48 protein-coding genes and 1 pseudogene (2 of these 49 running past the window's edge) are annotated in these 57,671 nt (G+C 52.9%); 23 read left to right on the top strand and 26 right to left on the bottom strand.

Features of this window, described 5'->3' with window-relative positions:
• On the top strand, window positions 1-758 hold the 3' portion of the coding sequence (locus NR114_RS18565) for a class II histone deacetylase (protein WP_142816006.1). The gene continues 355 nt to the left of window position 1, outside the view; only the last 758 of its 1,113 coding nucleotides appear in the window; the start codon falls outside the window, past its left edge; the stop codon is at window positions 756-758.
• 86 nt (window positions 759-844) lie between these two features.
• Window positions 845-1,651: an alpha/beta hydrolase gene (locus tag NR114_RS18560; protein WP_115060203.1), complete on the top strand. Its 807-nt coding sequence runs from the start codon at window positions 845-847 to the stop codon at window positions 1,649-1,651.
• Between the two features lie 40 nt (window positions 1,652-1,691).
• Here NR114_RS18560 and NR114_RS18555 read toward each other — a convergent pair whose 3' ends face one another.
• The 3 genes from NR114_RS18555 to NR114_RS18545 form a co-directional block, all read right to left on the bottom strand.
• On the bottom strand, window positions 1,692-2,057 hold the full coding sequence (locus NR114_RS18555; RefSeq protein ID WP_197821414.1) for a cupin domain-containing protein: 366 nt from the start codon (window positions 2,055-2,057) through the stop codon (window positions 1,692-1,694).
• Window positions 2,058-2,078: 21 nt separating this feature from the next.
• Window positions 2,079-3,380, bottom strand: a complete 1,302-nt coding sequence (locus NR114_RS18550; RefSeq protein WP_044554061.1) for an FAD-binding oxidoreductase — start codon at window positions 3,378-3,380, stop codon at window positions 2,079-2,081.
• Between the two features lie 102 nt (window positions 3,381-3,482).
• Window positions 3,483-4,241, bottom strand: coding sequence for a response regulator transcription factor (locus tag NR114_RS18545; RefSeq protein ID WP_129941574.1), 759 nt, complete (start codon window positions 4,239-4,241; stop codon window positions 3,483-3,485).
• A gap of 266 nt (window positions 4,242-4,507) precedes the next feature.
• Here NR114_RS18545 and NR114_RS18540 point away from each other — a divergent pair, with 266 nt between their 5' ends.
• Window positions 4,508-5,635 (top strand): iron-containing alcohol dehydrogenase, encoded by a 1,128-nt coding sequence (locus NR114_RS18540; RefSeq protein ID WP_256814420.1) that lies wholly within the window; start codon window positions 4,508-4,510, stop codon window positions 5,633-5,635.
• 134 nt (window positions 5,636-5,769) lie between these two features.
• Here the strand turns inward: NR114_RS18540 and NR114_RS18535 are convergent, their stop codons facing one another.
• Window positions 5,770-6,699 (bottom strand): LysR family transcriptional regulator, encoded by a 930-nt coding sequence (locus tag NR114_RS18535; protein WP_020825066.1) that lies wholly within the window; start codon window positions 6,697-6,699, stop codon window positions 5,770-5,772.
• Window positions 6,700-6,959: 260 nt separating this feature from the next.
• On the opposite strand from NR114_RS18535, the gene NR114_RS18530 reads away from it, so the two are divergent.
• The 5 genes from NR114_RS18530 to NR114_RS18510 all read left to right on the top strand — a co-directional run bounded on the left by NR114_RS18530 (window position 6,960) and on the right by NR114_RS18510 (window position 13,635).
• Window positions 6,960-8,300, top strand: coding sequence for an aspartate aminotransferase family protein (locus NR114_RS18530; RefSeq protein WP_217331516.1), 1,341 nt, complete (start codon window positions 6,960-6,962; stop codon window positions 8,298-8,300).
• Between the two features lie 16 nt (window positions 8,301-8,316).
• Window positions 8,317-9,825 carry a CoA-acylating methylmalonate-semialdehyde dehydrogenase gene (locus NR114_RS18525; RefSeq protein WP_256814421.1) on the top strand — a complete coding sequence of 503 codons (1,509 nt, stop codon included), beginning with the start codon at window positions 8,317-8,319 and terminating at the stop codon, window positions 9,823-9,825.
• 159 nt (window positions 9,826-9,984) lie between these two features.
• Window positions 9,985-11,361, top strand: a complete 1,377-nt coding sequence (locus NR114_RS18520; protein ID WP_020825063.1) for an APC family permease — start codon at window positions 9,985-9,987, stop codon at window positions 11,359-11,361.
• A gap of 2 nt (window positions 11,362-11,363) precedes the next feature.
• Window positions 11,364-12,470, top strand: a complete 1,107-nt coding sequence (locus tag NR114_RS18515; protein ID WP_129983276.1) for a P1 family peptidase — start codon at window positions 11,364-11,366, stop codon at window positions 12,468-12,470.
• Between the two features lie 82 nt (window positions 12,471-12,552).
• Window positions 12,553-13,635, top strand: coding sequence for a hypothetical protein (locus NR114_RS18510; protein ID WP_129942209.1), 1,083 nt, complete (start codon window positions 12,553-12,555; stop codon window positions 13,633-13,635).
• A 21-nt stretch (window positions 13,636-13,656) separates the two neighbouring features.
• Here the strand turns inward: NR114_RS18510 and NR114_RS18505 are convergent, their stop codons facing one another.
• From NR114_RS18505 to NR114_RS18470, 8 genes are all read right to left on the bottom strand, one after another.
• Window positions 13,657-14,910, bottom strand: coding sequence for a phospholipase D-like domain-containing protein (locus NR114_RS18505; protein ID WP_234529416.1), 1,254 nt, complete (start codon window positions 14,908-14,910; stop codon window positions 13,657-13,659).
• On the bottom strand, window positions 14,903-15,553 hold the full coding sequence (locus NR114_RS18500) for a MotA/TolQ/ExbB proton channel family protein (RefSeq protein ID WP_048762875.1): 651 nt from the start codon (window positions 15,551-15,553) through the stop codon (window positions 14,903-14,905). The genes NR114_RS18505 and NR114_RS18500 overlap by 8 nt, the downstream gene beginning before the upstream one ends.
• A 143-nt stretch (window positions 15,554-15,696) precedes the next feature.
• Complete coding sequence (locus tag NR114_RS18495; protein ID WP_020825058.1) at window positions 15,697-17,937, bottom strand: TonB-dependent receptor; 2,241 nt, start codon at window positions 17,935-17,937, stop codon at window positions 15,697-15,699.
• A 39-nt stretch (window positions 17,938-17,976) separates the two neighbouring features.
• Window positions 17,977-18,660, bottom strand: a complete 684-nt coding sequence (locus NR114_RS18490) for an energy transducer TonB (RefSeq protein WP_256814422.1) — start codon at window positions 18,658-18,660, stop codon at window positions 17,977-17,979.
• A gap of 1 nt (window position 18,661) precedes the next feature.
• Entirely contained in the window at window positions 18,662-19,069 is a 408-nt protein-coding gene (locus NR114_RS18485; RefSeq protein ID WP_020825056.1) for a biopolymer transporter ExbD, read from the bottom strand.
• A gap of 506 nt (window positions 19,070-19,575) precedes the next feature.
• Complete coding sequence (locus NR114_RS18480) at window positions 19,576-20,496, bottom strand: L,D-transpeptidase family protein (protein WP_041414166.1); 921 nt, start codon at window positions 20,494-20,496, stop codon at window positions 19,576-19,578.
• 171 nt (window positions 20,497-20,667) lie between these two features.
• Window positions 20,668-21,546 (bottom strand): helix-turn-helix domain-containing protein, encoded by an 879-nt coding sequence (locus NR114_RS18475; protein ID WP_020825053.1) that lies wholly within the window; start codon window positions 21,544-21,546, stop codon window positions 20,668-20,670.
• Between the two features lie 16 nt (window positions 21,547-21,562).
• Window positions 21,563-21,958 (bottom strand): hypothetical protein, encoded by a 396-nt coding sequence (locus NR114_RS18470; RefSeq protein WP_020825052.1) that lies wholly within the window; start codon window positions 21,956-21,958, stop codon window positions 21,563-21,565.
• 116 nt (window positions 21,959-22,074) lie between these two features.
• Here NR114_RS18470 and NR114_RS18465 point away from each other — a divergent pair, with 116 nt between their 5' ends.
• Window positions 22,075-22,893 carry a helix-turn-helix domain-containing protein gene (locus NR114_RS18465; protein ID WP_020825051.1) on the top strand — a complete coding sequence of 273 codons (819 nt, stop codon included), beginning with the start codon at window positions 22,075-22,077 and terminating at the stop codon, window positions 22,891-22,893.
• A gap of 57 nt (window positions 22,894-22,950) precedes the next feature.
• Here NR114_RS18465 and NR114_RS18460 read toward each other — a convergent pair whose 3' ends face one another.
• Window positions 22,951-24,087, bottom strand: a complete 1,137-nt coding sequence (locus NR114_RS18460; protein ID WP_020825050.1) for a porin — start codon at window positions 24,085-24,087, stop codon at window positions 22,951-22,953.
• A 587-nt stretch (window positions 24,088-24,674) separates the two neighbouring features.
• On the opposite strand from NR114_RS18460, the gene NR114_RS18455 reads away from it, so the two are divergent.
• Entirely contained in the window at window positions 24,675-25,751 is a 1,077-nt protein-coding gene (locus NR114_RS18455) for a YncE family protein (RefSeq protein WP_115060220.1), read from the top strand.
• Between the two features lie 39 nt (window positions 25,752-25,790).
• On the opposite strand, the gene NR114_RS18450 is transcribed toward NR114_RS18455, so the two are convergent.
• Window positions 25,791-26,105, bottom strand: a complete 315-nt coding sequence (locus NR114_RS18450; protein WP_115060223.1) for a hypothetical protein — start codon at window positions 26,103-26,105, stop codon at window positions 25,791-25,793.
• A gap of 258 nt (window positions 26,106-26,363) precedes the next feature.
• Here NR114_RS18450 and NR114_RS18445 point away from each other — a divergent pair, with 258 nt between their 5' ends.
• The 7 genes from NR114_RS18445 to NR114_RS18415 all read left to right on the top strand — a co-directional run bounded on the left by NR114_RS18445 (window position 26,364) and on the right by NR114_RS18415 (window position 33,378).
• Window positions 26,364-27,743 (top strand): glutamine synthetase family protein, encoded by a 1,380-nt coding sequence (locus NR114_RS18445; RefSeq protein WP_234529419.1) that lies wholly within the window; start codon window positions 26,364-26,366, stop codon window positions 27,741-27,743.
• Between the two features lie 33 nt (window positions 27,744-27,776).
• Window positions 27,777-28,487, top strand: coding sequence for a trehalose-6-phosphate synthase (locus tag NR114_RS18440; RefSeq protein WP_256814423.1), 711 nt, complete (start codon window positions 27,777-27,779; stop codon window positions 28,485-28,487).
• A gap of 364 nt (window positions 28,488-28,851) precedes the next feature.
• Window positions 28,852-31,032 carry a carbon starvation CstA family protein gene (locus NR114_RS18435; RefSeq protein ID WP_046374598.1) on the top strand — a complete coding sequence of 727 codons (2,181 nt, stop codon included), beginning with the start codon at window positions 28,852-28,854 and terminating at the stop codon, window positions 31,030-31,032.
• A 67-nt stretch (window positions 31,033-31,099) separates the two neighbouring features.
• The gene (locus NR114_RS18430; RefSeq protein ID WP_004953088.1) at window positions 31,100-31,303 is read left to right on the top strand and encodes a YbdD/YjiX family protein; all 204 of its coding nucleotides are present in this window, start codon (window positions 31,100-31,102) and stop codon (window positions 31,301-31,303) included.
• A 12-nt stretch (window positions 31,304-31,315) separates the two neighbouring features.
• Window positions 31,316-32,278 carry a GTPase gene (gene yjiA, locus NR114_RS18425; protein ID WP_256814424.1) on the top strand — a complete coding sequence of 321 codons (963 nt, stop codon included), beginning with the start codon at window positions 31,316-31,318 and terminating at the stop codon, window positions 32,276-32,278.
• A gap of 111 nt (window positions 32,279-32,389) precedes the next feature.
• Entirely contained in the window at window positions 32,390-32,653 is a 264-nt protein-coding gene (locus NR114_RS18420; protein ID WP_041415195.1) for a hypothetical protein, read from the top strand.
• The gene (locus NR114_RS18415; protein WP_256814425.1) at window positions 32,650-33,378 is read left to right on the top strand and encodes a Fic family protein; all 729 of its coding nucleotides are present in this window, start codon (window positions 32,650-32,652) and stop codon (window positions 33,376-33,378) included. The genes NR114_RS18420 and NR114_RS18415 overlap by 4 nt, the downstream gene beginning before the upstream one ends.
• A gap of 17 nt (window positions 33,379-33,395) precedes the next feature.
• Here NR114_RS18415 and NR114_RS18410 read toward each other — a convergent pair whose 3' ends face one another.
• Window positions 33,396-34,418: a LacI family DNA-binding transcriptional regulator gene (locus tag NR114_RS18410; RefSeq protein ID WP_256814426.1), complete on the bottom strand. Its 1,023-nt coding sequence runs from the start codon at window positions 34,416-34,418 to the stop codon at window positions 33,396-33,398.
• A gap of 532 nt (window positions 34,419-34,950) precedes the next feature.
• Here NR114_RS18410 and ascF point away from each other — a divergent pair.
• The gene (ascF, locus tag NR114_RS18405; protein ID WP_115060228.1) at window positions 34,951-36,393 is read left to right on the top strand and encodes a PTS cellobiose/arbutin/salicin transporter subunit IIBC; all 1,443 of its coding nucleotides are present in this window, start codon (window positions 34,951-34,953) and stop codon (window positions 36,391-36,393) included.
• A gap of 222 nt (window positions 36,394-36,615) precedes the next feature.
• Window positions 36,616-38,046: a 6-phospho-beta-glucosidase gene (locus NR114_RS18400; protein WP_234530555.1), complete on the top strand. Its 1,431-nt coding sequence runs from the start codon at window positions 36,616-36,618 to the stop codon at window positions 38,044-38,046.
• Between the two features lie 42 nt (window positions 38,047-38,088).
• Here NR114_RS18400 and NR114_RS18395 read toward each other — a convergent pair whose 3' ends face one another.
• On the bottom strand, window positions 38,089-38,547 hold the full coding sequence (locus NR114_RS18395; RefSeq protein WP_234530556.1) for a very short patch repair endonuclease: 459 nt from the start codon (window positions 38,545-38,547) through the stop codon (window positions 38,089-38,091).
• A 65-nt stretch (window positions 38,548-38,612) separates the two neighbouring features.
• Between NR114_RS18395 and NR114_RS18390 the strand changes: the two genes are divergently transcribed.
• From NR114_RS18390 to NR114_RS18375, 4 genes are all read left to right on the top strand, one after another.
• Window positions 38,613-40,205: a DNA cytosine methyltransferase gene (locus tag NR114_RS18390; RefSeq protein WP_234530558.1), complete on the top strand. Its 1,593-nt coding sequence runs from the start codon at window positions 38,613-38,615 to the stop codon at window positions 40,203-40,205.
• A 532-nt stretch (window positions 40,206-40,737) separates the two neighbouring features.
• Window positions 40,738-42,612, top strand: a complete 1,875-nt coding sequence (locus NR114_RS18385; protein ID WP_234530964.1) for an ATP-binding protein — start codon at window positions 40,738-40,740, stop codon at window positions 42,610-42,612.
• 5 nt (window positions 42,613-42,617) lie between these two features.
• Complete coding sequence (locus NR114_RS18380) at window positions 42,618-43,907, top strand: hypothetical protein (RefSeq protein WP_234530963.1); 1,290 nt, start codon at window positions 42,618-42,620, stop codon at window positions 43,905-43,907.
• Entirely contained in the window at window positions 43,904-48,955 is a 5,052-nt protein-coding gene (locus tag NR114_RS18375; protein ID WP_256814427.1) for an FtsK/SpoIIIE domain-containing protein, read from the top strand. Before NR114_RS18380 ends, NR114_RS18375 begins: the two co-directional genes overlap by 4 nt.
• A gap of 296 nt (window positions 48,956-49,251) precedes the next feature.
• Here the strand turns inward: NR114_RS18375 and NR114_RS18370 are convergent, their stop codons facing one another.
• The 10 genes and pseudogenes from NR114_RS18370 to NR114_RS18330 form a co-directional block, all read right to left on the bottom strand.
• Complete coding sequence (locus NR114_RS18370; protein WP_012005022.1) at window positions 49,252-49,887, bottom strand: carbonic anhydrase; 636 nt, start codon at window positions 49,885-49,887, stop codon at window positions 49,252-49,254.
• A gap of 520 nt (window positions 49,888-50,407) precedes the next feature.
• Window positions 50,408-51,019: a LysE family translocator gene (locus NR114_RS18365; RefSeq protein WP_256814428.1), complete on the bottom strand. Its 612-nt coding sequence runs from the start codon at window positions 51,017-51,019 to the stop codon at window positions 50,408-50,410.
• Window positions 51,016-51,687 carry a B3/4 domain-containing protein gene (locus NR114_RS18360; protein ID WP_256814429.1) on the bottom strand — a complete coding sequence of 224 codons (672 nt, stop codon included), beginning with the start codon at window positions 51,685-51,687 and terminating at the stop codon, window positions 51,016-51,018. Before NR114_RS18360 ends, NR114_RS18365 begins: the two co-directional genes overlap by 4 nt.
• 76 nt (window positions 51,688-51,763) lie before the next feature.
• Window positions 51,764-52,570 carry an AraC family transcriptional regulator gene (locus NR114_RS18355; RefSeq protein ID WP_116691362.1) on the bottom strand — a complete coding sequence of 269 codons (807 nt, stop codon included), beginning with the start codon at window positions 52,568-52,570 and terminating at the stop codon, window positions 51,764-51,766.
• A 202-nt stretch (window positions 52,571-52,772) separates the two neighbouring features.
• Window positions 52,773-52,910 (bottom strand): annotated as a pseudogene (locus NR114_RS24310) (Arm DNA-binding domain-containing protein); the annotation flags it as partial.
• A 2,212-nt stretch (window positions 52,911-55,122) separates the two neighbouring features.
• Complete coding sequence (locus NR114_RS18350; RefSeq protein WP_256814458.1) at window positions 55,123-55,584, bottom strand: reverse transcriptase domain-containing protein; 462 nt, start codon at window positions 55,582-55,584, stop codon at window positions 55,123-55,125.
• A gap of 246 nt (window positions 55,585-55,830) precedes the next feature.
• Window positions 55,831-56,109 carry a hypothetical protein gene (locus NR114_RS18345; RefSeq protein WP_256814430.1) on the bottom strand — a complete coding sequence of 93 codons (279 nt, stop codon included), beginning with the start codon at window positions 56,107-56,109 and terminating at the stop codon, window positions 55,831-55,833.
• 17 nt (window positions 56,110-56,126) lie between these two features.
• Window positions 56,127-56,702 carry a fimbrial protein gene (locus NR114_RS18340; protein WP_372907098.1) on the bottom strand — a complete coding sequence of 192 codons (576 nt, stop codon included), beginning with the start codon at window positions 56,700-56,702 and terminating at the stop codon, window positions 56,127-56,129.
• A 10-nt stretch (window positions 56,703-56,712) separates the two neighbouring features.
• On the bottom strand, window positions 56,713-57,213 hold the full coding sequence (locus NR114_RS18335) for a fimbrial protein (RefSeq protein ID WP_256814431.1): 501 nt from the start codon (window positions 57,211-57,213) through the stop codon (window positions 56,713-56,715).
• Between the two features lie 12 nt (window positions 57,214-57,225).
• Window positions 57,226-57,671, bottom strand: partial view of a fimbrial protein gene (locus NR114_RS18330; RefSeq protein WP_256814432.1) — the 3' portion only. The gene runs 46 nt beyond the window's last position; only the last 446 of its 492 coding nucleotides appear in the window; its start codon lies off the right edge, out of view — the gene reads right to left on this strand; it ends in the stop codon at window positions 57,226-57,228.

Below are 57,671 nucleotides of genomic sequence, written 5' to 3'. Positions count from 1 at the left end.
CCTGCGCGGCGGTCGAAGCGGTGCTGCAGGGCCACCTGGATAACGCCTATGCGTTGTCGCGCCCACCGGGCCACCATTGCCTGCCGGATCAATCGATGGGGTTCTGCTTTCTGGCCAATATCCCGATCGCCATCGAGCGGGCCAGGGCCAAATACGGATTAGGCAAAGTGGCGGTGCTCGATTGGGACGTGCATCACGGCAATGGTACGCAGCATATCTATTGGCAACGTGACGACGTACTGACGATGTCGCTGCATCAGGACGGCTGCTTCCCGGCGGGCTACTCCGGTGAACAGGACCGCGGTGCCGGGGCGGGAGAAGGCTTTAACATCAATGTTCCGCTGCTGGCGGGCGCCGGTGACGACGGCTATCTGTATGCCATGCGACAGATAGTGATCCCGGCACTCGAGCGCTTCGAACCCGAGCTGATCATTGTCGCCTGCGGCTACGATGCCAATGCCCTCGACCCGCTGGCGCGCATGCAGTTGCACAGCGACAGTTTCCGCAGCATGACGGCCCTGGTGCAGGACGCCGCCGACCGCCTCTGCGATGGAAAGCTGGTGATGGTGCATGAGGGCGGTTATGCCGAGTCCTACGTGCCCTTCTGCGGGCTGGCGGTGATGGAACAGCTTAGCGGTATTCGCACCGAGGTCGAAGATCCGCTGTTGGCATTCATCCGCCAACAGCAGCCGCGAGACGCCTTCAATCTGTTCCAACGCCAGGCTATCGATGCGCTGGCACAGCACTTCATTCGCTAAATATCCTGGGGCACCGCACGCAGTGCCCCTACCCATTCTCCGCTTTGCCGCTACGCTGAATATGACCTTTCCGATGAGAAAATACGATGTCTGAACAGAAGATCAGCTTTATCAAAGGTGGGCATGGCGATATTGCCGTGCATGACTGGGGCCATGACCGACCGCGTTTTCTGGCGCTGCTGGTGCACGGTTACGGCGAGCATCTCGGCCGTTATCAGTACGTCGCGCGTACGCTGGAAGCGCAGGGTGCGCGGGTGTTCGGCCCCGATCATCTCGGCCATGGGCTTTCGCAGGGCGAACGCGTATTGATTGAAGATTATGACGCCGTGGTCGACGACGTTCGACGCGTAACGGAGCATTTTCAGCGGCTGCATCCTGGCGTCCCCCTGGTGGTTATCGGCCATTCCATGGGTGGGATGATTGCCACCCGCTACGTTCAACGTTATGGCGATGACGTGCGTGCGCTGGTGCTTTCCGGCCCCTTGATTGGCGAAAGAACCCTGATTTCGGATTTGCTTACTCTGCCAGAGATCCCAGACACGCCGCTCGATACTGCCACCCTGTCGCGTGATCCGTCGGTGGGGGAAGCCTATCAGGCCGACCCGCTGGTGTGGCACGGGCCGTTCAAACGCCCGACGCTGCGGGCGATGCAGCAGATCCTGGCAAAAATCAACGCCGGCCCGGGCTTCGGCACGCTGCCTACGCTGTGGATACATGGTGATGACGACAGGCTGGTGTTAATGGCGGAATCGCAAACCGCGATCGATCGGCTCAAGGGCAGCGATTTCGAAGCGATGGTCAATCCAGGCGGGCGACACGAGAGTTTTAACGAAACCAACAAGGATCAGATATTAAGGCGGATCACCGACTTTATCGAACGGGTGCTGGGATAGCTGAATGCCCCTCTCCCGGCGGAGAGGGGCCAGTTCACGATCAGCCTTCAACGATCGCCAGGTAATGTTTTACAAAACGATCCGAGGTGATCTCCCAGCGTACCGGGGTGCCTTTTTCGACAAACCACGAATCCCCGGCCTGATACTGCACGGATTTACCGGTCTTTTCGTCGGTCAGCGTCGCGCTACCCTCCCACACCGTGGCGTGTTCGGAGAACGGATACTCCATTGCAAAGGTGCCGCGCGTGCAGCTGAAAACACCGCAGTTCAGGTTATCGGTCGGCTCACCGAAAAGGCTCGCCACCCCGACGTTTGGCTCACCGGCGATCACCGTGGCGCCCAGGTTGCTGACGCTGCCAATGTCCAACAGTTCAGGCAGCGGTTGCTTAAGCAGTAATGGTTTCATGTTTCTCTCCTGTGATAAAAATTAGCGACGACCTTTCCAGTAGCCGGACGTCTGGTGCCAAACCTTGCCGGCGGTGGTCATTACCCGTCGCAGCTTGTCTTTACCGAAGATATTGACGTGCGGAATCGAACTCATCAGATCGTAACGATCCGATCCTTCGCTCATGCCCTCTGCCAACACTTTGCAAACGATATGACTCGGCGTTACGCCAAAGCCGGAATAGCCCTGCACATAAAACACGTTGTCATGCTGCGGCAAGGTGCCGATCTGCGGGAACAGGTTGGCGCTGCAACACAGCGGCCCGCCCCAGGCCAGGTCGATCTTCACGTCATGCAGGTACGGGAACACTTTCAGCATCAGGTTGCGGTTCCAGGCCTTAAGATCCGACGGGATGTATTCGATCAAGCGGGTGGCGCTGCCAAACAGCAGCCGGTTTTCATTGGTCACCCGGTAATAATCGATCACCGGGCGGATATCGCTGTAGGCACCGCGGATCGGGCTGATCTGGCGGATCAGTTCTTCAGGCAAGGGTTCGGTCGCCAGTTGGAACGCGTAGGTATTGATGGTTTTGTTGTAGATGAACGGCTCCATGCCGTTGAGGAAACCGTTGCACGCCCACAGCATCTTGTTGGCACGTACTGAGCCCATGGCGGTGCGCACTTTGATGCGCGAACCGTATTCCACGCCCAGCACGCTGCTGTTTTCGAAGATTTTTACGCCGTAGCCGCTGAGCGCCTTCGCCTCGCCCAACAGCAGGTTGAGCGAATGCACGTGGCCGCCGCCCATATGTTTCAATGCGCAGGTATAGGCATCTGACCCCACGACCTGTTTCACCTCTGCGCCGGTGTAGAGTTCAATCTCTTCATCCGGCGATACCGCCTTGAATTCCTTCAGCCAGCTGCGCAGGGTTTTCTCCTGGCGTGCATTGCTGCCGAGGTAGCCGTAGCCAAAACAGAAATCGGCATCAATCTCGTACTTCTTGATGCGCTCACGAATAATCCCAGCGCCGAGGTTGCTGATTTTGAAGATGGTTTCCAGCCCGGAGGGGCCGACGTGGCGTTTGATTTTTTCCAGATCGTGACCGATACCGGCCATCACCTGCCCGCCGTTGCGGCCGGTGCCGCCGTAGCCCAGGTAGCGCCCTTCGAGTATGGCGATATTGGTGATGCCGCGCTCAGCCAACTCCAGGGCGGTATTGATGCCGGAGAAACCACCGCCGATGATCACCACGTCAACGTCCAGATCTTCTTCCAGCGTCGGAAAGCGCAGATCGTATTTTTTGGTTGCCGCGTAGTAGGTTAACGATTCGATATTATTGTTCACTGTCGCACTCCCGAAGACCCTATGCCATAACATCGGATTATCAGGAGGTGGGCGCGACGTCGCCATGTCCCTTTAGGGACATTCGCAACAAATAATTAACACTCAGGCGCTGCGGCGCAGCGGGGTGGCCAACAGCAGATTGAACAGTTCGGCCTGCGAACCGATCGCCAGCTTGCTGTAGATGTTCTTGCGGTGGTTTTTCACCGTTCCCAGGCTGATGAACAGCCGATCGGCGATTTGCTGCGAGCTGCAGCCGTCCAGGATCAGATCCACTATTTCGCGCTCGCGCGGCGTCAACAGATAACGTGCCTGCACCGCATGATCCGTCACCCTTTCTGGCTCTGCCGGGGCGACGACCACTTCGCCATGCAGCCGCGCGACGCTCTTGAGCAGCGTCAGCGCATCACGCAACTCAGCCAACTGCGGATAGCGCACCCCCACCGACTGGCGCGCCGAGCCGAAAAACACCCCCAACCCGCGTTCCGACGTCAGGGGCAGCAGCACCCCGGCTTCATCATGCCAGCCGGTTTTGCGGTAAAAGTTACGGTAATAATCAGTATGGTAGAAGCCGCAGGGAGCCAACTGGCGCAGGGTCAGCACCTCGCCGCCGCCGCCATCATTCAGCGCCTGGTAAAACGGATCCTGCAGGTAAGCGCCCTGTTGATAGAGTTGATTGACCGCGTCACTGTTTTCTCGCTCGGTTTTGATCAGGCAACGTGGCGCCTGGCCGCGTTCAAACGCGTAAACAATGGCGCTATCAAAGGCGAAGAACCCTTCCAGCCAGGCCAACAGGTTGGGATAGAAACCTTGGGTTGCGACTGCGTCTATCACTGCGGATAACCGTTCCACCTGAATATTCATCTTCGCCCCGCCATCATTAATAAATTAACAATCACTTTATTCCGGCTACGCCGTGGCCTGTTTGTTATAGAAAACACTCAATAGCGCCAAATGCAACAGCAGAATCGTTTACATGTTAAACAAATCACACCTTCGCCAGATTATTGCGGCGTGGCCTAACGAGGCTGGATTAATATATTAACGGAATCCCTTTCAGGCAGCGAAAAGCAGTGGTTCAGCCGCAGAGGCTGGCTTATGCTGTGGTTTTCGCGTGCCAAGGAGAGAACATGACTACCAGCCTGACCATTGCCAACCGCCAGACCTGGTTCGGCCACGGCAGCATCAGCCAACTGATCCCGCTACTGACCGCCGAGCCACAGCCGACGCTGCTGTTTAGCTGCCGATCATTCCTCAATGGCGCGGTGTATTCCTCACTGGCAGACGCATTGACGCCACTGCTGCTCGGCACCGAAATCGTCAGTCACGAGGCTTCACCGCAAGAGATAGACGCCTGGGTCGCGCGCTGGCGCGGCAAGGTAAGACGCGTGGTAGCCATTGGCGGCGGTAGCGTGCTGGATGCTGCCAAGGCCTTTGCCGCGCTGGTCGAGCACCCGTTGCCCACCCTGCGCTATATGGAAAAGATCGGCGACACAAAAATCAGCGGTGCAACCCTGCCGCTGATTGCCATCCCGACCACCGCCGGTACCGGCAGTGAAGTCACGCAAAATGCGGTGATCACCGACACCCAGGTGAGCAAGGTGAAAGCCTCGCTGCGCCATAACAACTTTGTGCCACACACCGCCATCCTGGATCCGCAGCTGCTGCAAGGGTCACCGGACAAGGTGCTGGCCTACTGCGCCATCGACGCCTTTACCCACCTGTTCGAGGCCTATCTGTCCAAAACCGCCAATACCATGACGCGCGAGATGTCGCTGACCGGCATTCGCCACTTCCTGCAGGCCTGGCCTGCGCTCAACCGCAGCGCCGAGGCTCACGAGGCGATTATGCAAGCCTCTTACCTTGGCGGCCTGACGCTGAGCGCCGCTGGGCTGGGAGTGATCCACGGCATCGCCGGCGAGATTGGCGCCCTGCGCGATTATCACCACGGCCAGGTCTGTGGTCGCCTGCTGCTGCCGTTCCTCGAACTGCTGGCGAAAAGCGAACAACCGCAGCAGCGGGCGCTGATGGCTGAGCTTGCCGCCCGCCTGTTCCCCGAGCAGCATGACAGCCCGGAACGCTACCTGATCGACTTTATTACCCGCAATGCCATCGCCAGTTTCTGGCAGGATGACCTGCCGATTTCCGCCGACGAACTGGCGGTGACGCTGGCAAAATCCAACAGCAAGAACTCGCTGATCGACTACAGCGCGCCGCAGCGGCAGCAGATGATCGAAGGCGCATTCCGCATCGAATGATTATATAATCAGATCAAAGTAATAGCGGGAGATTGGACATGGGCATCATCAGCTGGATTTTCACCGGCATCGCGATTGGCATCCTGGTCGGCTTGCTGATCAAGATTTTTGGCAAGAAGAAAGATCAGTAAACATTAAGCTGTTCCATGAGCCGCCAGCAGGCATTCGTGGAACAGCTTGACCACCCGCTGCGGGCTGGGCGAACGCCGCAGCACGCTGGAATATTCGCAGTGATAACGGAACAGCGTCGGTTTGATGGCGCGCATCATATTTTGCGCGACAAAAAACGCCGCATAGTGGTCGGGAAGAAAGCCGACGTACTTACCGGAAAGAATTAGGGTCGCGATCGACTCCTGGGCAAACCCCGTTGCCTTGCGATGTAAATGCTGCTGCAGGCTCAGTTCCATATTCGGCGAATGGTAGCCTAATCCGGCAAAGGCATAATTGTGCAACAGATCCCAATTTAGTATTTCATGGTTAGCGGAAAATAATTCATGTTGCGCGCCACAATATAAGAACATCCTCTCATGAAATAACGAACTATAAGATAAACTTTCCGCACTGCGGTGCATGGGAATAATGCCAATTTGAAATTGGCCGTCAATGACGCCGCGTTCAATGGTATTTATCGGTTCCACATACATTTGCAAAGAGACATCCGGCGCCTGCTCGCTGAATAAAGCAATCGCCCGGCCGATATGCGCCTGAGGATTACTGACGGTATGGTCGAATATCGCCACGTGCAGCTGCCCACCCAGGCGTTGATGCACATCATCCACCCCACGGCGAAAGGCCTCGGTCGCCGCCAACAGATTCACGGTTTCCTGATAAATCAGCAGCCCTTCGTCAGTAACCGCAAACCCCTCGCGCCCGCGGTGGCACAGCGTCAGGCCCAGTCGCTGTTCCAAATCCTTGATATGCTTGCTGATGGTCGACAGGCTGATATTCAGCTCCAGCTCGGCGGCGCTCATGCCGCCACAGTCGACCACCGCCTTAAATACCCGCAGCAACCGCAGATCCATATCCGATAACTGGCCCAACAATGCGCGCTTTTTTACTTGCATAAAACCTTAAGTAAGTTTCGACATATGATTATTCACATTAGTGAAGAAGCAGAACATAGTCAATTTCACTCAACAATTCATTAACACGTTTATTTATACCCTCTAGCTTTTATAGTTGCGGCCAGGCGTCCAGCTCACTCAGCCCAGGTACTTACTCAAGTAAGTACCTGGGCTGAGCTGGTGCAGATAACAACGCTGCAATTTAAAAGATGACGGGCATAGTTAATTAACCGTACCTATTCTCCCCCTCGGAGGGAAAAATGGCTGATTTAAATCAACGTGAAAATAAAGCCGACCGTGAATGGTTAGAAGCACATTGGATGCCCTTTACCGGCAACCGTAATTTTAAAGCCAACCCGAGAATGATAAGCCACGCGCAAGGCGTTTATTATACCAGCCAGGACGGTCGCAAGATTTTTGACGGGTTATCCGGGTTGTGGTGCTGCGGATTGGGCCATGGCCGCCAGGAAATTGCCGATGCCGCTCACCGGCAACTTTCCCGATTGGATTATTCCCCGGCGTTTCAGTTCGGCCATGCCTTATCTTTCGAACTGGCGAACAAAATCAAGGCCATGACCCCGGCCGGGCTGGACTATGTGTTTTTCACCGGTTCCGGCTCCGAAGCGGCAGACACTTCGTTAAAAATGGCGCGTGCCTATTGGCGAGCCAAGGGCCAGGCGGGCAAAACCTGTTTTATCGGTCGCGAGAAGGGCTACCACGGCGTTAACTTTGGCGGCATCGCGGTGGGCGGCATTGCCGGCAATCGTAAAGCCTTTGGCGCCAGCGCCGAAGCGGACCACCTGCCCCATACCCAACTGGCGGGAAATGCCTTTTCGCGCGGCATGCCCGAGCAAGGCGCCGAGCTTGCGGAAGAACTCAACCGCATCATCACACTGCGTGACGCTTCGACCATCGCCGCGGTGATAGTCGAACCCTTCTCCGGCTCGGCCGGGGTGATCGTACCGCCGGTCGGTTATCTGCAACGCATCCGCGAGATCTGCACTCAACACAATATTCTGCTGATTTTTGACGAAGTGATCACCGCCTTCGGCCGCTGCGGCGCATTGACCGGCGCCGAGGCATTCGGCGTCACGCCGGACATCATGAATATTGCCAAACAGGTCACCAACGGCGCACAGCCGATGGGGGCCGTGGTAGTTCGCCCCGAGATTTACCAGGCCTTCATGGCCACCGATGAACCGGAATATTTGCTCGAATTCCCGCACGGCTACACCTACTCCGCCCATCCGGTCAGCTGTGCGGTGGGGCTGGCGACGCTGGATATCATTGAACGCGAACAGATGATCGAACGGGTGCAGGCGCTGGCCCCCTATTTCGAACGTGCAGTGCACAGCTTACAGGGCAGCAACCACGTCAGCGACATTCGCAACTTCGGTCTGGCGGCGGGTATCACGCTGGCGGCCCGACCGGGCGAAGCGGCACGCAGGCCGTATGAAGTGGCGATGCGCTGCTGGGAAAGCGGGTTTTATGTCCGCTATGGCGGCGACACCCTGCAGTTGGCGCCGCCGTTTATCAGCAGCGAGGCGCAGATCGACTCGCTGATCAACGCCCTCGGCGACGCTATCAACGCAACCGAATAATAAAGGAGCGCAAGCCATGCCAATTGCACATTGGATCAACGGCCAGTCCGCCACCGGCGGAACCCGCAGCCAGCCGGTTTACGATCCGGCTACCGGGCTGTCGCATCAGGAGGTGTTACTGGCCGACCGCGCCACGGTAGAAAGCGCCATCGACGCCGCCGAGCAAGCCTACCCAGCCTGGCGCGATACGCCACCGCTAAAGCGGGCCAGGGTGATGATGCGTCTAAAAACGCTGCTGGAACAGCATGCCGATGCCATCTGCCGGTTGATCACCGCCGAGCATGGCAAAGTGCTCAGCGACGCCATGGGCGAACTGCAGCGCGGCATCGAGAATATTGAGTACGCCAGCTATGCGCCGGAATTGCTGAAAGGCGAACACAGCAAGGATGCCGGGCCGGGCATCGACAGCTGGAGCGAGTTTCAACCGCTGGGAGTGGTGGCAGGCATCACGCCGTTTAACTTCCCGGCGATGGTACCGCTGTGGATGTGGCCAATGGCGGTGGTGTGCGGCAACACATTTGTGTTGAAACCTTCCGAACGCGTCCCTTCCTCCACGCTGTATATCGCTCAACTGGCGTCCGAAGCCGGGCTGCCGCCGGGAGTGCTGAACCTGGTCAACGGCGACCGCGAGGCGGTGGACACCCTGCTGCACGATCCCCGGGTCAAAGCCGTCAGCTTTGTCGGCTCTACGCCGGTAGCGGAGCACATCTATCACACCGGTTGTGGCCAGAACAAACGGGTGCAGGCGCTGGGCGGCGCGAAGAACCATGCTGTGGTGCTGCCGGATGCCGACATCGCCGGCAGCGTCAGTGCGCTGATGGGTGCGGCGTTCGGCTCCTGCGGACAACGCTGCATGGCCATCCCGCTGGTGGTGGCGGTAGGAGACGGCACGGCCGACGCGTTGGTTGCCGGGTTACAGCGGCAAATGGCGGCCATGCGGGTCGGTGCCGGTAACGATAACCGCAACGACATGGGGCCGCTGGTCACCCAACAGCATTATGAAAAAGTGAAAGGCTATATCAATCAGGGTGTTGAGGAGGGAGCTACCCTGGTGGTCGACGGTCGCGAGCTGGCGGTGCGGGACGACAGCGGGCAAATCAGCCAGGGTTATTTCCTTGGCCCAACGCTGTTTGACCACGTGCGACCGGGCATGCGGATTTATCAGGAGGAGATCTTCGGCCCGGTGCTGGGGGTGGTTCGGGTCGGATCGCTGAAAGAGGCGATGGCGATGATAGACGCCCACGAGTACGGCAACGGAACCTGCCTGTTCACCCGCGACGGCGAGGCGGCGCGTTATTTTTCCAGTCATATTCAGGTCGGTATGGTGGGGATCAACGTTGCGCTGCCGGTTCCGGTGGCTTATCACTCGTTCGGCGGCTGGAAACGCTCGCTGTTTGGCGACCTGCACGCCTACGGCCCGGATGCCGTCAGGTTCTACACCAAGCGCAAAACCATTACCCAGCGCTGGCCTTCTTCCCATGATGCCCAGCATGCCACCTTCAGCTTCCCGTCCGGGCAAGGGTAATTTCATAATAATCATAATGATTTTTTAGAGGCGAAGAAATTCGCCTTGTTTTCCACGCGCTCCATTTAATCAGGCCTGGGCAGCGACATGCCATCGCAAGGCTCTACCGCACGATCGCCGCCCGCAAAATAACCCACTAACGCGTTAATGGAGTTTTGAATGACTGAGCCCACACCAGAACACAAATTCAAAGGTAATCTCAGCGTCCTCGACGTGGTGATGATTACCGCCTCCGGCGTCACGCCCGCCAGCTCAATTTTCGTTATTGCTCCGCTGGCGATCGCCAGCGCCGGTAGCGGTGCCTTTATCTCATTTCTGATCGCTGCCTTTATCGCCGCCACTATTGCCCTGTGCTACGCCGAACTCGGTGCGGCGCACCCCAGCGCCGGGGGCGAATACAGCATTATCAAACGCCTGTTCGGCACCCTGTGCGGGCTGCAAACTTACCTGTTTATTCTCAGCGCCGCGCTGTTCGTACCGGCGGTGCTGGCCACCGGTGCCGTGCCTTATTTGAACACCGCGCTGGGGACTCAGTTCGACGCCTCTACCGCCGGGATGATCACCATCTTGATCGGCGGAGCCTGCGCCATTTTCAACATCAAGGCCAATGCGCTGCTGACCGGCACCTTTTTGGTGGTTGAAATCGCGGTGCTGGGGTTAATCGCCTGGTTGGGCTTTAGCACCCCGCACCAAAGTGCGGACATCCTCGTCGCGCCGGTGATGCTAAACCCCGAAGGCGTGTTGGCACCGGTTTCCGTACCGCTGATCGTCGCCATGGTCGGCGTCGCGCTGTTTTCCTATAACGGCTACGGTGCCGCGGTGTATATGGCGGAGGACATGCGCGAGCAGGGCAAACCCATGGCCACCGCCATCATGCTGACGTTGGCGATCGTGGTACTGGTCGAGCTGCTGCCCTTCACCGCTTTGCTGATTGGCGCGCCGTCCCTGGCGGAAATGGCCAAACAGGCCGATCCGGTCGGCTACGTGGTCAGCCAACTGGGTGGGCCGACGCTGGCGCGGGTGGTCAGCGGCGCGATTTACCTGTCGGTGTTCAACGCCATTATCGCCATCGTGGCGCAGTTTAGCCGCATGATGTTCTCCAGCGGGCGTGACGGTTTTTGGCTGCCGCAGGTGAACCGGGCGCTGAAAATCATCCATCCGCGTTTCGGCACGCCCTGGATTGCCACCCTGCTGTTCGGTATTCCCTCGGCGCTGTTGGCCTTTTGCTCCAACCTCGGCGATCTGACCTCATTTACCGTGATCCTGCTGCTGCTGGTGTACATCATCATGGCCGTCGCCGCGCTGATCAGTCGCCGCCGCGTACGTTTCCACCACCCGTATCTGATGCCGCTGTGGCCGCTGCCGGTGGCGATCGCGCTGATCGGCTGCCTGTATGTGTTATGGACAATTTTGATCGCCAGCAGCCTGAAAGACTTTATTATCATTGCCGGTATCCTCTGCTTTGGCCTGCTGCTGAGCTATATGCGCACCCGGCAGGCTATCCCGCACGTTGAACCCTCAATTGAAGGAGAATAGCCATGTCGCAGCGCGCTCAGGATTTGGGCATTAAAATCGGCCACGGCGTTGCCGGCCCGCTGAACGCCATCACCGACGTGCCCGGCGTTCGCGTCGGCCACGCCAGCATCCACGCCGATTTGCCCGACGGGCGCAGCGTGCGTACCGGCGTCACGGTGATCGAACCGCGTGCCGGCCAGGCCCGGCAATCCCCCTGCTTTGCCGGCGTGCATGTGCTTAACGGCAATGGCGACGCCACCGGGCTGGAGTGGATCCGCGAAGCCGGCCTGCTCACCAGCCCAATCGCCTTCACCAACACCCACAGCGTCGGCGTGGTACGTGACAGCCTGATCGCGCTGGAACGTGAAGCGCTGCCGGCCGACGACGCGGTGTACTGGAATATGCCGGTGGTAATGGAAACCTTCGATGGCCTGCTCAACGACATCAACGGTTTTCACGTCAAGCCTGAACATGTGCGGCAAGCACTGCAGGCGGCACACGAAGGATTACCCCAGGAAGGTGCGGTCGGTGGCGGCAGCGGCATGATCTGCCATGAGTTCAAGGGCGGCATCGGCACCGCTTCGCGCCGCCTGCCTGCCGATCGCGGTGGCTGGACGGTCGGTGCCATCGTGCAGGCCAACCACGGCAAACGCGCGTCGCTGCTGGTGGGCGGTTATCCGGTGGGCCGTCATTTGGCACATATTCACTCGCCGTTTACACCGCAGCTGCCGCACCCGGGAATGGGGTCGATCGTCGTCACCCTGGCCACCGACGCCCCGCTGTTGCCGCACCAATGCGCCCGTCTGGCCCAACGTGCCAGCATCGGCATTGCCCGCACCGGCGGCGGTACCGAAGACTCGAGCGGCGACATTTTTATCGCCTTCGCCACCGGCAATGACAGCCTCCCCCCTGCCGACTACGCCAACAAAGGGGCCTTTACCACCCCGCTGCGCATGGTGAACAACGATTACATCTCCGAGCTGTTTGCCGCAGCGGCAGAAGCGGTGGAAGAGGCGATTATCAATGCCCTGTTGGCCGCCAATACCGTTTCCGGCAATGGCCATCGGGCGGAGGGACTGAGCGCCGAACAGTTGCTGACGGCACTGGAAAAAAGCGGCTGGCGGAAATAATTTCAATGTCTGCTCTGGTTATGAGGACAGACTAAAAAATGCTACTCTGGGCGGCGTCCATTTTTTGATTCTCAAGGAATTAATGATGAGCCGCCTCTCGCTCAAATCCATTTTAAATAGGATCCCCCCGGGGAAACGACGCATCCAATTTGTGGTAAGCGTTTTACTGGTCTTCTTCGCGCTATTTCTCTACAACAAAAATTATATTATTTATGCCATAACCCTGTGCTTGCTTATGGCGATGCCGACCTTATTGTTGCTTAGAACCGTTGCTCTGTTTCCCACAATCAAAAAAAAGCTAATCAGACGCTATTGGCGTTTAGTGATCAACACCCGGCAATTTTATAAGCTATCGCTTGCGACAGAGTTCCTGCTTTATGTCGCCACATTTCTCATTACCTTGCAAATTCCCTACGCTTTCCTGATTAACGCTCAAAGCCTGCTGATGTTACAGATCAGCATTGGGATCTATGCGTTCGCAGCCCTGTTAGATTTAAAATCCAGGTGTGAATGGGTGATAAGAAAAACCTGGGCAAGATTGGCAGGAAAAGTCCTGCTAGCCGGTATAGGAACGTTGGCCTTTTACATTTCAACTGCCATGTCAAAGAGTTGGCTAACAGAACTCACCCACACTAACGCGCGTTTTTTCCCGGAAATGACCACGATAGTCGCGACCCTGTATACACCCATCGCTTACTTGAGCATCATCCTGCTGTGCGTTATCACAATGGCCGTATTAGAATGGTTAGCCATTCTCATTCCAATGTTCGTCACCATGCCGCTGCAAATATTTGCACCGAACTTTATTAAACGCACGGCGCAGCGTCTTATTACCGGGAAGAAACATCTCTCACCCGATGCGAACAAAGAGTTAGAAGTGAAAAAGCTCATCATGCTGCCGCGCATAGCGGCGCCTCTCATACTGGCTTCTTTAATGGTCATAGGCATGCAAAGTACTTATGACATCAGCTCACCAACCCTCAGTCTTATCGCAAAAAAATTCCTTGTTGAGCTTCATTATCACCCCAACTACCAATGTAATAATCTTCCCCCTGAAGCGACAGTCGCTGAATTGGAAAAAGGGGTGGTCTCCGTTGCTTATTTTGGCGATAACACCCTTTCCTTTAAAGAGCAGAAATGTGAAACATCATCCAACGATAAATAATAACCACCACGCTATTTCACACTATTGAGATTCGCCGCCCGGTTTGGGCATCGGGTAGTCGTAATCCAGTTTCAGCGGTTCGGCGTAAAGGCTGTCCCACAGTTGGCTGTACAGCTTGTCCAGCCGCTGGCTCATGTTCACGTCGTGCAGCACAATCTCCAGATTGCGCGAATTGTCCAGATAGCCGCCGGTCCAGTTGCTGGTGCCTACCCAGGCGATCTCGCCGTCGATGGTCATGATTTTACTGTGGATCACTCGGGCAAACGGGATAAACCCGCTGCTTGCCGGCGGAATGGTGACCACTTTCACCTGCACATTCGGCACCAGCGCCAGGCTTTTCAGCCAGGCGATATCCGGCTTTTTGGTATTCCAGTTAGCGACCATCAGCTCAATCTGCACACCGCGCGCGGCAGCGCTGCGCAGGGCGTTATCGATCACGGCGTAGTAAGGCCGGGTGCGGTCCGGGCCAAAAGACAACGGCGCGTAGTCCATCACCTGTACCCGCACTCGCTGCCTGGCCGAGGCCAACAGGCGCGGCAGCTCAAGCTGCGAATCAATCACGCCCGCCGGGTTGTAGGCACGCGGGCTGGCGACCAGGTAATTGCTCTGCAGCGGTTCAACCGTGGGTTGGGACGTCAGCTGGGGCACCGGTTTTTCCGCCGCCAGCAACGCCTGCGCCTGCCAGTCCTGTTCGAAGATCGCCTGGATCTGCCGCACCACACCGGCATCGCTGATGCGCAGCCCGGTTTCATGGATGTGCGCCAGCGCGCGCCAGTCAAAGTTCTGGCTGCCGACAAATGCCTGTTCACCGTCCACCAGCAGGTATTTGGCATGCAGAATGCCGCCGCTCAGCCGCTGGTAAGGGATGATACGCAGCTCCAGATTCGGGATCGCCTTAAGCTGTTCCAGCGTTTCGGGAGTAGAAATGCGGATGCCCTTCTCCTCCATCAGGAAACGAATTTTTACCCCACGTTCCCCCGCCGCTTTAAGATGCTGCAGCACGCCATCCAGCAGCGAACCCTGTTGGTTCGCCGCGTAGAACTGGCCCAGATCGATGCGGGTTTTCGCCGCATCAAACATCTGCTGCCACACTTCGGCAGTGTTGCGCAGGTCATCCGCCTGCAACGCGGTTTCTACCGGTGCGGTATACACCAGCTCGTAGCCGGGAATTTCAAAGCGCGCCGCCGCATTCTGGCTCAACATCAACAGGCAACCACCCCATAACGCAGTGTAAAGGCGGCCTAATGGCCACCGTGAATGACGGCCATTAGGCATAGCGCGGCACCTCGTTGTCAACCCGTTGCTCACGGCTGCCGTTTTCCGGGCGGCTGCCCGGCGCACCGGCGCGGATCAGCAGTACCTTCAACAGTTCGTTAATGCGCTCCATGCGGCTTTGCAGATAGTTGTTCCCCACCAGGCACAGCAGCGCGATGGCGATACCCAGTCCGGTAGCGTACAGCGCGGTGCCCATCCCGGCAGAAACCAGGCTCGGCTCGGACACTCCCGAGGCAGCCAGTGCCTTAAAGGTTTCGATAATCCCCATCACCGTGCCCAGCAGCCCCAACAGCGGTGCCGCGGTAACGATAGTTTCCAGCAACCACAGGCCCCGCGCCATCAGCGGCTTGCTCAACAAATACTGAGCGTCGATCAAATCACCGATCGCCTCGCGGTCACCGGCACGGTGTTTTTGCTCCAGCACCGGTGAAATCACCGCCAGCGGCAGGCTGTTGCGCTGGGTCAACTCATCCGGCAGATCGGCCGTGCGGTGCACATCCAACGTCAGCGCCTGCTCCAGTCGACGCGCCTGGCGTTGGGTATAGGCGAAATACAACGCACGTTCGATAATGATCACCAGTGCAATCGCCAGCGCGGCGTACATCACGTAGAAAATAATGTCGTGTAGCAGATTGGCATTCATCGTTCAGTCCTCTTACCCGTCGTCTTTCAAGCCGCAGCGTTGTTACCTGCACTCGCTCACCCCAGTTACTTACTTAAGTAAGCGCCTGGGGATGAGCGAGTTGGCCGCCTGGCTGCAACTTGAAAGCCATAGGGTATAAATAGTTAAAAGGTGGCTTCCAGCGATACGCTGAAGGTACGTTCTTCCCCGACGTTGTAGTAAGGCGTGCTGGCCCTTACGCCGTTATAAGGCGCGGCGTTGAAGGTAGTGGAGCGCACCGAAGTCAGGTACTCCTTGTCAAACAGGTTGCTGATGCCGAAGCGGAGCGCCGCGCTCTTGACGATCTTCTTGTCCACCGGCAAATGCACCCCCGCCGCCAGATCGAATACAGTCCGGCCGCCAATCTTCTCGTCATTGGTCAGGTCGCCGTAGAACGAACTGACGTACTTGCCGCTCACGCTGCTGTAATACAAACCGTCGTCATAACCCAGGGTCACGTTAAGCAGGTTTTTCGGCACGTTCGGCACTTCTTTACCGCTGGTCGGCAGCGGCAGGCCGCCGTTGCTGACAATGTCGCTCTTCTGCTTGGACTCGGTATAGGTGTACGAGGTGTAGTAGTTGAAGTTATGCGGCAGTTGGCCGCTCCACTCCAGTTCCAGCCCTTTGTTCTCTACGTTGCCGATGTTCATCATCTCGTAGTCACCGTCCGGATTGGTGGTAGAGATTTGACGGTCGCTGTAGCGCAAGTAGAACAGCGAGGCGCTCAGCAGCATATCTTCACGCTCGAAACGCCAGCCCAGCTCATGGTTCCAGCTCAGTTCAGGCTTGGTGCTAAGCGAATCGCCGACGTTGTACAACACGTAGTTTGGCGGGGTGCGCATGTTGCGCGTCAGGTTATAGAACACCTGGTTTTCCGGGTTCAGCTTGTAGCTGGCGCTGAAGTTAGGCAGAAATTCATGGTATTTGGCATCACGCTTTTCCGGCACGTTATACAGGCTGCCCTTGTTATCGCCTTTTCGTTCAACGTACTGATAGGCCAGCCCGCCGACGAAGGTCCAGTCCGGCGTCGCGAACCAGGTGTCCTGCAGCCATACTTTTTGCGCCGGGGTAATGGTGTACTGGTTACGCCCCTGCACGGTTTTGCCGTTGGCGTCCTTCACCTGATCGGAACCGCCCGGTTTACCCGAGAGCTGCTGCGGGTTGCCGTCGTCCTTGATGCCGATAAACGGCTGGGTCTGCGACTGACGCGCACGTTCAAACCAGTAGCCGATATCCAGGCTGTGCTGATCGTTGATGTCCCACTTCAGCTTGGTGGTGATACCCGGCCGCCAGGTCTGGGTCCAGGAAGGACGGTAATAGGTGTTGGACTGCAAGTTGCTGAGGTCATACTGACCGGCCCGATCCGAGGTACTGGACAGTACCGACGCGCTCTGGCCGCTGAAGCTGCCGCCGTTCCCCCAGTAGTAATAGGGTTGCAGGGTTAACGCCAGGTTGTCGCGCAGCTGCAGCTTCTGGGTGAACGTCAGGTTGAAATTCTCGAACGGATTACGGTTGAGCTTGTAATAGCGAGTCAGCTGGCCCCGGTTATTGTAGGACGGCGTGGTGTCATAATCGCCACGGGGGTCTTCCGCGAACTGAGCCTTGCTGCGGGTGTTGTAGTTGACGTTATTTTGCTGGTTGTACTTCATGATCAGGTTGCTGCTGTTGCCGTTACCGTCCTCATACAACGAGTTCATCTCGAACTTGTTGGAGTACAAGCGCCCTTCCCCGCGCCACTTTTTGGCCTCGGTGTGCGAATAGGAAATCCAGTTGCTGAAGCCGTTGTACTCACCGGTCTCCAGACGGGCAAAGGTTTTGCTCAGGTTGTTGCTGCCCAGCGTCTGTTTGACGAAGCCGCCGAAGTCTTTAGACGGACGCCGCGTCACCAGGCCAATATTGCCGCCGCTGGAGCCGATGTGCGGGCCGTCGGCTTCCGAGGATCCCTGGGTGACGAACACTTCCCCCAGGTTCTCTGAATCACCCAGCAGGTTCGGGTAAACCGCATAGTTGCCGGAATCGTTGATCGGGATCCCGTCCATCGACAGGCCGATTTGATCGGAGCTCATACCGCGCATGGTGTAATCAACGCCGCTCAGACCGCTGGCATCGTCGCTGTTGACGTTCAGGCCCGGCGTGTATTTCAGCTTGTCGATGGCGTTGGCCGCCGCTGGCATTTTATCCATCGCCTCTTTGGTGATGGTGGAACGCGACTTGGCGCTGTCCTCCTGCACCATCATGCCGCCGCCCAGCGACTGCCCCTTAACGTTGATGGTGCCGACGTCGGTCGAGTCCGCCGCCAGCACGGCACCCGGTAACATCGCCGACATCACTGCCAGATAAATCCCAGATCGATTGAAAGATTTCATTGTTTCCATCCCATAAAAATCAAACTGTTATGCCAGGCATCAAGGCGCCTGATAATTGAACGTGGCTGAAAATCTTTTGGTTGTTTGCCCGTTGAAAGCCTCAGTTGGGAACGGCTTCACCTGGCTGATACTTTGCAAACTGCTCAGCGCCGCACGGTTGAGCAGCATGCTGGAGGCCTTATTGGTGATGCCGGAAGAGATCACCCGACCGCTGCGATCTACCTCCAGCCACACCTCGACGTTGCCCTGCGGCCGTTCAAGCGAAGCCTGCCGCCCGCTGGGATAGCGCTTGCGCTGCTCCAGCTCATGGCGCAATGCCTGCAGATAACCGTTTTCGATTGCCTGCGCATTCACCTTCGGTGCCGCTGGGGCTGGCGGAGCGGGCTGTGCGGCGGGCTTGCTGACCAAGGTTCTCGGCGCTGCCGGCACCGCGGCGGGTCTGGCCTTTTCCACCGGCTTGGCTTTCTCTTTCACCGGCTTGGGTTTGGGTTTCGGCTGTGGCTTGGGCACCGGTTTGGCCTCGACAATCGGTTCAGGTGCAGGCACCACAGGTTCAGGAAGGGGCTCAGGTTCCGGCTCGACCAATGCCAGCTCCATGGCGGTTTCGTCATAGCGCGGCTGAATTTTCAGCGCCGCCTGTTGGCTGGCGAACAGCACGCAGCCCGCGACGATCAGCGCCGGCAACCAGCTGAAAAGGTGACGTGAGCGATAGAGCAGATACATGTCACAGCTTCCGTGTGGCGATGGAGACGGAGAAGAAACCGCCCTGGCGCAGGTTATCCATCACCGCGACCAAGCGCTCTACCGCAACGCCTTTGTCGCTATTAACGATAATGGTGGTGGTCTGGTTTTCCTGCTGCTGCTGCTTCAGCGTGCTGACCAGCGCGCTCAGCGCTATCGGCTGGCCGTCGAGCTGCAGTTGTTCCTCAGCGCCCAGGGTAATGATCGCCTTCTTCTGCGGCTTCAATTGCTGAGCGCTACCGGCGGACGGCAACTGAGTCTTCAGCCCAAGGGCCGGGATCACGTTCAGGCTAATCAACACAAAAAACACCAGCAAAAACATCATCACGTCGATCATCGGGATCAGTTCGATGTGCGCTTTGTTCTTTTTCGGCTCGTTCCAGTTACGCATGGCACTCCCTCCCAAAAGCAAAGCAGCCAATATAGAGAGCCTATGTTTATCTTTTGTTACGTTTGTGTGATCTTATTTTCACAATGCAGAGGTTTTGAGAGTTTTTTCTCAGGCAATCACTAGTCGGATGAGATATATAACCAATTAATTAACGATGATTTTTTGAGGAATAATTGCCAGAAAGGACTTATAGCGGTGATGCATAGGCAGGTAAGCTGTGATTATTCTGACACTCTACAGCAAGATCTCCAGACCGCGTTTTTGCACCAGAGAAAGATGTTTCAGCGACGGGCCTCCCGGCAGTTCCCTGTCGCAATTTTGCCCACCTACAGCTTCGCGATGCCCGTTTAAGGCAACGAGAAAATCTGTTTTTTGCTAACAGTACCGGACCTTTAAAGCGGCAGCGGTAACGAAAAGCAAAGAACTGCGGAGGCCTGCGCAAAACGGTGTTTTTTAGCCATAAAAAAAGGCGCCCTAAGGCGCCTTTTCTACAGCGACTGAATCAATCAGTTCACTTTAACCGGCATACCGGAACGGGCTTTGATTGCCGCGTCCACTTCGCTCTGGTTAACCGCCGGGTCCATCATCACTTTGCCCACTGGCGCAGAGATGGTCAACGGCACCGGATCTTTGGACTTCAGCTGTTCTTCGTTAGCAGAGAGTGGGTTGTGCACTTCAATGTAACGGGAACCGTCCGGCTCAACGCTGGCTTTGATCGGCTCGTTGATGAACTGCACGCGAGTGCCGACCGGAACGTTTTCGAACAGGAACTTGATGTCGTCAGCACGCAGACGCACACAGCCGTGGCTCACGCGCAGACCGATACCGAAGTTGGCATTGGTACCGTGGATCGCATACAGACGACCGACGTACAGCGCGTACAGCCCCATAGGGTTGTCCGGACCGGCCGGGAATACTGCAGGCAGGATCTCGCCGTCAGCGGCGTATTCCGCACGCATCTTGGCAGTTGGCGTCCAGGTTGGGCCGTCTTTCTTGCGCTGCACGGTGGTAGTCCAGTTCAGCGGCGTATCTTTGCCCAACTGGCCGATACCGATTGGCAACACGATCACGGTGTTGGTGCCTTTCGGGTAGTAGTACAGACGCATCTCGGCGCTGTTGATGATGATGCCTTCACGTGGCGCATCCGGCAGGATCAACTGCTGTGGGATGGTCAGAGTGCTGCCTGCTTTCGGCAGGAAAGGATCCACACCCGGGTTGGCTTCCAGCATATTGCTCAGGCCCATCTGGTATTGAGCGGCAAAGCTCTCCAGCGGCAGCTTGCTGTCTTCCGGTACGGTGATCTGGATGTTCTCACCCACCAGACGGCTGTCTTTGGCAGGCAACGGATATACAACGGCGAAGGCAGCCTGGCTGAAAGCCACCAGTGCCGTAAACAGGGTTAGTAACGCGCGAATGCTCATTTTCATCTTCGTGTTGGTAGTGGCCACTGGCAGTTATCAATATAGGTTATGCGGCCATAAATGACCGGATGCGCATTATATGTGCACATCGGCCTAAGTGTGAAACATTACCAGCGCAATATCGAACTTTTTTGTAACCTGGTGCAGCACGAAGAGGTTTTTCTGTGAAAACTGCCGTTAAAGCACAGCGGCCGGCGGTGACGTTCGGCGAATCGGGATCAGATATTCACAGCGGATCGCCGTACCACGTGCATTACAAACCTCCCCCTGTGCCGGGTAAAAACGCTCGATATCCTGCCCGGGACGGCGTACAGCTTTCATCATGGGCATCGCGGAGTCGTACAGGCGATCGACAAAGTTTGGCAACTCTTCGACCTGCCCCTGATAGGTAAAGCTGGCGTAATCGCCCTGCTCGATCAGGATCTGCTCCCCTTCGGCCTGTTCATCTGCCAGCGCCAGTGTATAGGCCATGCGTTGACCATCAAGCTGTCGGTTGTCCGCTTCCAGACTGGTGAGGCCGTAGACTACCGCCGGTGGCGCGACTTCGGGTTGCAGCACCTGGTTCCACACGTATTGGCGCAGCTCATTTTTCGAATGTTGCATTTGCCCCAGAGTGCAGCTGCGGCGCTGGGTACGCCCGACCAGCTGCATGGCCGGCAGAGTGACAATACTCCCCTGAGGCAATGGGCCTTCTGCCATCCGCAGCGGCGGCTGCATGCCGTGGCTGGACCAATCCGCGCTGCGGCGATAGCCGGCCGGCGGCAAACCGAACTGTTTTTTGAAGCAACGGGTGAAGGTCTGCTGGGAATCGAACTGGTATTTATCGGCAATGCAGGCCACGCCGGTATGGGTGAGCCGCAGCTCACGCGCGGCGGCGGTCAAACGTCTGCGCCGGGCGTAAGTGCCCAGAATATGGCCGGTCAACTGCTTGAACAGCCGTTGCAAATGCCATTTGGAATAGCCGGATTTGGCGGCAATATCGTCCAGCGTCAGCGGCTGGTCGAGGTTTGCTTCAATCCAGGCCAGCAGTTGCGCAATTACCTGTTGCTGATACATGGCGCTTCCTTATTGATTATTGTTCCCGCTGCTCGAGCAGGCGTTGTGCCAGCTCATGGGCCTGTTGCTCACTGGCCACCACCATCACCGGATAACCCCAGAAACGGCTGGCGAAATCGACAAACTCTTCCGCCGCCTTTCGGCGCATGTCGTCCGGCTCGATCAGCACCATACCTTTAACCCATTTCGCTAACGCCTCACGGTGATCGCGTTTCCACAGGGCGACCTGGGTACGCTCGTCGCGATCCTGCTCGCCGCTTTCGTCCATACGACGATCGCAAAGCAGCACAAACGGCTGTTCACGCTGCAGCAAGGTGCTGAATTCGGCAAATTCGGCGAGGGTATCTTTCGGTTCGCCGGCGGCTTGCTGACGCATCCAGACCAGTGGGAAGGTTGCAGAATCTAATGACATGAGATTTCTCCTAAGAGTTCGGAAACGTGCGCTTACTTTATCGGCGGAAGCACTAGACCACATTGCACAATCAGGACATAATGTTTTTCATTTGCGCCAAATTGAGAATTATTCTCATGCCTTTTGTCACTCAACCGCTTTTCGATATCGATCGGGTGCCCCGGGCAGTTTTTGCCGTGCAGGGTTCCACCGTTAACAAGGATTGGGAAGTCGCCCATCACCGGCACCAAAAAGCGCAGCTGATTTATACGATGCGCGGCATGATCCGCTGCGAAGTGGAAAACGGCCTGTGGCTGGTTCCGCCGCAGTGTGCGCTTTGGATGCCCAGCAACGTGCTGCACAACGCTCAGGGTACCGGGGCCACCGAATGTTACGCGCTGTTTGTCGATCAGGCTGCCATCGCCGGGTTGCCGACCAGCTGCTGTACGTTGGCCGTTTCGCCGTTGCTGCGCGAACTGCTGTTGCAGGCCAGCGGGTTTGATCCGCTGTATGACGAGCAAGGCGCTGAAGGGCGACTGATTGGCGTACTCTTGGATCAATTGGCCGCCGCGCCGATTGAGAACCTGCACTTACCGGTCTCCAATGACGCGCGCATTCGCCAACTGACCGAGCGCCTGCTGGCCGATCCGGCGGACAAAGCCACCCTCAGCCAATGGGCTCAGCGCATTGGCATGAGCGAACGCACCCTCAACCGCACCCTGCAGCAGCAAATGGGCATGAGCTTTGGCCACTGGCGACGGCAACTGCACGTGATGCTGGCGCTGCAACGCCTGACCAAGGGGGAGACCGTACAGCGGGTGGCGCTGGATTTGGGCTATGAGAGCGCCAGTGGCTTCGTCACCATGTTTCGCAAAGCCGTCGGCAAACCGCCGGCACGCTATCTGGCGGAGAAAACCGCGGCGGATCGGGCGCAGGGTGGTTGGATCACCCTGTGAAATAACCAGACAAAAAGGCCGGCAACGAGGCCGGCCTGGAAAGTCTGTCAGGGGCGATCAGAAGTCGTAGAACACCGTCACCCAGGTGGAGTCCGGTTCGTTGTCGCTGCTGTTGGCCAGCGTCCGTTCCACATACACCGACAGGCCGTAGCCGATGGTGGTACCCGCCCCAAGGTAAACGTGATTGGCGTGGTACTCCTCGTCGCCCTTCAATTGCAGCGAGTCCGCAGCCACATAAGGCTGGATCGATTTCAGGAAAGGCTTGTCGATATTAAAGGTATAACCGACAAAGCCTTCTACCCCGTAACCGCTCCCGGCGAAATAATGCGACAAGGTACGTTCACGGGTGCTCGGCACATAGTCTTTGTAATAGCTGGCGGTCCCGACGATATACCAGTTATTCGGTTGCCAGGTCAGCGCGGTGCCGGACAACTGCTGGTGATACTCTTTCTCGTTATATTGATTGTCTTTGATTTTTGCGTCGGTGTAGCTGTAGGCCGCGCTGAAGGTTAATTCCTTCGTCGCCTTATAATCAAACCCCAACCCGCCGCCGCCTTTACGGCGATAGATGAGATTATCCGCCGTGTGCAAATCGTCTTCCGGTAATAAATAGTTGGCGTATAAGGTAACCGGCCCAAAATCATTGGTGTATTTCAGGCTGTTCTTCGGTTTATTACCGCCGTCGTAGTCGCCGGAAATACCAATGCCGGTGCCGCCCGCATGACCATCGTTATCCCAGACGTCGCTTTTAATGCCGACAACCGAATAATAAATGCCGTATTGGTGACCAAAGGTTAAGGTGCCGTAGCGGTCATCTTTGAAGCCGCCGTACAGCTGGCGCTGATAGTCGCGTTTGCCGTCTTCGTTGTAGTGGCCGTCCCAGCTCAGCGCGTGTGCCAGATCGACGCCCCACTCGTAGTAGCCGATAACCGAGGTATCCTGCGTCAGCGCATAGTCGCCGCTGAATCGAAAACGCGTGCCGCCGTCATGACCATTTTTATAATATCCCGGCTCCGGGCCATTATTAAATATCCACTCGGGGCGAATACTGCCGCCAACTTTCAAACTCAGCGGTGCCAGCAACACATTGCTTTGCGGGTTTTTATCCAGAATGGTGATTTCTGCCTGCGCGCCGGCGGATAACGCCGACAGCACAACGCCGCCAATGAATATTGGCGTTTTTATATATCTCATTATTACCCCTGCCCGAAAAATTATTGTTATAAATACGGTGGTCTTGAGCCACGCATAAACAATTACCCGATGTGTGCAAATGACGCAAGTTATAAAAATTCATGTCATAACCTGAGATTATCCACCACAGGATGACTTTTTCACCATAAAAGTATTCAACTGTAATTCAATGCAAGACAATGTAATTAACCGCTCACATAACGTACAAAGCCGGAGTTTTTAACCCAAAGAAACCTCGGTTATTATCGGGTTTTTATTATAAGAGATAACAAATAAATATTATTACAGCGACCAAACAATAACGCAGCTAAATTAATTATTTGTTATCTGCCCACAGGGAAAACCAGGAAACCCACGCAGCGACACGGCGACGATCACCCTCCACCCACTCTTCACATTGTGATTTTCACCCCAGCCTGGGTAGAAATCACTCCCCTCCGGCATGAATAATGATTATTATTCGCAAACAGAAGGCCCGGCGCGCCACGATGCGACCGGCCGGATTTTGCTTTGAATTCAATGTTGAGCTTTTTAGCCTCTGGGCAACCGCCCTGCGGCGACAGGCATTTTAACTCCATGGAGAGGTTATGAACTCTGCAACAACGACCAGCCGCCGCTTTGGCGCACGCGCCGCTTTCCCACTGCTGCTGCTGACTTCAATGCTGTTTTCCGCCCCGCTGCTGGCCCAGGGCGAGCCGGAACTGCTGCGCAAGCCCGTCGGCAAAGGCGCTTACGAGATGGTCTACAGCCAGGGCGAGAACGCGCTGTATCTGGCCACTTCGCAAAGCCGCAAGCTGGACAAAGGCGGCGTGGTGTATCGTTTGGATCCGCAAACGCTGGATATCACCCAGATCATTCACAACGATATCAAACCTTTCGGCGCGGCCATTAACAGCAAAACCGACACGCTGTTCTTCGGCAACACCGTCAATAACTCGGTCACTGCCATCGACGGTAAAACCGGTGAGGTCAAAGGCCGCCTGGTGCTGGATGCGCGGAAACGCTCCGAAACGGTAAAACCGCTGGCACCGCGTGAGCTGGTGGCCGACGCCACCACCGACACCCTGTATATCACCGGGCTGGGTGAATCCAGCGTGGTTTGGGTGGTAGACGGCAAAGACCTGACCCTGCGCACCACCATCACCGAAACCGGCAAATACGGTACCGGTCTGGCACTGGATGCGGCCGCAAGCCGCCTGTACGTGACCAACGCCGACGGCGAGCTGGTGACTATCGACACCAAAACCAACAAGGTGCTCAGCCGCAAGAAATTGGACGAGTCCAAAGAGCACTTCTTCCTGAACATCACCCTGGATCCTGCCACGCATCGCGCCTTTATCACCGACTCCAAGCAGGCCCAGGTGCTGGTGGTCGATACCCGCGACGGCAAGATTCTGAGCAAAATCGACGTGCCGGAATCACTGGCGGTCCTGTTCAACCCGACGCGCAATGAGGTGTATGTCACCCATCGTCAGGCTGGCCAGGTCAGCGTGATCGACGCCAAGAACTACAAGCTGCTGCAAACCATCAAGACCCCAACCCATCCGAACAGCCTGGCGCTGTCACCGGATGGCCAGACGCTGTACGTGAGCGTCAAACAGGCTTCCAGCCGCGAGAAAGAAGCCACGGCGCCGGACGACGTGATCCGTATCGCGTTGAAATAACGGCATAAGGGCGCCCCGGCGCCCTTTTTTGATCGGTAGCTATGGCTTCCCCGCTAGCCCATCAGCGTCCTGAACCACCGCCTTTTTAGTGGCTCGCTGGTAAAGGCACAGCTCTTTGCCCGCTTTGTTATGCATAAACGCCTGCGGATAGCGCCCAGCGATCAACAGGGCCGAGTAACCGATGTCGTCACCATAATGGATAATGCTGCCGACGGCTTTGGCCCCTTTCAAACTGCTGGCTTTCAGGCAGGCGGTTTGCAGTGCTTTATCGCCGCTGGCCCATGCCGCTTCAGAGGAGGCCCCGGCGCTGAACGCCGTCATCACGGCGGCAAACACGATAAAAACTCTGATCATTATTTTCGCTCCTGAATAACGTCGCTCTCAGCAGTATATGCAGCTATTTATTCTTCGGCCATCAGAGCCACGCCCCTTATTTACACCTTTTTTATTCCGGCTATAAATAAAGTTACGGCGTTTTTACAGACAGGTTTTAGGGGCGCAGATAACATCATTACATCGCCAATATGGCCTTACGAGACGGATGCCTCATGTGTTTATACCCTGCCCTGATAATAATTTCCCCCGCGGCTTTAATTCATTTCGGGGGCTGCCATGCATGCTAACGTTATTGGTTTCAACCCGCTGCTGGCAGATATTCCCGCTTCGCAGGCGCGTTCATTCCACAAAGAAGTAGAACAGTATTTACAGCGCTATCCGGACACCGAACACGTCGATATTTATCTCAACGATCTGAACGGTCAATTCCGCGGGAAACGGCTGCCTGTCGCCGAGGTGTTTGCGCTGGATAAAGGCTGTTATTTCCCGCTGTCGATCTACGCCATGGATCTTGGCGGCCAGGTCATTGAAGAAAGCGGGCTGGGCCAGCAGGCCGGCGAGCCGGACAGGTTGTGTCTGCCGGTGCCCGGAACCTTGCGGCCCTGCGCCCGCGATCCGCAGCACCATGCCCAATTGCTGCTGACGATGAAAAATGCCGACGGCGACGCCTGCGAACTGGAGCCGCGTGTGGTGCTGCAACGGGTGCTCAAACGCCTGCATGCCAAAGGTTACTTCCCGGTCGTGGCGGCAGAGCTGGAGTTTTATCTGCAGGATCCGCTGCAGCAACCGGCTGAGGCCGGACAGTGCCCGACGCAGAGTTTTTCTGTCGATGCACCGGAGCGCCACCAGGCGTTGCTCAATGACATCGAACATCAGGCCCGGCTGCAGGCCTTGCCGCTGACCGGCGTGGTCGCCGAAGCCGCCTCCGGCCAGTATGAGCTGAATCTGCATCACAGCGCTCGCGTACTGGAGGCCTGCGATCAGGTGCTGGCCCTGAAGCGGCTGACGCGCCAGATCGCCGAGAAACACCACCAGCACGCCTGCTTTATGGCCAAGCCCTGTGCTCAGGCCGCCGGTAGCGGTTTGCATTTTCATATCAGCCTGCAGGATGAGCAGGGCAACAACCTGCTGGCAAGCCTGCCGGGCGAGTTGAGCGCCACCATGACGCAGGTGATGGCGGGCATGCTGGCGCTGATGCCAGCCTCGATGGCGATATTCGCGCCCAACGTTAACGCGTTCCGCCGCTTTCGTCCCGGTATGCACGTGCCGCTGCGCGCCTCCTGGGGGCACAATAACCGCACGGTGGCACTGCGTTTACCCTGCGCCGACCATGCCAACCAGCGCATCGAATACCGGCTGGCCGGGGCCGATGCCAACCCGTATCTGGCCGTAGCGGCGATGCTGAGCGGCATGCTGTATGGGCTGGAGCACGCACAGCCCCTGCCACCGGCAGCCTGCGGCAATGGCTATGAAAATGGCGACGCGGTGGCACTGCCGCTCAGCCAGCAGGAAGCATTGGCGTTATTCCGGCAAACTCCGCCGTTGCAGGAAAGCCTCGGCCCGGCGTTTGCCGCGCTGTGGCACACCTGTAAGAGCGCCGAGCTGCGCCGCTTTGAAGCGCAGGTCACCGAAGCGGAAACCCGCTGGATGCTTTAACCCCCTATTCGTAACCTGAACAAGGAACGCAGCATGTCTCGTTTGGTTTTGATCTCGAATAAGCAGTGTGACAGCAAGGATCTGGCCTGCGCTACGCAGGCCCTATCGCCTGACAGCCAGAGCGACGACGATCGCGGGTTGTGGCTGGGCTGGAACGGTGACGTACAGAACTTTGGCGATGCGCCGCTGCGCCCAGTTAGTTACCAGAACCGCAGCGGCTACGAGCAGGTGACCTTTCCGTTATCGACCGAGGAGTTTCACTTCCACTATCAGGGCTACTATCACGACGGCCTGTGGCCAGTGTTCCATAACCACCCGGAAAAGGCGCATTTCACGCCGGAGAACTACCGCGCTTATCGGCAACTCAACCGGCATTTCGCCGATATCGCCTGCGAGTATGTTTGCCCGAACGACATCATCTGTATTGATGATTACCAGCTGTTGCCCTGCGGCCAGGCGCTGAAAGAACAGGGGTTGCTGAACCCCTGCGCGTTCTTCTTCCATTTGCCGTTCCCGTCGACGGCGCTGCTCAGACAGATCCCCGAGCACCACGGCTTAATCGAATCGCTGTTTTTCTACGACCTGATCGGCTTTCAGACGCTCGACGACCGCAATAACTTTCTCAGTTATCTGACCCACGAATACCCGGTCGAAATGCTGCCCGACGGCCAGTTGCAGGTTAACGGGCACATCTTCGCCACCGGCATTTTCCCCGCTGGGATCAACGCCAGAAAGATTTACTGACCCGCCCCTCGGTGGGGCGTTGCCACTCCCCCTGCAACGCCCAACCGCTCACCCCGGGATTTCAACCGTTCGGCACCCTATAGCACCGTTGACTGAAATTCGCATGTCTTCCCCAGCCCCAACCCGCAATGATGAGCTGTTCCTAAACTCGTCATACTTCAAGTTGCATCGTTGTTGGCTACGATTGCTCACCCGAATCACTTACTTATGTAAGTTCATCGGGCTTCGCGCCCTTGCCGCCTCAATGCCACTCGAATTATTTAGAGTTCGTACCCGAACGTTATCCGCACCGGGCCGCGTGCCTGAAACATCTTATAAGCGGGTTAACTCACTCATTTTGCAGATTTGAACTAAGGACACCTCAATGAACAGAGAGGGGATTTTAAAACACATACCCTGGATGCTGCTGGGAATACTCGGCGCGTCCTGCCTGGGCGTGGTTGCGCTGCGCCGTGGCGAACACATCAGCGCGCTGTGGATCATCGTCGCCTCGGTGGCGGTGTATCTGGTGGCTTACCGTTATTACAGCCTGTACATCGCCACCAAGGTGATGAAGCTGGACGCCTTCCGCGCGACGCCGGCGGTGGTCAATAACGACGGCCTGAACTACGTGCCAACCAACAAAAACGTGCTGTTCGGCCACCACTTCGCCGCCATTGCCGGGGCTGGCCCACTGGTGGGCCCGGTGCTGGCAGCGCAGGTCGGCTACCTGCCCGGCACGCTGTGGCTGCTGGGCGGCGTGGTGCTGGCGGGGGCGGTGCAGGACTTTATGGTGCTGTTCATTTCCTCGCGCCGCAACGGCGCTTCGCTTGGCGAGATCATCAAAAAGGAAATGGGCCCGGTACCGGGGACCATCGCGCTGTTTGGCTGCTTCCTGATCATGATCATCATCCTGGCGGTGCTGGCCCTGATCGTGGTGAAAGCGCTGGCGGAAAGCCCGTGGGGCGTGTTCACCGTCTGTTCCACCGTGCCGATTGCCCTGTTTATGGGCGTTTACATGCGCTTCCTGCGTCCTGGACGGGTGGGCGAAGTGTCGATCATTGGCATCGTGCTGCTGGTAGCTTCCATCTGGTTCGGCGGCGTGATTGCCCACGATCCGTACTGGGGCCCGGCGCTGACCTTTAAAGACACCACCATCACCTATACGCTGATTGGTTATGCGTTCGTTTCCGCCCTGCTGCCGGTCTGGCTGATCCTGGCGCCGCGCGACTATCTGGCGACCTTCCTGAAAATTGGCGTTATCGTCGGGCTGGCGATTGGCATCGTGATCCTCAACCCTGAGCTGAAAATGCCGGCGATCACCCAGTTTGTCGACGGGACAGGCCCGGTGTGGAAAGGCTCGGTGTTCCCGTTCCTGTTCATTACCATCGCCTGTGGCGCCGTGTCCGGCTTCCATGCGTTGATCGCCTCCGGCACCACACCGAAGCTGCTGGCCAATGAAAAAGACGCGCGCTTTATCGGTTACGGCGCGATGCTGATGGAGTCCTTCGTGGCCATCATGGCGTTGGTGGCGGCTTCGATTATCGAGCCGGGCCTGTACTTCGCCATGAACACCCCGCCGGCAGCACTGGGCATCACCATGCCTGACCTGCACCGTTTGGGTACCGAAGATGCGCCGATGATCATGGCGTCACTGAAAGATGTGACCGCCCACGCGGCGGCGACCGTCAGCTCATGGGGCTTTGTCATCAGCCCGGAACAGATCCTGCAGACCGCCAAGGACATCGGCGAGCCTTCGGTGCTGAACCGCGCCGGTGGCGCACCTACGCTGGCAGTGGGTATCGCCCACGTGTTCCACCAGATCATTCCTGGTGCCAACATGGGCTTCTGGTACCACTTCGGTATTCTGTTTGAAGCACTGTTTATTCTGACCGCGCTGGATGCCGGTACCCGTTCCGGCCGCTTTATGCTGCAGGACCTGTTGGGCAACTTCGTGCCGTTCCTGAAGAAAACCGACTCGCTGGTGGCCGGTATTGTCGGCACCGCCGGCTGCGTGGGCCTGTGGGGTTACCTGTTGTATCAAGGGGTGGTCGATCCGCTCGGCGGCGTGAAGAGCCTGTGGCCGCTGTTCGGCATCTCCAACCAGATGCTGGCCGCCGTGGCGCTGGTGTTGGGTACCGTGGTGCTGATTAAGATGAAGCGCACCCAATACATTTGGGTCACCGTGCTGCCGGCGGTATGGCTGCTGATTTGTACCACTTACGCCCTGGGTCTGAAGCTGTTCAGCGACAACCCTCAGTTGGAAGGCTTCTTCTTCCAGGCCGGTGAGTACAAGCGCAAAATCGCCGAAGGCGGTGCCGAGCTGACCGCTCAGCAAGTGGCTAACATGAACCATATCGTGGTGAACAACTACACCAACGCCGGGCTGAGCATTCTGTTCCTGCTGGTGGTGTACAGCATCATCTTCTACGGGGTGAAAACCGCCATGGCGGCGCATAAAAACCCGAACCGCAGCGACCAGGAAACGCCGTACGTGCCGGTGCCTGAAGAAGCGCCCTCCAACGGCGTAACTGAGGGGGACGTCAAAGTTTCACCGCAGCACTGATGGTGATTTAACGGATACCCTGCATAATGAAAGCTGTTATGCAGGGTAATTTTTTGGGGAGAAGGCGATGTTCGGAAATCTCGGCCAGGCGGGGAAATACCTCGGTCAGGCAGCGCGCATGTTAGTGGGCGTGCCCGACTACGATACCTACGTCCAGCACATGAAAGACAACCACCCGGACAAACCGGTGATGACCTATAAAGAGTTTTTCCGCGAACGCCAGCAGGCCCGCTACGGTGGGGACGGCAAAGGCGGCATGCGCTGCTGTTAATAAGGACCCGTAATGAAACCCATCGCAGTCACCATTCTGACCGGCTTTTTGGGCGCCGGTAAAACCACTCTGCTACGCCATATTCTCAACGCCGAGCACGGCTACAAGATTGCGGTAATCGAAAACGAATTCGGCGAAGTGCCGATCGACAATGCGCTGATTGGCGACCGCGCCAGCCGCATCACCACCCTGAGCAACGGCTGCATCTGCTGCAGCAAATCCAACGAACTGGCCGATGCGCTGCTGGACTTGCTGGACGGCGTAGACCAGGGCCAGTTGGCGTTCGATCGATTGATCATCGAATGCACCGGCATGGCCGATCCCGGCCCAATCACCCAGACCTTTTTCTCGCACGAGATCCTCTGCGAACGCTTCCTGCTGGACGGCATCATCACCCTGGTGGACGCCGCACATGCTGACCAACAACTGACCCAGTTCAGCATCGCGCAGGCGCAGGTGGGCTACGCCGACCGCATTCTGCTGACCAAAACCGACGTGGCACCGGACTGCGAAGCGCTGATCCAACGCCTGCAGCAGATGAACGCCCGCGCACCGGTGTATAAAGTGACGCACGGCGATATCGATCTCAGCGTACTGTTCGACATCGAAGGCTTTGTGCTGAACGACAAGCTGACCCTGACGCCGCCGACGCCGCTGTTCCGCCGCATTCCGCAAGCGCAAAACAACATTGGCTCGATCGTGGTGTACCACGACCAGCCGCTGGAGCTGATGCAGATTTCCGAAGTGATGGAAGGCCTGCTGCTGGAATACGCCGACAGCCTGCTGCGTTATAAGGGCATTTTGTCGATCAAGGACGAGCCGCGCCGGCTGTTATTCCAGGGCGTACAACGGCTGTATAACGCCGACTGGGATCGCGAGTGGCTGCCGGAGGAAGAGCGCCGCAGCACCTTGGTGTTTATTGGCGTAGATTTGCCGGAGGAGACGATTCGCCAGCGGTTTGCCGAGTTGGGTTGATAGAGTCCTTTCGAGTTAAGTGGCGCAGTCTGAAGTGCCATCATAGGTTGCGCTGCGAAGACAGAACAGCAGTGGCATGCTAAAATATGAGCAATGACTGAGGATGCCAAAATGCCGCAAAGATCTCTCGTTAGTGTTGCACGTTATGTCCATAAACTCGCAAAAGATCATGAAATTACAGATTACCGCGACGGCATTAGCCGTATGGCGGTTGCCATTACTGGTCTGGCTGACGACACCGTCGAATTGGATGACGTTGAACAACTCATGGTTAATCTTAAACGCAAAGGTGTGCTTACCAAGTCTGAAATACTTAGCCTTCAGGGTCGTTACTTCCTTGAACAAAGGAATGCCCGCAAGAAATTAACAACATGATTTTTGACCCGTTCGGCGACTTTGATGCTGCTGGCTATCTTCAGAATACCCTGCACCTCAAAGAACCGGCTGAAATAAAAAAGTCTGAACATCTCTCTTTCGAATTAAGTATCGAAGATGCCCTCAGTTATCTCGCCCAAACAAAGCACATCAACTACTCGTCTGTTCTTAAAGTTCACGAAATTCTTTTCTCTGACTTCTATCCTTGGGCGGGAAAGGATCGAAATGAACTAGTTCCTCATCTGGCCGTCTTCAAAGGCTCAGAGAAAAATTCGCGCCATACTGTCTTTGAGCGACCTGATTCTATTCGTCTGGCCGTTGATTATGCACTGCGACTCGCAGTGGACAAGGAACGCTTCAGGGAACGGCCAGGGGAGGTTATGGGATTATTGGCTTTTGCGCATCCCTTTCTTGACGGCAATGGCCGTACTATTTTGCTGGTGTTTATGGAACTCAGCTTCCGTGCCGGATTCACCATTAACTGGCCAGAGAGCAATAAAAATGACTATCTCCAGGCTTTGACTGACAAGATAAACGCCCCTTCTCAGAGACATCTTGACCATTATCTGCAGCCTTTTGTCGTCGACATATCAAGCCGTGATGACTGGCCGACCATCATCGGAGGGATAAAAGGGCTGGATGGCTTAGATAAAGAAAATATCTCCTACGGCAGTCTGGATGATCCTGAAATTCAAAAAATTTATATGACGTACCGTGGGAAATAATAAAACCCGCCTCCCCCTTACCCCTTCTGAAAATAAGGCCCCCCCGCTACCGAATCACGCAGGATCAGGCTGGCCGGGAAGGTGGGCCGTTTGCTCAGCTCGCCGCCGTCCAGCATCGACACCAACCGATTGATGGTTTCCTTGATCATATCGGTTACCGGCATTTTCATGCTGGAGAGCGAAGGGATGGTATAAGGCGCCAGCGGGATGTCATCAAAACCAATCACCGAAACGGCGGACGGCACCGGAATTTGGCGCTCCGTCAACCGCTTGATAGCGCCGATAGCCATCTCGTCGTTGCTGGCGACAATGGCGCTGAAAGCGCTGCCGCTGGCCACCAGCGTATCAACCGCCGCCATGCCGCTTTGCGCATTCCACTTCCCCTCGACAATCAGGGCGCTATTGACGGCAATACCCTGCTCCGCCAACGCGGCTTTATAGCCGGAAAGCCGCTCCAGCCCGGTGGGCGAATCCAGCGAACCGGTGATGAAAGCGATATCGCGGTGCCCCTGTTCGATCAGGTGCCCCACCGCCGCCGCGCTGGTGGCGTGCTGATCGCTGAAGATGCAGTAGCTGTCGTTCAGCCTTAACCGACGGTTGATCACCAGGATCGGCTGTTTGTGCTGGGAAATGATCTCGTCCATTTCCGCAATCGACAGAAAGCGCGGGTAGATGATCACGCCGTCGCAGCGCAGGTCCAACAGGAATTGAATAGCGGCCTTTTCTTCTTCGGCGGTGTGCTTGCCGTCCGCCAGGATCAGTTGGCGGCCGTGCTCTTCCATGATGCGCGCCGACTGGAACATCAGCTCGCTGAAATAGTTGCCGCTGTACAGCGTGTTGGTGACCACCAGCCCGATGGTCTGAGTGGTTTTGGTGGCGAGGTTGCGCGCCAGCAGATTGGGCCGATAGCCGGTCTCGGCGATGGCTTTCTCTACCCGTTCGCGCTTCTCCGGGCCCACATAGCCGCTGCCGGATAACACGCGGGACACCGTCGCTTTCGAAACGCCGGCCCTTTTTGCCACCTCAAGTATTGTTGCCATCTCTGCGCCGTCAAAATCCAGGGTTCCGCGCAGTCTACCCAAGACGCCCCGCCTTTGGAATGTTTTCGCGCCTGCCGTTGCCGCCCTCCCTAGCCTTAAAGTGACTGACTTCACGAAATGAAAAACCAAAAAATCATAATTCTTGCCAGAGTTAAAACAGATCAGCATGATTTTGTGAAACCGGTTTCTTGTGGGCGTTTCATTGACATGGAACGGCGGATCGCCCAGGCGCGTACTTATACCCTAAATAATTGGAGCGGCATCACAACAAAACCAAGGGTTTTGTTGAACAGCGCTTGCGCTGGCCCCAACGGGGCGAGGCTTTGCCGAGTAACGCGGCCAGCGAGTCTCATCCCGATGAACTTACTCAAGTAAGTGATTCGGGTGAGTGACAAATCTGTCGGGAACAGATTTGAACGCTGCTTGCAGCGGCCCCGAAGGGGGAAGACCCACGATGGGTCTTATAACGCAGCCAACACAGATGCAGCTTCAAGTATGACGGGTATACCCATAATCTAAGAGACGATACTCCATGCCGAAGAACTACACAGAGATCTCGCACGCCATCGTGGATGCGTTGGGCGGCCGCGCGAACGTCGAAGCCGTTACGCACTGCATGACCCGCCTGCGATTCGTGGTGAAAGACAAGGCGCTGATCGACACGCCAAGACTCAAAGCGATTAGCGGCGTGATGGGCGTGGTGCACAGCGGCGAGCAGTGCCAGGTGATCATCGGCAACGAAGTGTCGAAAGCCTATCAGGCGGTGCTGGCGCTCGGCATGCCGGGTAACGCTCCTGCCGCCGCGCCGGCAAAACGTAAAATCACCCTGAAAAGCATTGGCGCCGGCATTCTCGACGCGCTGGTCGGCACCATGTCGCCGCTGATCCCGGCCATCATCGGCGGTTCGATGGTGAAGCTGCTGGCGATGATGCTGGATATGGCCGGCGTGTTCGAAAAAGGCTCGTCGACGCTGATCATCCTCAATGTGATTGGCGACGGCGCGTTCTTCTTCCTGCCGGTGATGGTCGCCGCGTCGGCCGCCCTTAAATTCAAAACCAACATGTCGCTGGCGATCGCCATTGCCGGTGTGCTGTTGCACCCTAACTTTATCGATCTGATGGCCAAGGCGGCGCAGGGCCAGGCGGTGGAGTTCGCCTACATTCCGGTGACGGCGGTGAAATACACCTACACGGTGATCCCGGCGCTGGTGATGACCTGGATCCTGTCGTATATCGAACGATGGGTCGATCGCATCACCCCGGCGGTAACCAAGAACTTCCTTAAGCCGATGCTGATTGTGCTGATCGCCGCGCCGATCGCAATTGTGTTGATCGGCCCGTTGGGCATCTGGATCGGCAGCGGTATCTCGGCGCTGGTGTATACCGTGCATGGCTATTTGGGCTGGCTTTCCGTCGCCATTATGGGGGCGATCTGGCCGCTGCTGGTGATGACCGGCATGCACCGCGTCTTCACCCCGACCATCATTCAGACCATCGCCGAAACCGGCAAAGAGGGCATGGTGATGCCTTCGGAGATTGGCGCCAACCTGTCGCTCGGCGGCTCTTCGCTGGCGGTGGCGTTCAAAACCAAGAACCGCGAGCTGCGCCAGACCGCCTTGGCTGCCGCCGCTTCCGCCATTGTGGCGGGCATTTCCGAACCGGCGCTGTACGGCGTGGCGGTGCGGCTCAAACGCCCATTAATCGCCAGCCTGATCAGCGGCTTTATCTGCGGCGCCGTCGCCGGCATTGGCGGATTAGCCAGCCATTCGATGGCTTCACCCGGCCTGTTCACCAGCGTGCAGTTCTTTGACCCGTCGAACCCGATGAGCATTGTCTGGGTCGGCGGCGTGATGGTGCTTTCCGTGGTGCTGTCATTCGTGCTCACGCTGCTGTTGGGCTTTGAAGATATTCCGGAAAGCGAAGAGGCCCCAACGACAACCGCGCCTGCGGCCAATACCGCTAACGCTACCCATTAACACACTATTTTTTACCCTACATAATTGGTGTTGCATCACGGCGGCAAGGCCGTACATCCCCAGGAGCTTAGTCAGCTAAGTGACTGGGGTGTGCGACAAATCTGTCAGGAACAGATTTGAACGCTGCTTGCAGCGGCCCCGAAGGGGCAAGACCCACGGATGGGTCTTGTAACGCAGCCAACACAGATGCAACTTCAAGTATGACGGGTAATTGAGGATTGCATGTCTGATTCAACATTCCCGCAAGGGTTTTTATGGGGCGGCGCCTTAGCCGCCAACCAGTCGGAAGGGGGCTATCGCGAGGGTGGCAAAGGGCTGACCACGGTTGACATGATCCCGCATGGCCCCAACCGCATGCCGGTAAAGCTTGGCCTGGAGAAGCGCTTTACCCTGCGCGAAGACGAGTTTTACCCCAGCCACGACGCGATTGATTTTTACCACCGCTACCGCGATGACATCGCGCTGATGGCGGAGATGGGCTTTAGCGTGTTCCGCACCTCCATCGCCTGGAGCCGGATTTACCCGAACGGCGACGAGCTGACGCCCAACCCGGAAGGCATCGCCTTCTACCGCAGCCTGTTCAAAGAGTGCCGCAAATACGGCATCGAACCGCTAGTGACGCTGTGCCATTTCGACGTGCCGATGCACCTGGTGACCGAATACGGCTCCTGGCGCAGCCGCAAAATGGTGGAGTTTTTCACCCGCTATGCCCGCACCTGCTTCGAAGCCTTCGACGGGCTGGTGAAGTATTGGCTCACCTTCAACGAGATCAACATTGTGCTGCACAGCCCGTTCTCCGGCGCAGGATTGGTGTTTGAGGCGGGCGAGAACCCCGAGCAGGTAAAATACCAGGCCGTACACCACGAACTGGTAGCCAGTGCGCTGGCAACCCGCATCGCCCACGAGGTGAACCCCGCCAACCAGGTGGGCTGCATGCTGGCCGGCGGCAATTTTTACCCCTGGTCCAGCAAGCCGGAAGACGTGTGGGCCGCGCTGGAGAAAGACCGCGAGAACCTGTTCTTTATCGACGTGCAGGCCCGTGGTGCCTACCCTGCTTACTCTGCCCGGGTGTTCCGCGAGAAAGGCGTGAGCATTGCGATGGAGGAAGGTGACGCCGAGATCCTGAAGAACACCGTCGATTTTGTCTCCTTCAGCTATTACGCCTCGCGCTGCGCGTCTGCCGATATGAACGACAACAACAGCAGCGCCGCCAACGTGGTGAAATCCCTGACCAACCCGCATATCCCGCGCAGCGACTGGGGCTGGGGCATCGACCCGTTGGGTTTGCGCATCACCATGAACATGATGTACGACCGCTACCAAAAACCGCTGTTCCTGGTGGAAAACGGCCTGGGCGCACACGACGAGTTCAATGCCGCAGGCGAGATAGAGGACGATTACCGCATCAGCTACCTGCGGGAGCACATCCGCGCCATGGCCGACGCCATCGCCGACGGCGTGCCGGTGATGGGCTACACCACCTGGGGCTGCATTGACCTGGTGGCGGCATCGACCGGGGAAATGAGCAAACGCTACGGCCTGGTTTACGTCGACCGCGACGACCACGGCAACGGTACCCTCGCCCGCACGCGCAAGAAATCTTTCTGGTGGTACAAGCAGGTGATTGCCAGTAATGGGGGGGATTTGGGGTAATGGGGGGACATTGACGAAACACTAAAGGAGTTTGTCGCCTGGCTATGCATCCCCACTGCAAATATAGTCAGGCCAACTTAGAGTTTGAATATTGCTCTTGATCATCTCTGGTAACCAGTTTAAAGAATTTTCCCCCTTCTTTCTAAAACCACACTCCCATAATTCGAATACTCGCCACCCCGCTTCCAGCAATTGCATCTTGACGCGGATATCACGTTGTTTATTCGATGCAAGTTTTTTAATCCAAAACTCAGGACGGGTTGATGGAGTAGTAGCATAACGGCATCCTTCATGTCGATGCCAGAAGCAACCATGCACTAAGATGCACAGTTTATACTTGGGAAGAACAATATCTGGCTTGCCGGGTAAGTCCGCAATGTGCAGTCTGAACCGGAACCCTTGTTCATGAAGGTACTTACGCACGAGTATTTCTGGCTGCGTATTCTTGCTTTTGATGCCTGACATCATTCTAGATCGTGTTTTAGGGTCAACAATATCCATGATGCTTCCTGTTTGCGTCTCTTCCTGGTATCCTGGCTACCTGACTAAAATCACAAATAGAACTCATGAGTACAACTTCGTTACCGATACCAATTGTTGACCTTTTTGCAGGACCTGGTGGGCTAGGTGAAGGCTTCTCTGCGCTGAACAATGGTGAGACCTTCCAGATAGCGGTCTCAGCCGAGAAAGATCCTATTGCTCACAAAACTCTCCGTCTCCGCGCCTTCTTCCGACTTCTCTGTAGTAGTAAACCAGAGAAGCTGGATGACTACTATCGCTTCTGCAATGGTCAAACAGAGGAACCTTATAGCGCTGAGACCGAAGAGCTTTGGAATAAAGCAGGTGAAGAAGCCATGTGCATAGAAATCGGCAGCGTCGATGGAAATGCTACTCTTGATGCTTCAATTAAAACAGCATTAGATAAACGTTCCCCTGAAGAGCCCTGGGTGCTAATTGGTGGGCCACCTTGTCAAGCGTATTCACTGGTAGGTAGAGCCAGAAACAAGGGTAAAGCTGACTACAAGGCAGAAGATGATCATCGCCATTTTCTCTATCGCGAATACCTGAGGATCATACAAAACTACCAACCTGATATTTTTGTCATGGAGAATGTCAAAGGAATTCTCTCGTCGACTATCAACGGTCAAAAAATATTCCATGAGATCCTCAAAGATCTTGCCAATCCAAATGCTGCCTTGGGAGCAGCGAAAAAAGGTCAGCGCTATCACATAGTGTCACTTGTCAGTGATCAAGTATTTAGTGATGGTGATGATCCAAACCAGCTGGATCTATCGAAATATATCATTCGTGCTGAAGACTTTGGCATACCGCAGGCTCGCCATAGAGTCATATTGTTAGGGATTCGAGAAGATCGCTATCAAGGTAAGTTGCCCAAGTTGTCCTACCAAAACTCAGTATCAGTCAAAGATGCTATTGGAGGTCTCCCTGCTTTGAGAAGTTTGTTAAGCAAAGAAAAGGACTCCAATACTTTATGGGCAGAGTTGGTTGGCAAGGAACTGCAAACACTGACAGAAGTCGCGTCGACATCTGACGGTACCGTAAAAGATTTAGCCCCATATCTGCAAAAAACCTCTGCCAGTATAGGTTGCGTCCTAGCAACAGGAAGTACAAGGCTGCCTAAAAAAACCGGTGTTTCTGGACAAACAGGACACGAATACCTTAATGAATGGCTATTAGACGATCGCTTAAATGTCTGGCTTAACCATGAAACTCGTGGCCATCGTATCGACGATCTGGGACGTTACGGTTATGCCGCAACCTTCGCTTCTGTCTACAACCGATCGCCCAAGGGACATAAGGAATTTAATTTGCCAGGGCTAGCCCCTGCCCATAAGAACTGGGAGTCAGGCAAGTTTTCGGACAGATTTAGAGTACAAATCAAAGATCATCCGTCGACAACGATTACTAGCCACATATCCAAGGATGGACACTATTTCATCCATTATGACCCGGTACAGTGCAGAAGTTTGACAGTACGAGAAGCTGCTCGATTACAGACTTTCCCAGACAACTACTTTTTTCAGGGCGGTCGAACTCAACAGTATCACCAGGTCGGGAATGCGGTGCCACCACTTTTGGCGAATCAAATTGCTGATATAGTTGCTGAAATTCTTCATAGTAGAGAACTGTTAGTATAATACTTATAGAGTCAGACTCTGGCTCTATAAGAGCAACTATCCTGCTTAGTCCTACGATAGGGAAACAGTAGCGAAAATTTAAAAATTACTCGTTATAAAAGCAATTTTGTGGTTTCAAAATGGCAGCTATAATTCATTCACTATTCTTTCCACCAGTTAAAGTAACCAAATTAAATAATTAACATTGAAATAAATTTACCACTCACTCATCCATCTTTATAACATCACAATACGAATCTGGATGCTGGCATAAAAATTTAAAAAAAATTAGTTTAAAAAATCATAACACATTGATTTACAAATAAAATTTTCTATAGAAAAGGGATAAATTAATTTATCGCATAAAATTTCTGGCAGACCATTTCTTACCTGTATGAATAATAGTAATATATAGTTACATTTAATGGTTTTAGTTTGGACTTCATTCGTAGCCCTACTTGTGGGGGACTCACCCACTTATGCGTTATTTTTAAACTATAACCTCTTTTTGGCTCCGTCACCGAACCACCATCGCCATGAGGAAGCAACTAACATGCAGGAACAACGCCAGCCCAAAACAAATGGAAATGTTGCCAGAATGAGTCGGTATCTGCCATTCTCTGTGTCACATGAGCAGATATATGAAGAATATCAAACTGATGAAGATGCCCTATCATTAGATACAGAAGCACTTAAATATATTCTTTCGGCACTAAAAGCAGGAGCTCGGTGTATCGTGCTTACAGGTGATGCTGGCCATGGAAAAACACATTTATGTCGTAAGCTACTCAGTGAGTATTTGGGTTATGGAGTAACAGAAAGTAGGAAATTACTACTATCTAAGTGTGATGGAGGATCTATTATCTCTCCTGTCGTGCCAAATATTCGAACAGTTCTAAGGGTTCACAAAGATTTCTCGGAAATAGACCCTGATAGTGCGGCAAAATTTCTAGAAGAGCACGGAAATTCACAGGGAGAATCCCTCGTACTTTGTGCAAATGAAGGACGGTTACGTGCCATTATTAACTCCCCCCTAGCTGGAACGGTTTGTTCCGAACTCAAAGATCTATTTAAACAAACTTTTGAGACTGGCCTCTCATCCACCGATAACCACCTACACATAGTTAATCTCAATTTTCAGTCGATTTCAGCCCACAAAAATAATGGTTCAGAAAGCTTAGTCAGAAGAACTCTAGGGCATTGGATTGGAGATGGTAGGCGTTGGACATCTAGCTGTAACTCTTGTGTTTTAGAACTAAAATGTCCAATCCGAAAAAACAGGGAGCTATTAGGTGAGGATAGTGCCAATTCTCAAGTTCGTATTAACAAAATAGAAAGGTTCTTCTCAACCGTCGAACGTCTGGGACATGTTATCACCATTCGTGAAATGTTGATGCTGGTTGCATATATCATTACAGGCGGCCTGACTTGTGAGGATGTCAGAAGAAAAAATAGTCGTTCTCCAGAACCAGGATGGCAAAGCGAGTATGTATTCTATAATCTTCTTTTTTGTCGTCCTAAAGAGATACCAGAAGATCGGCTCTTTAGAGGAATCCCTATTCTTGAGGATATTAGTAAACTTGATCCAGGTAAAATTGCAAGACGCGTTGTCGATGACAAATTACTAAATGGAGAGGAAGTTTATCCAATAGGTCAATTAGATTTACTGTACAGAATTAATTTTGGAAATAATAAAAAGATCATTGATGCCGCAAATGGGATAGACGAAGTGATTGGTACGCCTCAAAGTCGAACCGACCTATCACGAGAAGCTGAATATGTTAAACGAGTTGTTGCTGGTCTTAGAAGACGCTCATTTTTTGATAATGATACAGATGCCAAGGATATGCTTTCGCGATTAGGCTTCCAGTATGGAGACGATTTTTTAGAAATGCTCGAAGGAGAAATGAAACCGCAGGCCAAACTCAGGATGAAAAATCTTGTAGTCGCAGGGTTACATGGAATCCAAGGACTTCGTCTTTCATCGACAGAAACAACATTATTTCTAGTTGATCCTGCATTTGGAAGAGCAAGTGCAGATGCCGCAATCATAGCGCGGCAAATTCCCATTAGAGATATTAACTTACTTTCTGAAAAAAATGCATGGAACAACCAAGAAACTAAATGGTTACTTGCAGACTCAGTTGATTGGTTAGACCGAAGAATCGTTATCCGTATAGATGATAGATCTGAAGAGCCACTTAACATTGCCCTCGATTTGATGGCTTTCGAGTGTGTTATTCGTTCTGCATCAGGTTTCATCTCCGAAGGCTTCTATGCTCATGAGATGAAGAGAATTAGAGCTTTCCTAGGAAAACTTGCCGAACGCGATCGAACCGACAGCACACAAATATCCTTATTTATGAATGGGAAAGTCAGCAGTGTATCTTTAGATATGGGCGTAATCCAAGTGAGTGGGGGAGCTTAATTTAAATGTCAGATATAAAGGCACCAGTGGTTTCATTAGAGGTTTTTGGAGGAATATTCGATATCGACGGTGCTGGTCAGTATCCCGGCATTGAACTTCTCAATTTTATTCTTTGTTCACCTGATGGATTAAAACCAACGGAAGGCAGAATATTAATTCAACGTTCAGCGCATGATTTTTCGAGAAGACTCATTCGTGATGAAACATTACTAGAAGAAGAAAAACGTAATGTTCTCTTGGATCTGCACTCAGAGCAAGCAATATCGAAACTTCTCAGATCATTAGAGCTAGAGCTCCCCAATCTCGTAAAATCAAAAAGTTGGGAAAGAACACATTTCTTCCCCTTTACCAGATCTCTTGTACATTGGGATGCTAGGACGAGAAGGGGGAAAGAGCAAATACTTCTGGAGAGAAGATATTTTCGTGGTGCTGGAGCATATGCATTTATTATTTTGAGAGCAGATCAAGATCTTAATCGACTAAAAAGAATTTGTGAAGGGTTTCAATATCTTTATCCAAATAATGATGAATCACCACTCGAAATGCTCGCAAAAACTCTACGAGATGCAGGCATAACTGACAAAGAGCCGGTAGCAGATGAAGTAGCCTACTCAACCTCTAATAAACTGAAGCACGATGATTGGGAAGAACTTTATCGCAACGGTGTTGATAATATTCTCAGTTATCATTCTGCTTCAGTAGTTGACCGTGTCCGTTCCTTAGTGACCTGGACAGGTATATGGTCTGTCATAATGATGGCTGGAAGAGCAGAAACGGCTGTTGCGTGCAAAGTAACTGGGTTTATTCTGGATTGCGCAAGTACTCATCCTCAGCTCAGACGGGCATCGCAAAAAAATTATAAAACCCAATTAATTAACATAGACAAAGCAACGACGCTGAAAGCGACAGAATTAAATGGCGAGCTAAGTGCTCAGCAACTTGGGAAAATTAGAGGATTCTTTGGAAATACGGCAGTTTCATGTGGCATTGGGAATGCCTGGAAAGGTAGAAGGCATTTCACGCTACGCCTCGAATCGATAGATGCCTTAGTTATGGCCGGTATTGCTTGTGGAGATGAAATCGAGTTTGAAAATTTCATGACCGATTGGTTATATCATCATTGTCGCCTCATTATTGGAAGAAATGCAGCTAGCTCTGAGAATCTTCTCAACGATCTCGATGCCACTATCTTTGAAGAAAACGAACGTTCACTAGCAGAACAGATGCTTACAGCCGGAATGCTAAAAATGTATTCTGATGCAACACGGATGGTTTCTTATGGGGGTGATAAATGAATAGTTGGATTTTAGCATCAGTTGCTGTAGAGCTTGTAGTTAATTCATTTGAAAGCGAAGCGAATTCTAAACATCGATGTTTCCGAGTAAAAAACCTTCTCAAAGAAGAGGCACAGCAATTTGTTCAATTGTGGGAAAATCGGGTGGTATCTACTGAACTGAAAGATGTTAAACTTGTTGTCGCAAGTTCCTTAGGTGGAGAAATTCCCTCATCTTATATAGCTGAAGAAGGTAAATCAATCACCTTCTACCGTAATCACAACGAATCTGGACTGGTTTATTTAGAAACAGAAGATCAGAGTGATGCTCAAGGACTTCAAAACTTTTTCACTCTCAGAGATAGCAATTTTCTTGATGCAAGTTTTGACACTGCTGCAGGAAGTTACAACTCAGTATTTAAACTTATATCTGCGATAGCATGGAAGAGCCTAGGGAAATCTACCGCTCCCCCTTCAATGATGCTCTCTCGACTTGAAGAGCTAATCCAGCTCATCCATCCAGAAATTGAACCTATTCCGGTGCGTAAATTCATTAAATACTGCTATCATGTGGCATTAGATTGGAGTAACCATGAACATGCTGTTGATGAATCAAAAGCAGATGAATTGATAGGGAAATTATTATGGCATCTAGACATATTTCCAGATAAAAATTGGCGTGATGCAGGTTCAGAAGGGAAAACTCGCAGACGGCTAGAGTTAAATATACGCTACTCTGATCTACGAACAACAAATGGAGAAGCTGATCCATTAGCCTTAATCGAGCTTGTTAAACGCAAGGTATTTGTTAAAGAAAATGGAGATAAATATTCCAATAATGAGAACGAACTATGGAAGAACCTTTGCGAAGAATATATTAACAACCAAACTAACAATATATTATCAAAGATTCCATACGAAATTTTCATGCAACTATTCCAAAAAGATAGCACTGGAACAAAATTAGGAGAAAAAGTCCGCTTAGAAATAGAAAGTGCAGACATCAAACGACTATGTGAATTGGAAGTAATGGATATAATTCCAGGTCTGAATCAGAAACAACAATCAGATGCAGAACGGTTTTTGACTACTTTAGCCAAGGAAGGGCAACCTGCTTTGGCAGATCTCATCAGCTCACGAACACGACGGATGCTCGAGAGAGTGGCTTATCCTCGACCTCACGAATGTGAAAATCCACTCGTAGAGACTGTAAGGCAACTCCAGCGTTTCAAACAATCTAGTGATAATGATAATATCGTAACAGTAAGTATAGAATTCGCTGGAGAAAGGGATTCATTAGCACCATCGGTAGGGCTGTTTAGTTTCCTCTATGGTTCAACTCTAAAAACTATCTCAGAAGCAAGCCAAGCTGCTGATTGTAAATATGAACTCTTAGTCGATGATGTGCTTTTTCTCCCTCAAAAACCTTTAGCATTATACCGTTCGATGGGATCTGATGACGATGAAAATGATGAGCCAAGCTGGGAATCAGTTCCTTTGCGGTGGATTGCTCGTAGCGAATCCGGAGCAATTATCGAAAGTTCTGATGTAGCTCATTGGCGGCCAAGTTCAGTACAACACATGGTGTTTTTTTGGTTATTGTTAGCAGAACCTGACTCTCCTAGTATAAAAGGAATAGGTGGATGCTTGGCAACAGAAGAAATAAAACTTGCTGGTACACAATGGCTCGCCCCATTTGTTACAGGGACGACAACTGTAGCAAATATCCCCATAGATAAATCTTACATATCTAGAGGGAAAAGTATAGTTTCGGATCAATTCATTGATTCAAAGTGCGAGCTGCATGAAGGTGTGATTACGGAAGGATTATCGATTGAACTTATAAATGCCTACTTTGATTGCTGGTCAACTATCTTGAAAGAAGTTAGAGAAAGATATGTACCAAATGGTGTCCGAATCCCAATTATTGACTCCATATTAATGTCTGATTCAATTTCATTCAGTGATAAAGGTAGGATTTATTTTCCTACTCATCCTCTAAAACTTCGTTGGATCGCTAGCTACTTAGATGAGTCTCGGAAGCTTCTATTCAGTTCGTTATCAAATTCATTAGGTTTTGCAGATCAAGATGGTGATTCATATCTCGACTGGCTGGAAAAGCGTTGTCCACGAGAGATGCCACCTGTAGCGATAGATTCTGATGGTGAACTACTTTACGCTAAATCTGAAATAGCATGGTTCGAACATTTTTCAAAACTTGAAAATGGTAACCAAGGGTTCGGAGATGATCAGGAGGCGTTTTCATCAATTTGTGCAAAAATTTGCAGCTATGTAGATGCCCACCCATATAAAAAAGATGGTCTTTCTGTATTACTTATTTTGCCACCTTCAGATCTTACTGCTGCGGAGCTGATTGAACATCTCTTCCGTACCACATTAAAAGATGGAGGAAACCTGTTACTTACAATTGCCGTCCCGAGATTCAGGTGGGAAAAAATCGCCAAAGCAGTAGAAAGTGCCGGTACCGCGAACACTCAGGAAAGACGTAGAAAACTTTTCCCATCTCGAAATGTTATGTTTATAGAGTTTGATGCAGGTTCATCTCTAGAAACAGCAATTTCCGGATATAGTTTCGATATTGGCATTGTAATGAATGTGCTGGATGGAGTAATGCAACCCCAGCATAATACGGAGCCTCTCACACAAGCACCTAGACAATTCGATGTTCTTTTTGACAGGACAACGAGGATTGATTCAACCGGGGATGACGGAGCAACATCCATTGTGATGAGACCTCGAGCCCCCGACCTAGCCCTTGACTCTTGGGGAACACTTGTAGTTCGTGCAAATCGTTGTCGACCAATATCCCCATTACAACCAGAAAATACGGATTTTATCGAGTTACGCCTTAACTTTTCTGGACTAGCATCTCTATTCAATACTATGCATAAAAATTGTCACTGGGTTCTCACTCTGGAGAGGCACATTTCACGACGCCAGATTGAGTCGATTGAAGCTGGTGCCCCAGATGTTCTAAGTATACAAGATGGTGTAGGTGCCAATGGACTTGGAACTCTTGTCGTATCCTCACGAGCGGGGCGCACTTTAGTTGAATCAAGACTCGCAAGAAAACTCCGAAAATTGGTTAATGATTCCGAAAAAACAGGTAATTTAGAGCATCTTGCAGCTGTAATCTATGACGAGACTCGCTGGACTTCACCTCACCTTGCTCTTAATGCAATGGGAGTTTCCCGTGTTACTGAAGAGATTCTAGGCCTAGCCGTCGCAAGAACTTTAGCAGATCATATATACCCGCATCCTAATCACGAAGGCTTTGCAGCATGGATAAGCCTCGACGAGCATGTTGAGTGGTTTGGCGGGAGTGGCTCTATTCGCGCTGATATGTGCCGCTTCGCGTTCTCCATTGATGAGTCCGGACATGTTATATTGGATTTGCTTGTAATTGAAGGGAAATTAAGACAGTCATTCGACTCGCATGGGATTCAACAAGCCAAGCAAACTCGTCAGTTTATGGCTGATATTTTACATACTGAAGGCGTCAATAACTCTCTATCAAAAATAGATGGAAAGTTTTGGAGAGAGAAAATATTTTCCGCAATTGATATGTGTGCTGACCAAGCTCGTGTTACTTTTAATAACACAGGATCAGATGATAATGAAGATAGCGATAACTTGCGTAAACATATACGGTCAATGTTTAGAGATGGTAATTACACTCTAAAATCTTTAAAAGCCATGTACTCTATTTGCCTCTGGGACAATAAGTCTGATAAAATTGAACTCCAAGAAATAGAAGATGTTTTAGTTGTCCGCACATATAACTCTCACATTATCCCTTTATTAAAGAAGGTTTCTTTAAGTGATATTGTTAATCACTATTCAGAAATCCCCAAGACAGATATTGGCTTAATGGTTAAGGATAAAATTGGAAACCATCGTAGTGATAATTTAAAGTCTCAAGAAAAAATAATTTATAATGACGACACCATCGTAAAATCATCTTTATCTGTAAAAAAAACCTCAATGTCTCGAGAGAAACTACAAAGGATATACGAAGAAATTCTTGCATGTTTTGATGCCCACGGGATTTCTGTTCAATCCGCCGAAAGTGAAGATCAACCCAGTATCGAAGGACCTGCATCTATTCTTTTTAAAGTTAAGCCAAAAATGGGTGTAGATCCAAGAAAACTCTACGAAAAAGCAGATGCATTGAAACTGCATCTTCGCTTGGAAAATGAGCAATCTGTCCACTTTGGCATTGATAAAGGCTATGTGACTATAGATGTGCCTAAATCTGAAGAACAACGTTATTTCGTAGATGCCCTTGATATCTGGTCTATTTGGCAAAGACCAAATGAAGCCCTTGCAGCTCCTCTTGGAGAGGATCGTTTTGGAGAAGTAGTTGATTTAAACTTCTCATCATCAAACTCACCACATCTACTAATCGGTGGAACTACAGGTAGTGGTAAATCAGAAGCACTAAATACAATTCTTTATGGGCTAACAAGATTTTATTCTAATGAAGAACTGAAATTATTACTCGTTGATCCAAAAGGGACAGAGCTAAATATATTTGAACGTTTCGATCATCTTGAGGGCCCTATTGGTTGGGACGATAAAGATGCAATCATGATCCTGAAAAACTCTGTTGATGAGATGGAGCGTAGATATAATGTATTCAAAGAAAAACGTGTCCGTACTCTTTCTGAATTCAATAAAGCATCCTCACCAAAAGATAAAATACCTTGGTGGGTCATTGTACTAGATGAATATGCGGACTTGACAAATGATCCACAAATGAAAAAAGAGATTGAAAATCATCTTAAGAGACTTGCTCAAAAAGCTCGGGCATCTGGCATACATGTAATTATTGCCACACAAAAACCTAGTGGAGATGTGATAAGCACAAACTTGCGCTCCAATCTCCCCGCCCAGCTTGCCTTAAGGGTAAAAAGCGGTGTTGAAAGTCGAGTAATCATGGATGAAACAGGAGCAGAATCATTGAATGGTAAAGGTGATGCCTATCTAAAATCAGAAGGCCGAATGAAACGAGTACAGTGTGCTCGAGTTTCATTTAGTAAATTTTAATAAAACTCAGGCTGGCATAAAATTGCCAGCCTATAATGCTAACAAACCTAATTAAACAATCATTAATATACACAGTAAAACATACTATAAGTTAAAAACCATCGCCAGTTAACGATAGAATGTAAGCATCTGTGCCGAGGTGATTTTCATTTTATCTTCTCAAGTGGATAAAATGAGTATTATCCCCTATTGCGGATAAATTAACCTACTCTGGTTAAGCGGCTCTTTAGATCTACCTCTAAAAAAATCCACGCCGAAACGTGGATTCAATGTCATAGCCCAGGCCAGGCATCACCTTATTCGAAGTGAACTGCGGGGTTATCCGCCAGTGACACGAAATTCTTCGTATTTTTATCCAGCGTGCGGATCTCGCCACTTTCGATGTCGTACACCCAGCCGTGCAGACGCAGGCCGTTGTTGCGCAGACCCACGGCAACGGACGGGTGAGTCTTAATGTTATTAAGCTGGGCGATAACGTTCTCTTCGACCATAGCGTTAACCTTGTCGATTTCGTTATCCCACGTTTTCTTCTCTACCACCGCTTTGGCGGCGTCAGCATAGTGCAGCCAGTGGGCCACTGCCGGCATCGGGTCAAGGCACTGGCAAGAAGCTATCGCCTTCATGGCGCCACAGTTCGAGTGGCCGCAAATCACGATATCCGTGACGCCCAGTGCCACCACTGCGTATTCGATGGTCGCAGACACCCCGCCCGGTTCCGGGCCAAAGGAAGGCACGATGTTGCCTGCGTTACGGATAACGAAAAGCTGCCCCGGATCTTGCTGAGTCACAAGCTCGGGCACCAGGCGGCTGTCAGAACACGAAATAAAAAGCGCTTTAGGGTTCTGGCTGGAGGCAAGGCTGCGGAAGAGTTCCTTACGCTGTGGGAAAATCTCTTTCTGGAAGCTGAGGAAACCTTCAATGATATGTTGCATAACACGCTCTCTGGATCGGTAGTATCGATAACATGATAATCATCACTCCCGGTTAGTCCAGCATCTCTTGGATCGAAATGAACGTTCAAGGCACTGCGGGACCTGCCAGCAAAAGTGGCAATGACCTAGTGATCAACTAAAACTTCAAATTCGAGCTATCCCCTAGCAATAGGCACATCTCCCAGCCATTTTTCTGTACCAAAACAGGACTGTGCGGCCGGAGACAGAGGCCAAAGTGCAAAATGCTTTACTCCATATACATTAACGCCCGTCAGCAAATCATCGTTATTGCCTTCCATATTTTTAAAGGTAAGCGAAGTGTATCTTTATAAAATACCGTGCTTAGCTCTGTATCAAGAGTGATGCGACTAAAGCCTGCTACAAAGAGCACATCTATGTCATTTAGATCAGATATCATAATTCCTACTTAGGTTTTTTGGTATGATCACACCTGTAATTTATAATTTGAAAGCAATATAAAAATATTATTTAATGCGCTTATCACTAAAGCTATTCATGTTTAAATTTCCATTAATGCCAATTTAACCGCAAGTATGAAAAAAGAAACAGAAAAGAATCTTAATACCCACCGCTGCACAGATTCATTTGCAACAACATACTCTCGCACTCTGGCTGCAGATACTCCATACAGCATAAACACAAAGAAAGTTATAGCCATGAAAATTAGACTCATCTGCAGCATCTGAGTTACCGGTGAGATATCACTCTTAATAACAAATTGAGGCAAGAAAGCCAGGAAGAATATTGACAGCTTTGGGTTAAGTAAATTAATAAGTATCGCTGAAGTAATGACCTGCCTGTAACTCTGAGTTCTCACCTCACTATTAATATCAAGCTTTCTCTTTTCATTAATTGTCTTCCATGCCATATAAAGCAAATATAACGCCCCAAGATATTTTATTATCTTAAATACGATTTCGTTTGTATGTAGCAATACAGCAAGCCCTGTAATAACAGTTAACATGTGTGGAACAATACCCAGCGTGCATCCCAGTGCCGCAATCATACTTACACGTGCACCGCCTGAAAGCCCCGTCGCGATGGTATAGAGCACACCGGTACCTGGAGATGCAACGATAATGAATGTGGTAAGTAGAAACTCAGGCGTCACAATGAACCCTCCACACTGACTGAAGCTTCTGGCCAAATCTGACATAACAACTTAGTCAGCGTAGACAGGAGGGCTGCTATATCTTCACGAGACGTTTCATGCAGGGCCTCGGCTACAATCATCACACGGCAGGTTGTTGAACTCACGGCAGACCAGCCACTCTGGCGATGGGTCCAGCGCCGTGCATGGGCCCGGCCGGAGGTATCAACAAAAATTACCTCACCTGCTTCAGGATGTTCAGTCTCCCCTGTAAAAGACTCATAGTATTCTTTGCCGTTCGCTGGCCGAACAGTCATCTCCCCTGCAACTCGATCAAGATCAAACACGGCGACAGGTATAGCAAACGCGAGCGAAACCGCATTACACAAGCCAATAAGAGGATGAAGTTCTGGAAGTTCACCTCCTTTACGATGGCGCCTCAGGAGTGCCTCAGCCGCACAGCGATATTGTGTTGGTTTTAATCCCAGGGTTGAATAAGCCCGCCGCCAGGCCTTGATTTCGACAAACTCTCCCTCACTGGCAGTTGCCAGTCGCTTGTCGGCAATATCATGTAAAAATGCAATCTGCTCTGAAGGATTGGCATTCGAATGAATACCATCAACAGTAACGATGCCAGAGTGGAGTCGTCCGAACAGTGAACGGATTTCAGGAGCGTAGTGTAATGACATTGGCAGATCTCTCTTCTTGAACGTTTCCAGAAAGATGCCCTCTGTCACGACTATTTGTATTGAATAAAATTGCAGTTCATTTTATAGCCATAGCATAGGCTCCTGGCGTAATGCCATATGTACGAACAAAAAGTCGGGTCATATGGCTCTGATCCGCAAAACCAGCTGCATGCGATGCGTCCGCAAGAGACATACCTCCAGCGATTAATTGTCTTACCCTCTGTAATCTGCGCTGAATAAGGTAAGCATGAGGAGTGAATCCTGTAACTTTTGAAAAACCACGCAGTAGCTGGAATTGACTCACACCGCCAAGTTCTGAAAGCTCATAGAGTGACAGTGCTAATGAGGGGTCATCATCAATACGTTCCCTCGCAAGGGCAATTGCTCTTGGAGCACAAGCCCGCTCCTGATGCTGATAACCGAGGAGGCTTGTAAGCAAAACGAGGAGAGTTTCTTCTCGTTCAATTTCGCTGTCCCCCCCACATGGATCCGTCAATGTACGAAAGAGTGTTGAAAAATATATTGCTGATTCATGATTGTGCACAACCGGGCTAGACAGCTCAACACAACCCATGTTGCTTTCTGTCTGTCTCTGAATAACTCCGGACAGAACTTCCGGCTCAAAATAAAGCATTCGCCACGATCTGCTTTCTGTACCTAGCGGAGATCCATCATGCACTTCTCCTGGATTAACAGTAATGATATCCCCCACGCGGGCTTCAACAATACCTCGCCCGCTCATCGACACCTGAGCACCACGATCAATTAAGCCAATGCCGAACTGGTCATGAGTATGACGTCCGAAGCTGAATGAAGTATCCGCTGATACGGCATGTACACCTGTCATCTCGCAGCGAAGTGTAGTGAAGCGTCCTTTCTTCATTTTCTAAAGACCTATTGGTAAGTATGCTTTGTCTACCGGTGACGGTGTGTTCAATTCACAGCATTACTCTACTCTATGCGAAATCGAACAGGCTAATCCCCATATCCCGGTTCGCATTTATATAATCTACCGACCGCTGAATCATTTTTCTGCGCTCATCTCAGTGGTAAATACCCCACATCAGCATTTCCTAATTATCTTCAAAGCGATAACGCAAGCACCAGTGTTTTTGAACCGTCCAGGTGAACCAGCAACACTACACTATGCCGTCGCCATCAGTAAGCTTATAGGCTTTTTCTTCAGGCTTGGCCGTACGAACCTTCACATCGCTCAGAGCCATGTTGAGTATCCTTTCAAGGGTTCTGCGTGAATACAAACATTATAGAACCGGGATATACCCGCGGTTGTATCCGCATCAGTAAGTTGATGTAGGCTGACTCAGATTGAGTGATAAAGTGAGGAAAAAACCTTGCGGGGCTGGATTTTAGGCACAAAAAAACCACCTCTCGGTGGCTTCTTGTTCGCGCTGTACTAATGGTGCGAAGGCCGGACTCACATATGATTACAACATAATGAAAAACAACCATTAATCAACAACTACGTACTCAGGTGCCCCTTTTTATGCCCCCATAAAAATTTTCGCATCAAGGCCCGGCGAAGTTCCACGCCTGCAATTGACACTGATTTACAAACTTAATCTACTGTTCGACCCGAACTAAAACTCATTTGTATATAGAACATCCCGATAAACACATTTTTTGAACAAAAAATCAACCGCATCCAGTGTTTTCATTCATAAGGAATTTTTCGTGACAACTATCCTCACTGTTCACATATATAATATAACCTTAGAAATCATATCCTTATAAAAAACCACCCATCGCTCGACTATGCAGCACTATGCACTTTTGTATAGTGCCGAATTCAGAGCACTATTTGCCTGTCCTACGGATTAGGAGCAGGGTTTTTTATAGTTACATGCCAAGATAAGTCAATATGTACCTAAGTGGGGTTATGGATATATCATTATTGTAGTCAACGTAGATTATCCTTATACCCCCAAGGAAGTACGAAGGTTGATAGCACACCCGCGAGCCAGCCCCCGGACGGGGTCACCCTTTTCACCCTCTTCCCTCTTCCCTCTTCCCTCTTCCCTCTTCCCTCTTCCCTCTTCCCTCTTCCCTCTTCAAGCACGATTAGACCAAACCACATTGCAGGATTAGACCACAAACCGCGATCATCCATATGATTTATAACAAATTTAATATAGATAAACCCCTATTGTCCAGATGATATTGATCCACCACGGATCCGGCTTTAGCAAGAACCACGGTGGGGCACCGAGCTATAACCGGCACAGTCATGTGTACACACGGACGTATGCCACACGACCGTAGGACTTACAAGAGAACAAGCAAATCAAAAATTCATGGGCTGGCACCACTACGCCGGACTTAACGCGGTTGTCACGCGGTGTATTATCTACCGATATGATTGAGTCCCGCCTTTCGAACATCGATTGCAGCAGTCCGTTGTTTGACCGGACAATCACGATGGCGCTCATGCCCTACATGGGGAGGGTTCAACGCATACATCACATGTCACGCAGGACCGAGCTCTATCTAGCCCCGGCGCACCACGCACGGACAATGGAGAGGGGCGCTGGGTTATGGTCAGTTTGGGGAAACCACGAGTACGACGGAGACCTGCTGAACCCCCGGCGCGGCGCCGGACGTTGTCAGGTCAGACCGAACACGTATGGTGTCACGTGTTACCCTCGGTGCAAGGACGGTCTTTATTCCTGGTGCGACAGTAACGGAATTTCCTCCTACAATAGAGATCACGGGATTATCACCGCACGCGATGGTGCCGTCGACGTGTACGGACGACTGCCCGGACGGAGGCATAACACCATGGTCTATGACGGGTGGAAGCTGTACATCGCAGGGCGTGTTGGGGGGGAGCGGTTTTTGGCAAAACGCATTCCCGGAGTTGGCGGCGGTGGTGGCGTCAACGACACCGATGGGTGTCACCAGAGTTGGTCCCGTGCGTTGTCCAGCCTGTGCAAACATTACACATTCACCGCCAGGCCCCGCGCCGGTGTGATGCCCCCAAGTGGTGGCTGTCGCGCAGCTCGACGTCGGGGTCAGGTCCCACGAGGATCTGTCCTGAAGTCGGCACTCGGAGATGACCCGGGGCGAGTGATCCGCGGTAGACCCGGGCCCCCAGGCACACCGTTCGAACGGTTTAGTGGGCGGTAGGTTGGACCCGTAGTAACAGTGGATCCCGTATGTTTCGAGCTTCGTATCCATCACGGGGTGAGGCGCGCCCACGGTGGTTTGTTCGATCAACACCGTCCCGTCAGATCCGTATTGGACAGAATCAGAGCATGCCACACCATTCAACGATTTGCATGAGAGTATCCTGGGGTTGTGTATTATAGGCAGCACAGATGACATTGAGGCTGCGGGCAGCCACGAGGCGAAGATCAGCACGGCGATGCGCAAGTACATGTAGATTCCTAGTGTGTAATTTATTTAGTCGATAGGCATTCACCCCACTTTCATCAAATGGTGTTTTGCCCATGTCATCCACCGAATTTCATATTCCCGCACACGGTTATCGGTATCTGCCTTCGACAGTCTCTCTAAACGTGCTTGCTCATAAAGCCGCGCAATATGTGCCCGATGGTTCTCTATTGCTCTCGGGGCTATCCGGGGCCCTTCGGGGGCATACCATATCCCCAGCCAGTCAAAGCCATTTTCAATTTTCCCCAGTTGTGTTTTATCCGGGTGAGTCTCAAAACCACCCAAATCGAAAAACTCATACAACGATTTGATCGTTTTACGTAAATGCCAACGCGTTTTGGTGAAGAAAACAAAGTCATCCATATACCGGGCATAAAACAGTTCCTCGCGCGTCGAAAAATAATGGTCAACATGCCGCAATATACTGCCGCCAACCAGCGGACTCAGTGCGCTGCCGCGACAAATACCTTTTTCAGGGGTATGTATTTCACCGCCGTCTTCAATGCTGTAATAAAGTCATTGCAGGCATAAGCTCCGGCAAACCGCATTTTCGATATGCCAATGTAATTGCCCTGCTACCTGATGCTTTAAGATATGCCGGTAATAACCCCGGATATCCGTGCGGTAGACATAACGCCATTCCCCACTTCGCCAAGAAGAAGCAACAGATTGCGTCGACCCGTTTACGCCGCCGTGCCCTTTCAGGTGATGGCAATGAGTGTTCCTGGGCAATTACTCTTCGACCTGCATCGCTACCCACTTGAGCACCAACGCATCATGCGCCGACCATTGCACCCAGCTCTTATTTTGCCGCCGACAGCTCTGCATGGGCGACAGGCGGTATTCCCCTGCCAGCACCCTGTTTAACCATTGGAACTGCTGCTGTGGCCACTTGAAGCGCAAATCCAACACATCAGCATGCGGTGGCGCATGTTGCCGTCGCCGGCACAACCAGCGATACGCCCTATCCCAGTCCTGCGCGGCACTATTTTCATTCTGGGTGTTTATCACTGTCGGTTTGATGTCGCTTACTCATATTCCAGGTTAAAGGTGGCAACTGCACTGAACGCACCCCGGCTAATCGTCTTGTCGGCTATCGCCAAGGGCTCGCCTTGGACATAAGCTCTCAGCGCAATGATGTTGCCCCCGTCTTGCAACAGGGACTTACCACTCTGGGTATTAAGCGGCAGGGGTTTGGCCGACGGCGTCTCAAACCCGATGGCAATCCCCGTGGCCTCGCTGCCACCATCGATGGCCAACAGGCCCGGCAAGGCTTGATTTTCCGTGCCGTTAAAGGTCACGCTCACCATCTTGCCCAACGTCAGGTCGCACTCCTCCAGATGTATCTCGAAGGATTGCCCGAGAGTGCGCGTGTTCAGGTACAGGTACTTGTCGATAATGGTGCCAAAATCTAGCGTGATTTCTTCATCACCCGGCGGTATCACGCAGGGCTCTGCGACCAGAGCGCCATGCAGGTACAGGTTATTGTCACCCGCGGCCAGCGCCAATAGCGGTGCGGCCATCAACATCGGCACCAACAGCAGGACGCCCATTCGAGAACGTGAATCCCCTGAGGGCTGGCGCCAGCCCGATTTCCCTCTCATGTCCAGCTCCTTATTCATAATCGGCACGCAGCGTGGCCCAGGCCTCAAAGGCCCCTTCGGTCAGCGTGGCGCCCGCTTGTTTGATCGGTACCACCTCCAGGCGCGGCGGGTTGGCCAGGTTTATCTTCACCGTGCTGTTCGGGGTGAAGGGTTTATCGTTCTGGTACACCCGAATGCCGAGGCTGGCCTTGTCCGTCAACAGGGCTTCACTGTCGAACCCTGCCGCACTGCCGCTCAGGCTGAGCGTCAACGCCCAGCTCCCGCCGGCGGCGCTGTCACAGGTGATTTGGTAGTTCAACCCCTGCCGGTAATTCTCGCCGTCCACCTTATTGATGCCCACCCGATCGCCGAAATCGACCTCCACCTGATTGCCATCGTTGAGGGTGCAGGGAGGCGGTTCTATCAGGGTGCCGTGAAACGTCATGTCGGCTTCACCGTCCTTGGCCTGTACCGGAGTCATGCCCACCGTCAACCCCCCGGCCAGCAACAGGACTTTTAGTGTTTTGCTCATGCTCCGCTCCCGTTACTGGTAATCCACGGCCATTGTGGCCCCTGCGCTGAACTCGCCTCCCGTCAGGGTTGTGCCGGCCTGTTTTACCGGCACGGCCCATAGTTCGGGCTTGTTCGGATAGGTGAAATTCAGCCAGCTGTTGACGGCCAGTTTGCCATCGCCCTGGCGCAGTTCGATGCCAAGCCCGGTCTTGTTGGTCTGCAACACCGTCGCGTCAAACGCGGCGCCATTGCCTTTGACCTGCAGCTTCATCGCATTCGAAGTGCCCCCGGTGCACGACAGTGTGTAATTGACCGGCATCTTGTAATTGTCGCCATCCACCCGGGTGGTCATCACATCGCCGAACTCCACTTCAATCGGCCGGTCATCGTTTATCACGCAAGGCGGTGGTGCCACCACGGTGACCTTGACGGTGACCATGGCCGAGGGGGCTGCAAAAACCAACATCGGCAAGGCCG

The sequence above is a fragment of the Serratia sp. Ser99 genome, assembly GCF_024519545.1.
Classification (GTDB): Bacteria; Pseudomonadota; Gammaproteobacteria; order Enterobacterales; family Enterobacteriaceae; genus Serratia; species Serratia liquefaciens.
This window is presented reverse-complemented; position numbering and strand designations above follow the sequence as displayed.

Coding starts and splice junctions, on each gene's coding strand:
- NR114_RS18560 (WP_115060203.1), top strand. CDS start 845: ATGTCTGAACAGAAGATCAGCTTTATCAAAGGTGGGCATGGCGATATT.
- NR114_RS18555 (WP_197821414.1), bottom strand. CDS start 2,057: ATGAAACCATTACTGCTTAAGCAACCGCTGCCTGAACTGTTGGACATT.
- NR114_RS18545 (WP_129941574.1), bottom strand. CDS start 4,241: ATGAATATTCAGGTGGAACGGTTATCCGCAGTGATAGACGCAGTCGCA.
- NR114_RS18540 (WP_256814420.1), top strand. CDS start 4,508: ATGACTACCAGCCTGACCATTGCCAACCGCCAGACCTGGTTCGGCCAC.
- NR114_RS18535 (WP_020825066.1), bottom strand. CDS start 6,699: ATGCAAGTAAAAAAGCGCGCATTGTTGGGCCAGTTATCGGATATGGAT.
- NR114_RS18530 (WP_217331516.1), top strand. CDS start 6,960: ATGGCTGATTTAAATCAACGTGAAAATAAAGCCGACCGTGAATGGTTA.
- NR114_RS18525 (WP_256814421.1), top strand. CDS start 8,317: ATGCCAATTGCACATTGGATCAACGGCCAGTCCGCCACCGGCGGAACC.
- NR114_RS18520 (WP_020825063.1), top strand. CDS start 9,985: ATGACTGAGCCCACACCAGAACACAAATTCAAAGGTAATCTCAGCGTC.
- NR114_RS18515 (WP_129983276.1), top strand. CDS start 11,364: ATGTCGCAGCGCGCTCAGGATTTGGGCATTAAAATCGGCCACGGCGTT.
- NR114_RS18510 (WP_129942209.1), top strand. CDS start 12,553: ATGATGAGCCGCCTCTCGCTCAAATCCATTTTAAATAGGATCCCCCCG.
- NR114_RS18505 (WP_234529416.1), bottom strand. CDS start 14,910: ATGCCTAATGGCCGTCATTCACGGTGGCCATTAGGCCGCCTTTACACT.
- NR114_RS18500 (WP_048762875.1), bottom strand. CDS start 15,553: ATGAATGCCAATCTGCTACACGACATTATTTTCTACGTGATGTACGCC.
- NR114_RS18495 (WP_020825058.1), bottom strand. CDS start 17,937: ATGAAATCTTTCAATCGATCTGGGATTTATCTGGCAGTGATGTCGGCG.
- NR114_RS18490 (WP_256814422.1), bottom strand. CDS start 18,660: ATGTATCTGCTCTATCGCTCACGTCACCTTTTCAGCTGGTTGCCGGCG.
- NR114_RS18485 (WP_020825056.1), bottom strand. CDS start 19,069: ATGCGTAACTGGAACGAGCCGAAAAAGAACAAAGCGCACATCGAACTG.
- NR114_RS18480 (WP_041414166.1), bottom strand. CDS start 20,496: ATGAAAATGAGCATTCGCGCGTTACTAACCCTGTTTACGGCACTGGTG.
- NR114_RS18475 (WP_020825053.1), bottom strand. CDS start 21,546: ATGTATCAGCAACAGGTAATTGCGCAACTGCTGGCCTGGATTGAAGCA.
- NR114_RS18470 (WP_020825052.1), bottom strand. CDS start 21,958: ATGTCATTAGATTCTGCAACCTTCCCACTGGTCTGGATGCGTCAGCAA.
- NR114_RS18465 (WP_020825051.1), top strand. CDS start 22,075: ATGCCTTTTGTCACTCAACCGCTTTTCGATATCGATCGGGTGCCCCGG.
- NR114_RS18460 (WP_020825050.1), bottom strand. CDS start 24,087: ATGAGATATATAAAAACGCCAATATTCATTGGCGGCGTTGTGCTGTCG.
- NR114_RS18455 (WP_115060220.1), top strand. CDS start 24,675: ATGAACTCTGCAACAACGACCAGCCGCCGCTTTGGCGCACGCGCCGCT.
- NR114_RS18450 (WP_115060223.1), bottom strand. CDS start 26,105: ATGATCAGAGTTTTTATCGTGTTTGCCGCCGTGATGACGGCGTTCAGC.
- NR114_RS18445 (WP_234529419.1), top strand. CDS start 26,364: ATGCATGCTAACGTTATTGGTTTCAACCCGCTGCTGGCAGATATTCCC.
- NR114_RS18440 (WP_256814423.1), top strand. CDS start 27,777: ATGTCTCGTTTGGTTTTGATCTCGAATAAGCAGTGTGACAGCAAGGAT.
- NR114_RS18435 (WP_046374598.1), top strand. CDS start 28,852: ATGAACAGAGAGGGGATTTTAAAACACATACCCTGGATGCTGCTGGGA.
- NR114_RS18430 (WP_004953088.1), top strand. CDS start 31,100: ATGTTCGGAAATCTCGGCCAGGCGGGGAAATACCTCGGTCAGGCAGCG.
- yjiA (WP_256814424.1), top strand. CDS start 31,316: ATGAAACCCATCGCAGTCACCATTCTGACCGGCTTTTTGGGCGCCGGT.
- NR114_RS18420 (WP_041415195.1), top strand. CDS start 32,390: ATGCCGCAAAGATCTCTCGTTAGTGTTGCACGTTATGTCCATAAACTC.
- NR114_RS18415 (WP_256814425.1), top strand. CDS start 32,650: ATGATTTTTGACCCGTTCGGCGACTTTGATGCTGCTGGCTATCTTCAG.
- NR114_RS18410 (WP_256814426.1), bottom strand. CDS start 34,418: ATGGCAACAATACTTGAGGTGGCAAAAAGGGCCGGCGTTTCGAAAGCG.
- ascF (WP_115060228.1), top strand. CDS start 34,951: ATGCCGAAGAACTACACAGAGATCTCGCACGCCATCGTGGATGCGTTG.
- NR114_RS18400 (WP_234530555.1), top strand. CDS start 36,616: ATGTCTGATTCAACATTCCCGCAAGGGTTTTTATGGGGCGGCGCCTTA.
- NR114_RS18395 (WP_234530556.1), bottom strand. CDS start 38,547: ATGGATATTGTTGACCCTAAAACACGATCTAGAATGATGTCAGGCATC.
- NR114_RS18390 (WP_234530558.1), top strand. CDS start 38,613: ATGAGTACAACTTCGTTACCGATACCAATTGTTGACCTTTTTGCAGGA.
- NR114_RS18385 (WP_234530964.1), top strand. CDS start 40,738: ATGCAGGAACAACGCCAGCCCAAAACAAATGGAAATGTTGCCAGAATG.
- NR114_RS18380 (WP_234530963.1), top strand. CDS start 42,618: ATGTCAGATATAAAGGCACCAGTGGTTTCATTAGAGGTTTTTGGAGGA.
- NR114_RS18375 (WP_256814427.1), top strand. CDS start 43,904: ATGAATAGTTGGATTTTAGCATCAGTTGCTGTAGAGCTTGTAGTTAAT.
- NR114_RS18370 (WP_012005022.1), bottom strand. CDS start 49,887: ATGCAACATATCATTGAAGGTTTCCTCAGCTTCCAGAAAGAGATTTTC.
- NR114_RS18360 (WP_256814429.1), bottom strand. CDS start 51,687: ATGTCATTACACTACGCTCCTGAAATCCGTTCACTGTTCGGACGACTC.
- NR114_RS18355 (WP_116691362.1), bottom strand. CDS start 52,570: ATGAAGAAAGGACGCTTCACTACACTTCGCTGCGAGATGACAGGTGTA.
- NR114_RS18340 (WP_372907098.1), bottom strand. CDS start 56,702: ATGAGAGGGAAATCGGGCTGGCGCCAGCCCTCAGGGGATTCACGTTCT.
- NR114_RS18335 (WP_256814431.1), bottom strand. CDS start 57,213: ATGAGCAAAACACTAAAAGTCCTGTTGCTGGCCGGGGGGTTGACGGTG.